At 70.2% G+C, this 57,130-nt stretch carries 50 protein-coding genes (2 of these 50 cut by a window edge); 31 read left to right on the top strand and 19 right to left on the bottom strand.

The annotated features are described in order from the left end of the window. A protein-coding gene (locus H0524_RS01600; RefSeq protein ID WP_180197054.1) for a helical backbone metal receptor crosses the window boundary here: on the bottom strand, positions 1-491 show its 5' portion. Its footprint begins 241 nt before the window's first position; 491 of the gene's 732 nt are visible here — the first part of the coding sequence; the start codon lies at positions 489-491; the stop codon falls past the left edge of the window. Positions 492-538: 47 nt separating this feature from the next. Here H0524_RS01600 and H0524_RS01595 point away from each other — a divergent pair, with 47 nt between their 5' ends. Beyond that, complete coding sequence (locus H0524_RS01595; protein ID WP_180197053.1) at positions 539-1,246, top strand: nitroreductase family protein; 708 nt, start codon at positions 539-541, stop codon at positions 1,244-1,246. A gap of 25 nt (positions 1,247-1,271) precedes the next feature. On the opposite strand, the gene H0524_RS01590 is transcribed toward H0524_RS01595, so the two are convergent. The 5 genes from H0524_RS01590 to H0524_RS24395 form a co-directional block, all read right to left on the bottom strand. Continuing rightward, the gene (locus H0524_RS01590) at positions 1,272-2,591 is read right to left on the bottom strand and encodes an MFS transporter (protein ID WP_180197052.1); all 1,320 of its coding nucleotides are present in this window, start codon (positions 2,589-2,591) and stop codon (positions 1,272-1,274) included. Beyond that, complete coding sequence (locus H0524_RS01585; protein ID WP_180197051.1) at positions 2,588-3,166, bottom strand: helix-turn-helix transcriptional regulator; 579 nt, start codon at positions 3,164-3,166, stop codon at positions 2,588-2,590. The genes H0524_RS01590 and H0524_RS01585 overlap by 4 nt, the downstream gene beginning before the upstream one ends. A 921-nt stretch (positions 3,167-4,087) precedes the next feature. After that, positions 4,088-4,426: an Lsr2 family protein gene (locus H0524_RS01580; protein ID WP_018219950.1), complete on the bottom strand. Its 339-nt coding sequence runs from the start codon at positions 4,424-4,426 to the stop codon at positions 4,088-4,090. A gap of 282 nt (positions 4,427-4,708) precedes the next feature. After that, positions 4,709-6,448 carry a DEAD/DEAH box helicase gene (locus tag H0524_RS01575; RefSeq protein ID WP_180197050.1) on the bottom strand — a complete coding sequence of 580 codons (1,740 nt, stop codon included), beginning with the start codon at positions 6,446-6,448 and terminating at the stop codon, positions 4,709-4,711. A 15-nt stretch (positions 6,449-6,463) separates the two neighbouring features. Next, positions 6,464-6,595, bottom strand: a complete 132-nt coding sequence (locus H0524_RS24395; RefSeq protein WP_255435729.1) for a hypothetical protein — start codon at positions 6,593-6,595, stop codon at positions 6,464-6,466. Positions 6,596-6,740: 145 nt separating this feature from the next. On the opposite strand from H0524_RS24395, the gene H0524_RS01570 reads away from it, so the two are divergent. Both H0524_RS01570 and H0524_RS01565 read left to right on the top strand, forming a co-directional pair. Next, the gene (locus H0524_RS01570) at positions 6,741-7,703 is read left to right on the top strand and encodes a hypothetical protein (RefSeq protein ID WP_180197049.1); all 963 of its coding nucleotides are present in this window, start codon (positions 6,741-6,743) and stop codon (positions 7,701-7,703) included. Positions 7,704-7,707: 4 nt separating this feature from the next. Further along, positions 7,708-9,318, top strand: coding sequence for an asparagine synthetase B (locus tag H0524_RS01565; RefSeq protein ID WP_180197048.1), 1,611 nt, complete (start codon positions 7,708-7,710; stop codon positions 9,316-9,318). Positions 9,319-9,483: 165 nt separating this feature from the next. Here H0524_RS01565 and H0524_RS01560 read toward each other — a convergent pair whose 3' ends face one another. Then, positions 9,484-10,926: an LVIVD repeat-containing protein gene (locus H0524_RS01560; RefSeq protein ID WP_180197047.1), complete on the bottom strand. Its 1,443-nt coding sequence runs from the start codon at positions 10,924-10,926 to the stop codon at positions 9,484-9,486. A 242-nt stretch (positions 10,927-11,168) separates the two neighbouring features. Between H0524_RS01560 and H0524_RS01555 the strand changes: the two genes are divergently transcribed. After that, positions 11,169-11,843, top strand: coding sequence for a DUF305 domain-containing protein (locus tag H0524_RS01555; RefSeq protein WP_180197046.1), 675 nt, complete (start codon positions 11,169-11,171; stop codon positions 11,841-11,843). A gap of 28 nt (positions 11,844-11,871) precedes the next feature. On the opposite strand, the gene H0524_RS01550 is transcribed toward H0524_RS01555, so the two are convergent. Continuing rightward, complete coding sequence (locus H0524_RS01550) at positions 11,872-13,209, bottom strand: serine/threonine-protein kinase (RefSeq protein ID WP_180197129.1); 1,338 nt, start codon at positions 13,207-13,209, stop codon at positions 11,872-11,874. A 216-nt stretch (positions 13,210-13,425) separates the two neighbouring features. Here H0524_RS01550 and egtA point away from each other — a divergent pair, with 216 nt between their 5' ends. From egtA to H0524_RS01525, 5 genes are all read left to right on the top strand, one after another. Next, entirely contained in the window at positions 13,426-14,658 is a 1,233-nt protein-coding gene (gene egtA, locus H0524_RS01545; RefSeq protein WP_180197045.1) for an ergothioneine biosynthesis glutamate--cysteine ligase EgtA, read from the top strand. After that, positions 14,655-15,989, top strand: coding sequence for an ergothioneine biosynthesis protein EgtB (egtB, locus tag H0524_RS01540; RefSeq protein ID WP_180197044.1), 1,335 nt, complete (start codon positions 14,655-14,657; stop codon positions 15,987-15,989). Before egtA ends, egtB begins: the two co-directional genes overlap by 4 nt. Before the next feature lie 10 nt (positions 15,990-15,999). Then, entirely contained in the window at positions 16,000-16,746 is a 747-nt protein-coding gene (gene egtC, locus H0524_RS01535; RefSeq protein ID WP_180197043.1) for an ergothioneine biosynthesis protein EgtC, read from the top strand. Between the two features lie 52 nt (positions 16,747-16,798). Further along, a complete protein-coding gene (gene egtD / locus H0524_RS01530) occupies positions 16,799-17,764 on the top strand; it encodes an L-histidine N(alpha)-methyltransferase (RefSeq protein WP_018725159.1) in 966 nt (321 codons plus the stop codon). A gap of 268 nt (positions 17,765-18,032) precedes the next feature. Further along, positions 18,033-18,617: a TMEM165/GDT1 family protein gene (locus H0524_RS01525; protein WP_180197042.1), complete on the top strand. Its 585-nt coding sequence runs from the start codon at positions 18,033-18,035 to the stop codon at positions 18,615-18,617. Between the two features lie 118 nt (positions 18,618-18,735). Here H0524_RS01525 and nhaA read toward each other — a convergent pair whose 3' ends face one another. Then, positions 18,736-20,046 (bottom strand): Na+/H+ antiporter NhaA, encoded by a 1,311-nt coding sequence (nhaA, locus tag H0524_RS01520; RefSeq protein WP_180197041.1) that lies wholly within the window; start codon positions 20,044-20,046, stop codon positions 18,736-18,738. Between the two features lie 381 nt (positions 20,047-20,427). Here nhaA and H0524_RS01515 point away from each other — a divergent pair, with 381 nt between their 5' ends. The 3 genes from H0524_RS01515 to H0524_RS01505 all read left to right on the top strand — a co-directional run bounded on the left by H0524_RS01515 (position 20,428) and on the right by H0524_RS01505 (position 22,930). Beyond that, positions 20,428-21,648, top strand: a complete 1,221-nt coding sequence (locus H0524_RS01515; protein WP_180197040.1) for a glycosyltransferase family 4 protein — start codon at positions 20,428-20,430, stop codon at positions 21,646-21,648. Positions 21,649-21,764: 116 nt separating this feature from the next. After that, on the top strand, positions 21,765-22,433 hold the full coding sequence (locus H0524_RS01510) for a hypothetical protein (RefSeq protein WP_180197039.1): 669 nt from the start codon (positions 21,765-21,767) through the stop codon (positions 22,431-22,433). 86 nt (positions 22,434-22,519) lie between these two features. After that, entirely contained in the window at positions 22,520-22,930 is a 411-nt protein-coding gene (locus H0524_RS01505; RefSeq protein WP_180197038.1) for a DUF2267 domain-containing protein, read from the top strand. A gap of 32 nt (positions 22,931-22,962) precedes the next feature. Here H0524_RS01505 and H0524_RS01500 read toward each other — a convergent pair whose 3' ends face one another. Continuing rightward, entirely contained in the window at positions 22,963-24,129 is a 1,167-nt protein-coding gene (locus H0524_RS01500) for a CaiB/BaiF CoA-transferase family protein (protein ID WP_180197037.1), read from the bottom strand. Positions 24,130-24,379: 250 nt separating this feature from the next. Here H0524_RS01500 and H0524_RS01495 point away from each other — a divergent pair, with 250 nt between their 5' ends. Together H0524_RS01495 and H0524_RS01490 are read left to right on the top strand one after the other, a co-directional pair. After that, entirely contained in the window at positions 24,380-25,393 is a 1,014-nt protein-coding gene (locus H0524_RS01495) for a TerC/Alx family metal homeostasis membrane protein (protein ID WP_180197036.1), read from the top strand. A 91-nt stretch (positions 25,394-25,484) separates the two neighbouring features. Then, a complete protein-coding gene (locus H0524_RS01490; protein WP_180197035.1) occupies positions 25,485-26,786 on the top strand; it encodes an NAD(P)/FAD-dependent oxidoreductase in 1,302 nt (433 codons plus the stop codon). A gap of 83 nt (positions 26,787-26,869) precedes the next feature. Here H0524_RS01490 and H0524_RS01485 read toward each other — a convergent pair whose 3' ends face one another. Continuing rightward, a complete protein-coding gene (locus H0524_RS01485) occupies positions 26,870-27,847 on the bottom strand; it encodes a DUF2267 domain-containing protein (protein WP_180197034.1) in 978 nt (325 codons plus the stop codon). A 195-nt stretch (positions 27,848-28,042) separates the two neighbouring features. Here H0524_RS01485 and H0524_RS01480 point away from each other — a divergent pair, with 195 nt between their 5' ends. Further along, positions 28,043-28,348 (top strand): hypothetical protein, encoded by a 306-nt coding sequence (locus H0524_RS01480; protein ID WP_180197033.1) that lies wholly within the window; start codon positions 28,043-28,045, stop codon positions 28,346-28,348. A gap of 211 nt (positions 28,349-28,559) precedes the next feature. Further along, positions 28,560-29,045 (top strand): ATPase, encoded by a 486-nt coding sequence (locus H0524_RS01475; RefSeq protein WP_180197032.1) that lies wholly within the window; start codon positions 28,560-28,562, stop codon positions 29,043-29,045. Positions 29,046-29,061: 16 nt separating this feature from the next. Here the strand turns inward: H0524_RS01475 and H0524_RS01470 are convergent, their stop codons facing one another. Together H0524_RS01470 and H0524_RS01465 are read right to left on the bottom strand one after the other, a co-directional pair. Further along, positions 29,062-29,907: a hypothetical protein gene (locus tag H0524_RS01470; RefSeq protein WP_180197031.1), complete on the bottom strand. Its 846-nt coding sequence runs from the start codon at positions 29,905-29,907 to the stop codon at positions 29,062-29,064. Positions 29,908-30,210: 303 nt separating this feature from the next. Further along, the gene (locus tag H0524_RS01465; protein ID WP_018219925.1) at positions 30,211-30,639 is read right to left on the bottom strand and encodes an OsmC family protein; all 429 of its coding nucleotides are present in this window, start codon (positions 30,637-30,639) and stop codon (positions 30,211-30,213) included. A gap of 208 nt (positions 30,640-30,847) precedes the next feature. Here H0524_RS01465 and H0524_RS01460 point away from each other — a divergent pair, with 208 nt between their 5' ends. From H0524_RS01460 to H0524_RS01420, 9 genes are all read left to right on the top strand, one after another. Continuing rightward, a complete protein-coding gene (locus H0524_RS01460) occupies positions 30,848-31,594 on the top strand; it encodes a response regulator transcription factor (protein ID WP_180197030.1) in 747 nt (248 codons plus the stop codon). A 22-nt stretch (positions 31,595-31,616) separates the two neighbouring features. Beyond that, complete coding sequence (locus H0524_RS01455) at positions 31,617-33,050, top strand: HAMP domain-containing sensor histidine kinase (RefSeq protein ID WP_180197029.1); 1,434 nt, start codon at positions 31,617-31,619, stop codon at positions 33,048-33,050. 45 nt (positions 33,051-33,095) lie between these two features. Next, positions 33,096-35,300, top strand: a complete 2,205-nt coding sequence (locus H0524_RS01450) for a glycosyltransferase family 39 protein (RefSeq protein WP_180197028.1) — start codon at positions 33,096-33,098, stop codon at positions 35,298-35,300. Then, positions 35,297-36,529 carry a bifunctional glycosyltransferase family 2/GtrA family protein gene (locus tag H0524_RS01445; protein ID WP_180197027.1) on the top strand — a complete coding sequence of 411 codons (1,233 nt, stop codon included), beginning with the start codon at positions 35,297-35,299 and terminating at the stop codon, positions 36,527-36,529. Before H0524_RS01450 ends, H0524_RS01445 begins: the two co-directional genes overlap by 4 nt. A gap of 162 nt (positions 36,530-36,691) precedes the next feature. Further along, positions 36,692-36,841, top strand: a complete 150-nt coding sequence (locus tag H0524_RS01440; protein ID WP_018725141.1) for a hypothetical protein — start codon at positions 36,692-36,694, stop codon at positions 36,839-36,841. A gap of 5 nt (positions 36,842-36,846) precedes the next feature. Then, the gene (locus H0524_RS01435) at positions 36,847-38,259 is read left to right on the top strand and encodes a class I SAM-dependent methyltransferase (protein WP_180197026.1); all 1,413 of its coding nucleotides are present in this window, start codon (positions 36,847-36,849) and stop codon (positions 38,257-38,259) included. Next, positions 38,252-40,336, top strand: a complete 2,085-nt coding sequence (locus H0524_RS01430) for a sulfatase-like hydrolase/transferase (RefSeq protein ID WP_180197025.1) — start codon at positions 38,252-38,254, stop codon at positions 40,334-40,336. Before H0524_RS01435 ends, H0524_RS01430 begins: the two co-directional genes overlap by 8 nt. 402 nt (positions 40,337-40,738) lie before the next feature. Next, entirely contained in the window at positions 40,739-42,022 is a 1,284-nt protein-coding gene (locus tag H0524_RS01425; protein WP_018725137.1) for a citrate synthase, read from the top strand. 160 nt (positions 42,023-42,182) lie between these two features. Next, positions 42,183-43,049 (top strand): NmrA family NAD(P)-binding protein, encoded by an 867-nt coding sequence (locus tag H0524_RS01420; protein ID WP_180197024.1) that lies wholly within the window; start codon positions 42,183-42,185, stop codon positions 43,047-43,049. Positions 43,050-43,088: 39 nt separating this feature from the next. Here H0524_RS01420 and H0524_RS01415 read toward each other — a convergent pair whose 3' ends face one another. Together H0524_RS01415 and H0524_RS01410 are read right to left on the bottom strand one after the other, a co-directional pair. Next, entirely contained in the window at positions 43,089-43,943 is an 855-nt protein-coding gene (locus H0524_RS01415) for a TrmH family RNA methyltransferase (RefSeq protein ID WP_180197023.1), read from the bottom strand. Between the two features lie 127 nt (positions 43,944-44,070). Next, the gene (locus H0524_RS01410; RefSeq protein ID WP_180197022.1) at positions 44,071-44,601 is read right to left on the bottom strand and encodes a MarR family transcriptional regulator; all 531 of its coding nucleotides are present in this window, start codon (positions 44,599-44,601) and stop codon (positions 44,071-44,073) included. 107 nt (positions 44,602-44,708) lie between these two features. On the opposite strand from H0524_RS01410, the gene H0524_RS01405 reads away from it, so the two are divergent. Further along, a complete protein-coding gene (locus H0524_RS01405; protein WP_180197021.1) occupies positions 44,709-45,026 on the top strand; it encodes a hypothetical protein in 318 nt (105 codons plus the stop codon). A 21-nt stretch (positions 45,027-45,047) separates the two neighbouring features. On the opposite strand, the gene H0524_RS01400 is transcribed toward H0524_RS01405, so the two are convergent. Both H0524_RS01400 and H0524_RS01395 read right to left on the bottom strand, forming a co-directional pair. Beyond that, a complete protein-coding gene (locus H0524_RS01400) occupies positions 45,048-46,526 on the bottom strand; it encodes a glutamate--cysteine ligase (protein WP_180197020.1) in 1,479 nt (492 codons plus the stop codon). A gap of 165 nt (positions 46,527-46,691) precedes the next feature. Next, entirely contained in the window at positions 46,692-47,240 is a 549-nt protein-coding gene (locus H0524_RS01395) for a hypothetical protein (RefSeq protein ID WP_180197019.1), read from the bottom strand. A 137-nt stretch (positions 47,241-47,377) separates the two neighbouring features. Here H0524_RS01395 and H0524_RS01390 point away from each other — a divergent pair, with 137 nt between their 5' ends. The 3 genes from H0524_RS01390 (at position 47,378) to H0524_RS01380 (ending at position 51,085) form a co-directional block, all read left to right on the top strand. Next, positions 47,378-48,502 (top strand): Vms1/Ankzf1 family peptidyl-tRNA hydrolase, encoded by a 1,125-nt coding sequence (locus H0524_RS01390; RefSeq protein ID WP_180197018.1) that lies wholly within the window; start codon positions 47,378-47,380, stop codon positions 48,500-48,502. A gap of 132 nt (positions 48,503-48,634) precedes the next feature. After that, positions 48,635-50,023: a hypothetical protein gene (locus H0524_RS01385; RefSeq protein ID WP_180197128.1), complete on the top strand. Its 1,389-nt coding sequence runs from the start codon at positions 48,635-48,637 to the stop codon at positions 50,021-50,023. 207 nt (positions 50,024-50,230) lie between these two features. Then, complete coding sequence (locus tag H0524_RS01380) at positions 50,231-51,085, top strand: SigB/SigF/SigG family RNA polymerase sigma factor (RefSeq protein WP_026322267.1); 855 nt, start codon at positions 50,231-50,233, stop codon at positions 51,083-51,085. A gap of 41 nt (positions 51,086-51,126) precedes the next feature. On the opposite strand, the gene ctaD is transcribed toward H0524_RS01380, so the two are convergent. Beyond that, positions 51,127-53,124 carry a cytochrome c oxidase subunit I gene (gene ctaD, locus H0524_RS01375; protein WP_180197017.1) on the bottom strand — a complete coding sequence of 666 codons (1,998 nt, stop codon included), beginning with the start codon at positions 53,122-53,124 and terminating at the stop codon, positions 51,127-51,129. Between the two features lie 256 nt (positions 53,125-53,380). Here ctaD and secA2 point away from each other — a divergent pair, with 256 nt between their 5' ends. Together secA2 and H0524_RS01365 are read left to right on the top strand one after the other, a co-directional pair. Next, positions 53,381-55,672: an accessory Sec system translocase SecA2 gene (secA2, locus tag H0524_RS01370; protein WP_180197016.1), complete on the top strand. Its 2,292-nt coding sequence runs from the start codon at positions 53,381-53,383 to the stop codon at positions 55,670-55,672. Between the two features lie 171 nt (positions 55,673-55,843). Then, positions 55,844-56,584, top strand: a complete 741-nt coding sequence (locus tag H0524_RS01365; protein ID WP_018725125.1) for a GAF and ANTAR domain-containing protein — start codon at positions 55,844-55,846, stop codon at positions 56,582-56,584. 61 nt (positions 56,585-56,645) lie between these two features. Here the strand turns inward: H0524_RS01365 and H0524_RS01360 are convergent, their stop codons facing one another. Further along, positions 56,646-57,130, bottom strand: partial view of a DUF3500 domain-containing protein gene (locus H0524_RS01360; protein WP_180197015.1) — the 3' portion only. Its footprint extends 463 nt past the window's final position; 485 of the gene's 948 nt are visible here — the last part of the coding sequence; its start codon lies beyond the right edge, outside the window — the gene reads right to left on this strand; its stop codon occupies positions 56,646-56,648.

Below are 57,130 nucleotides of genomic sequence, written 5' to 3'. Positions count from 1 at the left end.
TCGGCGTACAGATTGGTCAGCCCCAGCCGCCGGAGCACGTCCCCGGCGAACGTGTCCCGGCCCAGCGCCACCCACGGGCGCCGCCAGACCGGCACCACGGCACGGCGCGGCGACCGGTCCGCGGGCAGGTCCGCCCAGCCGCGGCGGGCGGAGACCAACCACCCGGGCTCACCCGGCGCACCCAGCTCGGTGAGGAGCTCGGCCAGCTCGGTGAGCGCCCCATCGACGGTACGAGGGTAGGTGACCCGCACCGGCACCCCCGCCGCCGCCAGGGCGTCCGCGTCCTCGCGCCGGTTCTCCTCGACGTTGAGCAGGACCAGATCCGGCCGGAGCGCGCGGACCCGGTCCAGGTCCGGGTACTTGCTGCCGCCGACCCGGGGCACCTCCAGCCCCACCGGGTGGGTGCACCAGTCGGTGGCGCCGACCAGCACCCCGGGCAGCGTCAACGCCACCGCCTCGGTCAGCGACGGCACCAGTGACACCACCCGCATCCGCTCCGCCTCCTGTCGGCCGTTGCGTCGATCATGCCGGCGCGGGAGTGGCCACCGCCACCCGGGCGGCCGACAATGGCCGGATGTCGCCGAACCGTGCTGAGCAACCCCCCGCCGTCCGACCGCTCTCCGACTACGGCGTGCCGCCTGCGGCGGCGCTGGCCCGAGTACGCGGGTTCGCCGAGGCGATGGTCCGGCGCCGTACCGTGCGGGACTTCAGCGAGAGGCCGGTCCCGGAGGGCGTGCTCGAGCACGCCCTGCGGGCGGCGGCCTCGGCACCGAGTGGCGCGAACCGGCAGCCGTGGCGGTTCGTGGTGGTAACCGAACCGGAGCTCAAGCGGCGGCTGCGCGTCGCCGCGGAGGCCGAGGAGCGGGTGTTCTACGAGCAGCGCGCCCCGCAGGAGTGGCTGTCGGCGCTGGCGCCGCTGGGAACGGACGCGAGCAAGCCGTTCCTGGAGACCGCCCCAGCGGTGATCGTCGTCTTCGAGGTCCACCGCGGCCCACAGAGTCCCCGCCCCTACTACGTCAAGGAGTCGGTGGGGATCGCGGTCGGGCTACTGCTCGCCGCGCTGCACCAGGCTGGCCTCGCCACCCTGACCCACACCCCGAGTCCGATGCGTTTCCTCAACGAGTTGCTGGACCGGCCGGCGGAGGAGCGGGGAAACCTGATTATTCCGGTCGGCTACCCGGCGGCGGGGGCGACCGTGCCGGACATCTCCCGCAAGCCGCTGGACGAGGTGGTCGTCTGGCGCTGATCTGGGGCGCGGTTGTCATCGTTGATCACCGGAGCGGTAGGGGACTGCACCCACGGTGCGCCCCGCGCTCGGCAGGCTGGGCCACGACCGACGTGGGTAGCTCCACTCGCTGACGCAACGGGCTCGCGCCGAGAATCGCCCAACACGACACGTACAGGATCAGCATGGCCCACATCGTGGGACGAAGGCCGATCACGGAAGCAAGGACACCACTCAGCAACGCGCCGAGGGGGATCGTGCCGTAGTTGACGAACATGGCGGTGGACACAACCCGACTGAGCAGGTGCGGCGGGGGGTAGGTCTGGCGGAAGCTCGCCGAGACCACGCTGCAGACCATCACGCCGGTGGCGAGTAGGAGCGACCCGACGACGAACAGCACGAGCGTCCAGTCATTACCAACTGTCGGTATCAGGAGTCCGAACGGTGCAGCGGCGAGGTGGCTGAGCAGGATGCTGCGTGCGGTGCCCAGTCGCCTGCAGAGTGGTCGGGCGATGATGGCGCCGAGGATGCCGCCGAGGGCGCCCGTGCTGACGAGTAGGCCGGTGAGCCCGGGGGTGACCCCCACCTCCCGGACGAGGAAGAGCACGAGTATGGACTGGTAGCCGATCAGGGTGAGGTTGGCTGCGGACCCGAACACGGTGAGGGTGCGTAGGTACGGATCTCGCAGCGTGAAGCGGAGGCCCTCGCGCACCTCGCGTAGCAGCGACGGGCGGGTGGTCAGCCGCGGTTCCGGGGGCTGCCCCGGGGCCCGGATCAGGGCGAGCATGAGGGTGGCCAGCAGGAAGGTGGCGGCGTTGACCAGCAGACCGGTGACCGCGCCGAGCCACTGGGCGAGCAGACCCCCGACGCCGGGACCGGCGACCTGGGCGGCGGATGCGCTGCCCTGAAGCTTGGCATTGCCCTCGACAAGGTGACTCGGTCCGACCAGCTCCGGCAGATAGACCTGGTAGGCGGTCGTGAAGAAGACCGAGGCCACCCCGGCAAGCAGCCCGACCGCCAACAGGTGCGCGACGGTCAACACGTCGAGCACCGCCGCGAGGGGGATGCTGGCGAACGCACCAGCCGACACCACGTTGCAGGCCAGCATGACCGTACGGCGAGGCAGCTGCCCGACCCAGACACCGGCCGGCAGGCCAAGCACCAGCCAGGGCAGCCACACCGAGGCGGTGAGCATAGCGACGGCGAACGCGCTCACCTGCAACTCAACGACGCCGATCAGGGGTAGTGCGACCGTGGTGACGCTACTGCCGAACTTGCTGGCGGTTTCCCCCAGGAACAACAGCCGAAAGTCTCGATCCGCGAGCAGGCCCCAGCGGGCAGGTAGGCGCTCTGGTGTGGACCTCACGGAGTCGCCGGGACGGTGTGGGCGACAGCCAACACCGATTCCCGCTGTTGTCCGTCGTCCGGGACCTCTCGGTTCGCCCAGCGGGTGAGCACCTCGGTCAGCTCGTGTGCTACCTGGCGGGTCTCATCGGCGGTCAGTCGTAGCCACGTCTCGGCGGAGACAGCGCACCCCTCGTGCCAGGCGGCGTCATAGGTACCTCGCTCGGCGAGCCACTGCCGGAAGAACGCCCCCTGACGGTCGAACACCATGGTGCCCACAGCGTGTGCAACCGCTTCGGACAAGGCGTCGGCATCGAAGTCAACCCGGCTCCAGCGCACGTCCGCGGAGACAAGACGCCACCACCGCTCCCGGCGGTTTCTGGCCAACTCCGGTGCTTCCTCGATGAGGTCGGCCGAGGCCAGTACGCGAAGGTGGTGGCTCACGTTACCGACCGCCTGGTTGATCGCCTCGGACAGTGCGCCGACCGTAGCGGGCCCTTCCAGTTTGAGCACGTCGAGCAGGCGCTGTCGTGCCGGATGGGCCAGTGCGCCGAGTGCCTGGATGTTTCGGATGTGTCGCGTCGGTCGAGAGTCCATGCCGGGAGACTAACAAGAATTCTTGTTAAAGGAGTGTTGTGCAATTGCTGTAGTGGAAGCTCGGGCCTGCCGGGGCTGCGTCGATGCGCATGCCAACTGAACGGAGGGGCGCATCCGCCCGGGTTGCTGGTTGGCCTGGCGGGCTCGTCCGCCCGCGCGGATCACCTCAACAACTGGCATTGGCCGATCGCTCGGTATCGACCCTCCCGGGGCGCGACCGGTGGTGCTCCGCCGTGTCGTGTCGCCAGATGCTCCTGATCCGGCCGGCGTGGGAGCTATAGACCGCATCTGATGGCCGGCCGCACGGCCTGCCGCAAACCGCTAAACCCGCATGGCCCAGCAGTGACTCGGCAAAACCGAGGGCGATGCAGAGGGCGACGACGAGGAGGGATGTGGCCGAGATCTGGCGGGGGATCGGTCTGCCCGGGGAGCGATCCGGCAGTCGACATCTATGCTCTCGGGGTTGATTGCTGCTTGTGCAGCATTTGGAGCATATCACCCAGCATCGATAGAGTCGGGCGGGTGGAGTCACTGTCGTTCGTCAACAGGGATCACGCTATCGCCGATGCGGGCAGTCGGCTTGCTGCGCTCATCATGGGGTCCTTAACTGACTGGCCGGCACCGGCTGCAGCCAAGTCCGGCGGTGGACTGGTATGACCCCGAGCCTCGGTCACGGTCGAATGTCGGCGAGCCCGGATCAATTCAGCTACCGGGCGCCCGTCAGTGGTCCGGCGATTCCGGTCCCGCGCGGTCGATTCCGCAACGTGTCGGTGCCTGGTGGAGCGCGCCCGGTCGGGGGACCGCCGGCAGGCATGGTGGTGAGCGCGGGGCGCGGCACTGGCGGCAGGTCGTTGGCCGGCGAAAAGGCGGCGGGGCCGTGCCGGACTCGGCACGGCCCCGCTCGGGCGGGTACCCGGGCGCTCAGCGCTTCTTGTACGCCTCGACGACCTCCACCGGGATGCGACCGCGCTCAGAAATCTTGTAGCCGTTCTGCGCGGCCCATTCCCGGATCGCGCGGTTCTGCTCCCGGTCAATTCCGGTACTGGTGCCCCGTCGCAGCGCCCGCGACGTGTCCACGCCGCCCCGGCCGATCCTGCGGCCGGCGCTCAGATACGGATCCAGCGTCTTCCGGAGGATGCCCGCATTCTCGTCGGACACGTCGATGGTGTACGCCACGCCGTCCAGGCTGAACTCAACGGTCCGATCGGCTTTCCCGCCGTCGAGGTCGTCAGTCAGAACCGTGATTACTTTTCTTGCCATGGCCGATTACTCCCTGTGTGGGGGCGGGGTGTGGGTCAAAGTTTGACCTATCGCCGGGCATTTTCGCAACTAAACGCGTCGACTTCATTTCGGGGGAGGCGAAATCTGGTGCCGAATCGCATGGTGACAACCGAAAACACCTCGGGCGCACCAATGCCGACCACCGTTGGCCGGCTGGTGCGCCCGGAGTTGGTAGCACGCGGTGGCGAGGAGCCGATCGCCGCCACCAAGGGCCGGTAACAGGCCCCGTCAATGCCAGGGCGTTGGCGACCGCGCGCCCGCTCAACGGTGCTGCCGGTGGCGGTCACCCCCGTCGGTGTCCCGGTCGCGGCGAACGGTTGCCCGGCGTCCCTTGATGGTGCTGCCGCGCAGGCCCGAGATCACCTCGTCGGCCAGCCCCGTCGGCACCTCCACCAACGAGAAGCGGTCTGCGATCTCGATCGAGCCGATGTCCCGTCCGTTCATGCCGGTCTCGCCGGTGATCGCACCGACCAGATCCTGTGGTCGGACCCCGGCCCGCCGGCCCAGCCCGACGAAGACCTGGGTGGTGCCGGCGCTCCGGGGCCGTCCTGGCCGACGCTCCCCCCGGCCCTCCTGTCCCGGTCGGCCGGTCCGGGGTGGGCGAACCGCGATCTGCGGGATCTCCTCTTCCTCCTCCGGTGCGCCCGGCAGGGTGGCCTCGTGGGCCAGGCGTACCGCGGCGAGGGCGACCTCCATCAGGTCGAATTCGTCGCTCAGCGACTCGACGATCACCCGGAACGGCTCCAGGTCGTCTTCCAGTAGGCTCTCCCGCAGCGCCGCCTGGGTGAGTTCCAGGCGACGATTGCGCAGGTCCGCCACGGTGGGGATCTTGTCGATGGTGATCCGTTGGCCGGTGACCCGCTCGATGGTCTTGAGCATCCGGTGTGCCCGCGGCTCGGCGAGAGTGATCGCCACCCCCTCCCGGCCGGCTCGCCCCACCCGGCCGATCCGGTGCACGTACGACTCGGGCGCCGACGGGACGTCGTAGTTGACGACGTGGCTGAGCTGTTCGACGTCCAGGCCCCGCGCTGCCACGTCGGTGGCAACCAGCAGGTCGGCGGTGCCGGCGCGCAGTCGGCCCATCACCCGGTCCCGCTGCTCCTGACTCATCCCGCCGTGCAGCGCCTCGGCCCGGTAGCCGCGACCGTTCATCGTCTCGGTGAGCCGGTCAACCTCCTCCCGGCTGCGGCAGAAGACGATCGCCGCGGTGGGGGACTCGACGTCCAGCACCCGGCCCAGCGCGGCGGGTTTGTGCGCCCGGGCCACCAGGTATGCGCTCTGCCGTACCCGGGGTGCCTCACCCGCTACCGGCTTCTCCCGCGCGATGAGGATACGGACCGGGTCGGTCAGATACGCCCGGGCCATGCCGTCGATGCGGGCCGGCATTGTCGCCGAGAACAGCACGGTCTGCCGCTGTTCCGGTGCGTGTTCCAGGATCGCCTCGATGTCCTCGGCGAAGCCCATGTCCAGCATCTCGTCGGCCTCGTCCAGCACGACGGTGCCGACGTCACCCAGGCGGAGGGTGCCACGAGCGATGTGGTCGAGTGCTCGGCCGGGCGTGGCCACCACGATGTCCACGCCGGCGTCCAGAGCCCGCAGTTGCCGACCGATTGGCTGGCCGCCGTAGATCGGCAGCACCCGGGTACCAAGTTCCTTGCCGTACCGATGGAACGCCTCCGAGACCTGCACTGCCAGCTCTCGGGTGGGTACCAGCACCAGCGCCACCGGATCGGCGGTCGACCGGTCGGCGGGCATCCGTTGCAGTAGCGGTAGGGCGAATGCGGCCGTCTTGCCGGTGCCCGTGGCAGCCTGGCCGAGTAGGTCCCGTCCGGCGAGCAGGGGAGGGATCGCCTCCCGCTGGATCGGCGTCGGTTCCTCGTAGCCGAGCGCGGCGAGCGCGGCGAGGAGTTCGTCGCGCAGGCCCAGGTCGACGAAGGCGGTCGCCTCGTCGGCAGTGGACGGTTCGGCAGTTGGATCTGGCCTAACGGGTGCGGAGCTCATGCGTCAAGCCTTTCATCACGACTCGGGGCCCGCTTCGCCGACCGGCACATCATTGCGTCGGCCGATGCTGCGGCGGGTGGCGGCGCGGTTGCGAACCTGGGTGGCGGGGCTGCGGGCCCCGCCGGATACCTGGCTGGCTGTCCGCATGCTGGTGCTTCGATCCTGTCCAAGCTGTTTTAGCTTCTTGACGGGGAAATGGGAGGAATATTCGACCCAGTGTCCGCTAGAGGTGATTAGGTTGTCACGCAGAGTGACGCATCCTGGCGGGTGATGGCGGGAGAGGGGGCCGACGATGCGTGTGCCCAGCCGAAGTCCGGGCCAGCAGCCCGGCCCGTCCATCCCAGCTGCTCCCGCCCGCCGCACGGCGGCAGACGTGTCCCGTCGGCTGCCGGCTGGCGAGCCGGACCTGGACGCGTACCGAGCGGCCGTCGCCGACCTGCTGATCGAGGTGGGTGCGCTCGCTGGGGCCGCCAGCACCGTAGCCCGGCAGGTGCTGATCGACCAGCGGCTGCGCGAGCCGGCCATCGCGGCGGTGCTGGATGCCACTCCATCAGGGCTGGTCGGCGCACGCGAGACGCTGCTGTTGGAGATGGCTCGCTACCAGCCGAGCGAGCGCAGTTCCGCGGCTGACCTTACCGCCCTGGTCCGGATCTACCTGCTCTCGCGCATCGACGTCATGTGGTGGCGCGACGCGCTCACCTACCGCACCGACGAGCAGGTCAACCAGAGCACCGACCTGGTTGACCTGGAGTGGCTGCGCCGCCGGGACCTGCTGCGCTTCCGCTACCAGGAACAGCCGGCCACGATCGTCGAGCGCGGAATGCGGGCACTGCGGCACCGAATCCGCCCCGGCGCCGCTCCACAGACCGCCGGGTTGCTGTTCCGCCGATCCCGCCGGGAGATGGTGGCACTACTCAACGACATCGCCCGCGAGTTCGCCGCCCACGCCCCCGCCGGTACCCCGCCGCTCTGGGTGACCAGCCTGGTACGCAGCGCGGAGCACCAGTACCGGCTGCGCCAGCTCGGGTACGCGGCAGTGCTGCCCAGCGGGCACTGCCTCGGCTGGGCCGCGGATGTGGAGATGAACTGGTTCGACCGCTTCGGAGCCCGGGACGTCCTCGCCGAACTGCTTCTCGCCCGGCAGCGGGTGGGCGAGGTCAACGTGGTTGACGAGGGGCAGGCCTGGCACCTGTGTCTGGCGCCCGGGGCGGGCGGTCGACTGCGTCGGGCATACGAAGCCGAGCTGGGGGTCTGAACGCATGGGTGGGATCGCGGTGAGCCTCGGTCCGGAGGCCGATCCGGCTGTCTTCCGACAGATGCTCGCCACCCTGGCGCCCCGCGGTCAGGTGACCGAGACCCGATCCGAGACAGGCATGCTCACCGGGGTGCGCCGGCTGCCGGTGGTGGACCGGAAGCGGGCGGTGCAACCCTGGGTCTCCGTCGACGAGCGGTGGATACTCTGCTACAACGGCGAGGTCTTCAACCACCATGAGCTGCGCGCGGAGCTGACCGGCCTGGGGTACCGCTTCCGTGGGGTGAGCGACACCGAGGTGGTACTCACGGCGTACCTGCACTGGGGCGAGGCGATGGTCTCCCGGCTGCGCGGTGAGTACGCCTTTGTGATCGTCGAACGGGCCAGCGGACGGGCGTACCTGGTGCGTGATCCGCTCGGGGTCAAGCCGCTGTACTGGACCCAGACCCCGGGCTGTGTGCATGTGGCGAGCGAGGTCAAGGCCCTGGTCGGCTTCGGCGCGCCGGTCATCGAGGTGCCGCCCGGACACCACGGTTGGGTGCAGGCCGACGTCGCAGCCTGTCTGCGTCCGTACGTCAACCTGCTCGCCCTCGGTGCGGGGCTGCCAACCGTGGACGACCCGGACGAGGCCGCCCTGCTCGTCCGGGCCGCCCTCACCGACAGCATCCGGGCCCGGCTGGACACCGACCTCACCGTCGGCGTGGTCCTCTCCGGTGGCCTGGACAGTTCCCTCGCGCTGCTACACGCCCGCGAGCTGCACCCGGACTGCGTGGCGGTCACCGTCGGCGTGCCGGAGAGCCCCGACCTGCGTTACGCGCGGCGGCTGGCGAAGGACCTCGGGGTTCCGCACGAGGTGGTGGAGTTGCAGCCGCGAGACATTCGCCTGGCCCAGATCCGGGAGGCGATCCGGATTTCGGAACTCACCGAGTACGGCGACATCATCAACGCGGTGGTCTCGGTGCCGCTTTTCCGACGGCTGCGCGAGCTGGGCGTCAAGGTGGCGCTCACCGGCGACGGCTCGGACGAGTTGTTCGGCGGCTACCCGATGTACCACCGGGTCGGCCCGCAGGTCGCCCATCGGCTCTTTCTGCACAAGATCAGTAATCTCGGCCGTACGGAGTTGCAACGCGTCGACCGCACCAGCATGGCGTACGGGGTGGAGGCCCGGGTGCCGTTCCTCGACCCGAGCGTGGTCGAGCTCGCGATGCGGCTGCCGATCGGGCTGAAACTGCGCGCGGGGCAGGAGAAGTGGATCGTCCGCCGGGCCTTCGCCGATCTGTTGCCGGACTACATCCGGCGACGACCGAAGAGCCCGATGTCGTACTCCTCCGGTCTGCACGAGCGGGCCCGGCTCTACAAACCGGTCTTCGCCCGGCTGCACCGCTCCTTCCGTTACGACCTGGCCGAGCCGGTGCGCCGGGACTTCGGCCGCGTGCTGACCAGCTGCGGCAACGACCTGGACCGGGCCATCGCCGCCGGGCGGGCCCGCCCGGACTACACGGTGCTGGAGCACGCCCGGGACCTGGTCGGCGCGGCGAAGTGGAACGCACTGCCGGTCGTGCGCCGGCTGGTCGGACCGCGGCGCAGCCCGGGGGACGACGTGCCGTCGCCCGGCTGAGGATGGTCCGGGGGTTGACTCTGACATGGTGTCAGGGCCGGCCGTGGAGGGACCATGTTCGCTATCCCACGCGGGACCGCCGAGCGAGACGTGGGGCCGGCTTCCGGATGGAAGCCGGCCCCACGGTGCGTCCGGTCGGGATCGGGCTGCGCGGTTGCCCGTCGGCTACCAGCCGAAGCGGCCGGTCTGGGTCTGTGCGTTCAGCTCCGGGTAGCGGACGAAGTTGGCCGTCCAGGTGCGCCAGTCGGTCAGCCGCAGAACGTCCAGGCCCTTGGCGATGTCGTTGGAGTAGATGTAGCCGTTGTACCAGTACGCGGACCAGGAGCCGCCGCCGATGAGGATTTCGTCGTCCAGCGGGCCCCGTTCCCAGTAGGCGATCTCGCGGGGGTTGGCCGAGTTGGTGAAGTCCCAGACCGAGATGCCGCCCTGGTACCACGCCTGGACCATGATGTCCCGCCCGAACACCGGGATCAGTGAGCCGTTGTGTGCCACACAGTTCTCGGTGTCGGCGTTTTCCCGCGGGATCTTGAAGTAGCTGCCGAAGACCAGGGTGCGGTCGTCACCGCGACCGACGATGTCGTAGATGGCGTCGGCTCCCCGGTTGGGGCCGATGGTGTCGTTGCAGGTGGGGGCGCCGCCACCGCCCAGCTCGTCGGTGAAGATCACCTTTGTGCCGGCGTTGTTGAAGGTGGCGGAGTGCCAGAAGGCGAAGTTCTCGGTGTCCCGGACCCGGTTGATGACCTGGGGTGCTTCCCGGTCCGAGATGTCCATCAGGATGCCGTCACCCATGCAGGCACCGGCGGCCAGGTTCTTCGACGGGTAGGCAGTGATGTCGTGGCAACCGCTGGTCGCCGACTTCTGCCCCGGCACGCCCTCGTAGCCGCCGTCGGGGAAGAGGTTCGGGGTGGCCACCACCGCCGCGTCGGTGGGCCGGTGTACCGGCACCTTGACGATGGAGATCGAGTCGTGCGGCGGCGGGCAGCCGACGTACGTGTCCGACGGGCCGTACGACGAGACGTAGAGGTACATCGTCGCCTTGTTTCGGCCGGGCACCAGCGTGTGGGTGTGTGAACCGCAGGCGGTCTGCACACTCTTCAGGTAGTGGGGGTTGGCCTTGTCGCTGATGTCGAAGATCTTGATGCCCTCCCACCGGGTCTCGCTCGACGGCACCCTGATGCTGTCGCACGAGTCGTCGCTGCGGGGCGAGTCGGTGGAGAGGAAGAGCAGGTCGCCGTGGACGGAGATGTCATTCTGCGAGCCTGGACAGAGCACGCGGGAGACGACCGTCGGTGCGGCCGGCCGCGAGATGTCGTAGATAACGAAGCCGTTGTAGTTGCCGGCGAAGGCGTACCGGCCCTGGAAGGCGAGGTCGCTGTTCGTCGCGTCGAGCGGTGCTTCCAGTGGCAGGTTGGCGACCTGTTTCAGGTTGGGGCTGCTGCGGATCTCGTCAACCCCGGGGATGTCCGCGGTGGTGACGGCGCTGGACTTGGTGGTGGCCGCGCTGGCGTCCTGGGGCGCTGCGGCGACCACACTCGTCAGGAGAAGGCCGGCCGCGGCCAGGCTCAGTGTGCCGAGCCAGCGGGGCCGCGGCGTGCGGGATCTGCTCATCGGCGGGGCCCTTCGCGAGGTGTGAGGACTGGCCACACCCTACCGCCGCAATGGCGAGTGTCGATAGCTATTACTGTCGATCGGGTTGGACCTGCCCTGGCTCTGGTTGATCTCGGCGGCGGCGAGGCCCTCGGGCCGCCGGTCGCCTGCTTCGTTGGGCGAAATGCGGTGACGTCCGTCACATATACTCTCGGTTGTCGATGGCTACGATCATCGTGACCTTGACCGCCAGGGGGTGTCGAATGACCGTGCGGGGTAGGTGGGTGCTGGCCGCTGTGACGACGGTGGCTCTGGTGCTCGGCGTGGTGGTGTGGCAAGGGGTCGCCCAGGACCGGTCCCGATCCGCGGTGCCGACGGCAACGGGGGTCGGCGACAGCCCCGGTCCGTCGGTCATCGTGCCCGGCCGGCCCGGAGAAGCGGCTCGGATCCGCCCTGCCGACGAGGTGCGGGCGATCGACACCGGAGCACACAACTCGCTGGATACCTGGTACGTCCAGATGATGATTCCGCATCACGAGCAGGCGCTGGAGATGTCGGAATTGGCCCCGGGACGGGCCGCCGATCCACAGGTGGTGGCGTTGGCTGAGCGGATCCGGGCCAGTCAGGCGCCGGAGATCGAGATGTTGCGGGCCTGGCTCGCCGCCCGCAACCTACCGGTGGAGGTTCCCGAGCACGATCACAGCACAATGCGTGGCATGCAGTCGCCGGAGGCGATGCGCCGCCTCGCCGAGTCTCGGGGTGTCGGGTTTGACCGACTCTTTGTGGAGATGATGAGCGATCACCACGCCGGGGCTGTCGAAATGTCCATCGATTTGCTGAAGGTCGGTGCGGAGCCGGTGCTGCTGGAGTTCGCGAACTCGGTCGCCGTCGAGCAGAACGTCGAGATCAGCCGGATGCAGGAGCTGCTCGACAGCTGACCAGCCGACACCGCTCCGGCGCTCCGGGTCACGCTCCTGCCCCGGGGGTGGTGGTCGAGGCCGGTGGCGTCGTCGTGGGGGCGTCGCTCGGATCGGATGGCTCGGAGCTTGGCGATGGCGGCGGCTCGGGCGTTTCGGAGGAGGTCGGCGGCTCGCTCGGGCTCGGCGAGGGGTCCGCCGATGCCGACACCGATGCCGACGCCGATACCGACAGGGTTGGTGCCGGCGGCGGCTTACTGGTGGACCCGTTCGGTTGATAGGGGCGCTGCGGCGCCGAACTGGTCGTCGCGACGGGCGGCGGGGCTGCCCCGTCGTCGCCCGCCGTTGTCGGCGCCGACGACGGCGTTTCGCCCAGCGAGTCCGCGGCACCGCCGAGAGCCACCGCCGTGGCCAGGCCGGCGACCGCCACCACCGCGGTGGCCACCGCCCCAACCAGCGGTCCGCGTCGGCCGGGGTGGTACGTGTCAACGACCGGATTGTCGGTGAGCGTCCTCGGCTCGGCAGTGCGCAGCGTCGCCGGATCCACCCGAGCCGTCGGTGCGGTTGCCGCGGTGGGATCCGACACCGCGGCGCGGGCGGCCGCTGCCATCGCAGTCCCACCGCTGAACCGGCTCTCGGGGTTCTTCGCCAGGGCTCGGCGGACCAGCGCCCGCACCGCCTCCGGAATGTCGTGGGGTAGCTCGGGGGGCTCTTCGTCGAGGTGCGCGACGGCGACCTGCAGCGGGTTCTCACCGGTGAATGGCGGGCTGCCGCTCAGGCAGCAGTAGGCCACTGCCCCGAGCGCGTAGATGTCGGTGGCACCGGAGACCGGTCGTCCGGCGGCCTGCTCCGGTGCCATGTAGAGCGCGGTTCCCGGTACGGCGTTGGTGTTGGTGATGCTCGTCATGCCGGTCGAACGGGCGACCCCGAAGTCGACCAGCACAACGGCGCCGTTCTCCTGTACCACCAGGTTGCTCGGCTTGATATCCCGGTGCACGACGCCACGACGATGCACTGCCTCCAGCGCTGCTGCGGCCTGCTCGACGATTGACATCGTCTCAGCCACGTCGAGCCGACCGGCGGCCTCGATCCGCCGGGACAGGGGTTCGCCGGTGACGAATTCCATGATCAGGTAGTTGGCCTGGTCGCCGTTGGGGAGCTCGTCCGCGCCGCAGTCGAAGACCTGCACCACCCCCGGGTGCCGCAGGGCGGCCATGATCCGCGCCTCAGACCGGAACCGGGTGATGAAATCGGGGTCAGAGACGAGCGTTGGCAGCAGTACCTTCACCGCCACGGGGCGGTCCAGGATCAGATCGACGCCCCGCCAGACGTCCCCCATGCCGCCGGTGGCGATCCGTTCGTCCAGGCGGTATCGACCGCTGAGCACGACACCTGATGTCAACACGCCAACACCGTACCCACCGCGGGCGGGGGCGCTGCGCCGCGGAGCCCCACCCGCCGCGTGGGCGCTGCGGTATTCCACCCGGATCCACCGAGTTCGTCTGCTAGACAGAGGGAGGCCGGCTCGCGGGCATCCACCTTCGTGGTGATCCGCGTTACGGTGGCACGGGTCGGACGTCGGCGCGGCGAAAGGGACCGGACCATGGTGACGTCGCCGGAGGTGGACCATGGCACGGTCCTGACCTCCTCGGCCGCGGCTGCGAGCCACCTGTCGCGGATCTGTTTCAAGACCGGCCCGCCCCGATGGCTCGGCGTCGAGCTGGAATGGACCGTGCACGATGCGGTCGACCCCGCGCGCCCGGTCGGGGCCAACCGCCTACGGGCAGCCCTCGGGCCGCACAGCCCCCGCACCCTGGACACGACGAGCCCCGCCCAGCCGCTGGGGCATGGCGGCTCCGTCACCGTCGAGCCCGGCGGGCAGGTGGAGATCTCCACCGCAACACATACCTCGGTCGTGGCCCTGGTCACCGCCACCGAAGCCGAGATCGCCGAACTCACCGCGTTGCTCGAGCGAGCCGGACTGGTCCTCGGTGCCGGTGGGATCGACGCCCACCGGTCACCCCGCCCCGTGTTCGAGACCCCGCGGTACCGGGCGATGCGCCAGGTCTTCGATCGCCGTGGCCCGGCCGGGCGCAGGATGATGTACAGCACCGCCAGCCTCCAGGTCTGCCTGGATGTCGGCGAGACGGATCAGCTCGCCGACCGCTGGGCCACGGCACACGCGATTGGTCCACCCCTGATCGCCGCCTTCGCCACCGCCGGTCGGCATGCCGGGCGAGCGACCGGCTGGGTCTCGGCCCGGATGGCCGCCTGGCTGGCCATCGACCCGGCGCGGACCCGGGCGGTGTGGACTCCCGAGCAGGGCACCGCGGATCCGATCGCCAGTTGGACGGCGTACGTCCTCGCTGCCCCGCTACTCTGCGTGCGGGATGGACCGGACTGGACGGCTCCGGTCGGCGTCACCTTCGCCGACTGGCTCGCTGGCGCGTTACCTCGGCCCCCCACAGTCGACGATCTCGACTACCACGTGAGCACGCTCTTTCCGCCGGTGCGTCCCCGCGGCTACCTGGAGCTGCGCTACCTCGACGCCCAACCGGAGGACAGTTGGTCCGTGCCGGTGGCGGTGGTCGCCGCGTTGCTCTCCGAACCGGCCGTCACCCGGGCCGCCCGCTCGCTCGTCGGGGCGCAGGCGCAGCGATGGATCGCCGCGGCCCGGTACGGCCTGCACGACGACGCTCTCGCGGCGACGGCCGCCGACCTTCTTGATCTGGCGCTGACCGCGCTGCCCCGGCTGGGGCTGCCGGCCGCCCTGCACGACGACCTTGACCGAGGCGTACGACGGCGGCGGGAGGCCGCGGGAAGGAGGCGGCGGTGACCGAGACAACCGACCGGCCCGACGGGGTACGACTGCGGGAGCACATCGCGACCGAGCTGGCCCGGGCCCGGGCCCGTACCGAGGTGTTGACCGACGCGGTTGACGACGCCGACCTGGTGCGACAACATTCACCGCTGATGTCGCCCCTGGTCTGGGACCTCGCCCACGTCGGCAACCAGGAAGAGCTCTGGCTGGTCCGGGACGTGGGCGGCCGGGAGCCGGTCCGTCAGGACATCGACGAGCTCTATGACGCCTTCAAGCAGCCTCGCCGGGACCGGCCGGCGCTGCCGTTGCTGCCGCCGCCGCAGGCGCGGGCATATGTGTCGACGGTCCGGGACAAGGTCTTCGACCTCCTCGACGGGGTGACCTTCACCGACCGGCGGCTGGTCGCCGACGGCTTTGCCTTCGGCATGATCGTCCAACACGAGCAGCAGCACGACGAGACCATGCTCGCGACGCACCAGCTGCGCTCCGGTCCGGCTGTCTTCGACGCGCCGCCGCCGCCGGAGCCCCGGGCCCGGGTGGGCGGGGAGGTACTGGTTCCGGCCGGTGAGTTCACCATGGGTACCGACACCGACCCCTGGGCGCTGGACAACGAGCGCCCCGCCCACCGGGTGCACCTGCCGGCGTACGTCATCGACGCGGCGCCGGTCACCAACGGTGCGTACGCGGCCTTCATCGCCGAGGGCGGGTACCGCGACCCACGCTGGTGGAGCACCGCGGGGTGGGCGCACCGGCAGGAGGTGGGCCTGACGGCACCGTTGCACTGGCACCCGGACGGCGACGGCTGGGCCTACCGCCGCTTCGGCCGGTGGGCGCCGGTACGCGACGACGAGCCGGTGGTGCACGTCGGCTGGTACGAGGCGCAGGCCTACGCCACCTGGGCGGGAAAGCGGTTGCCGACCGAGGCGGAGTGGGAGAAGGCGGCCCGCTGGGACCCGGCGACCGGTCGGTCCCGCCGCTACCCGTGGGGCGACGGGGACCCGACGACCAGCCACGCCAACCTCGGCCAGCGGCACCTCTGGCCGGCGCCGGTCGGTGCCTACCCGGCGGGTGCGTCGCCGCTCGGTGTCCACCAGCTGATCGGCGACGTGTGGGAGTGGACCTCGACCACCTTCCGCGGCCACCCCGGTTTCACGGCCTTTCCGTACCGGGAGTACTCCGAGGTCTTCTTCGGTGACGACTACCGGGTGTTGCGCGGCGGATCGTTCGGTACCGACCGGGCGGCCTGCCGGGGCACCTTCCGTAACTGGGACTATCCCATTCGGCGGCAGATCTTCAGTGGTTTCCGCTGCGCCCGGGACGCCAGCTCCGAAGAAGCACCCGAGTGAGGGCCCGCTGATGTGCCGTCACCTGGTCTATCTCGGGCCGCCGATCACCCTGCGGGAGCTGCTCTTCGATCCGCCGGCGTCACTGGTCCAGCAGTCCTGGGCACCGAAGGACATGCGCCGTGGCGGGTGTATCAATGCCGACGGCTTCGGCGTCGGTTGGTACTCCGACGACGGCGATCCGGTCCGCTACCGGCGGGCGCAGCCGATCTGGACCGACCCGACGATCGCCCAGCTGGCCGGCGTCACCCGGGCGGGCGCGATCCTCGCGGCGGTCCGGTCCGCGACCGTCGGCATGCCGGTGCTCGAGTCGGCCGCCGCGCCGTTTCTGGAGGGGCGGTGGCTGTTCAGCCACAACGGGGCGGTGCGCGGCTGGCCGGACAGCATGGCCTCGCTCGCTGGTACGTTGCCGGTGCGTGACCTGCTCACCCTCGACGCGCCCACCGATGCAGCGCTGCTCTGGGCGCTGGTCCGGCACCGGCTGCGCGCCGGGGTCGAGCCGGCCCGCGCCGTGGCGGAGACGGTGGTGGCGGTGGCCCAGGCCGCCCCCGAGTCCCGGCTCAACCTGCTGCTGACCGATGGGCACACGGCGGTGGCGAGCGTCGCTGGGCACAGCCTGTCGATCCTTCGGACGCCGGACTCGGTGCTGCTGGCGTCCGAGCCGCACGACGACGACCCCGACTGGCAGGCGGTGCCAGAGGGGCAGCTGGTGGTGGCGACCGCCACCGGGGTGCGGACCAGTGCCCTGCTCGCGGAGTGACCGTCAGTCCGTTGATACCGCCGCCGAAGACGTCAATGAGGAAGGGACAGACATGAGCGCAGAGCCGCTGGAGATCCACCTCGAAGAGCAGGACCTGGGACGCAACCTGCGGCAGGATGTCCGCGCCGGGTTGACCGCCGAGGAGAAGTGGTTGTCCCCGAAGTGGTTCTACGATGCTCGGGGCAGCCAGCTCTTCGAGGAGATCACTCGGCTGGCGGAGTACTACCAGACCGGGGCCGAACGGGCGGTGTTGCTGGAGCGGGCTGCTGAGATCGCGACGGTGAGCGGTGCCAAGACGCTGATCGAGTTGGGCTCCGGTTCCTCGGAGAAGACCCGGTTGTTGCTGGACGCGTTCACCCGCCATGGCGACCTGGGCACCTTTGTGCCGCTGGACGTGTCGGTGAGCGCGCTGCGTGAGTCCACCGCCCGGATCGCCGTGGACTATCCGGGCCTGCGTGTCCGGGGAATCGTTGGCGACTTCACCCGGCATCTTGATCGGCTGCCGGCGGGTGGGCGGCGGCTCGTGGTGTTCCTCGGCGGGACGATCGGCAACCTGCTGCCGGCCGAGCGCGCCGAGTTCCTGGCGGCGATGCGCGCCGCGCTGGAGCCGGGGGACTGGCTGCTGGTCGGCACCGACCTGGTGAAGGATCCGGCCGTCATTGTTCCCGCATACGACGACGCGGCGGGGGTGACCGCCGAGTTCAACCGCAACGTGCTGCGGGTGATCAACCGGGAGCTGGGTGCCGATTTCGACCCAGCGGCCTTCGACCACGTCGCGCTCTGGAATCCGGAGCGGGAGTGGATCGAGATGCGGCTGCGGGCCCGACACCCGATGCGGGTGCAGGTGCTCGACACCGAGGTGACGTTCGCCGCCGGGGAGGAGCTACGGACCGAGGTCTCGGCGAAGTTCCGACCCGAGGGGATCGCGGCGGAGCTGCGCGCGGCAGGCTTCGTCACCAGTGAGTTCTGGACGGATCCGGCCGGCCTGTTCGGCGTCACGCTCGCCCGCGCCGAGTAGGCGGACGCCACCGGCCCCTCCTCGACTCACCGGCCCGGCCCCTCCACGACCAGCCGGCCTGGCCGGTCCGCCGACATCAGCGTCGTCGGTGGTCGGCTAGGGTGGTCGGCGCGAAGGGGAGTAGCCCCCAACGTCGTGGTCGACACACTGGTGTTCCGGCACCCGGCCACACGGCCCCGCTCGGCGGGGCGGGCGAGACCTTCGACCCAGGTTGGTAGCCGGGTCGAGGTCCCTCCGTGCCTCTTTCCGGCCGGATCGGAAGGATGTCATGGCGGGTTTCCTCGTTGCGCTGGGAGTGAGCTTCGGCGTCGTCTTCGTCGCCGAGTTGGGGGACAAGTCCCAGCTGATGGCGCTGACCTTTGCCACCCGGTTTCGACCGTTGCCGGTGTTGGTCGGCATCACCGTGGCCACGGCCGTCGTGCACCTGGCCTCGGTGGCGATTGGCTACGGGCTCGGTGCGGCGCTGCCTACCGGATGGATCGCGCTCCTCGCCGGCGTGGCGTTTCTCGGGTTCGGCGCCTGGACGCTTCGCGGCGACCGCCTCACCGAGCAGGAGCGCCGCAAGGCGAACCGGTCGGGCCGGCCGGCGGTGGTGGTCGGCGTCGCGTTCCTCCTCGCCGAGCTGGGCGACAAGACCATGTTGGCGACCATCACCCTGGCGACCCAGTACGGCTGGTTCGGTACCTGGGTCGGATCCACGCTCGGCATGGTCGCCGCGGACGCCTTGGCGATCATGGTGGGGCGGGTACTCGGCCGCAGGCTACCCGAGCGGACCGTGCGCTTCGGTGCGGCGCTGCTCTTCGCCGGGTGCGGCCTCTGGCTGATCCTGGACGCGGTCGGGCAGCTCGGCTGACCGCCCGGCGGTACGTCGGCCGCGGGCGAAACCGACCGAGTTCGGTTTCGCCCGCGGCCGCGGTGGCAGTTGCGCCGGCGGACGCGGGGTGGCGTCCGTCGGCGACCGGTCGGCCTGGTCAGTCGTTACGGTGCTGGAAGACGTCGGGTACCCCGTCGCGGTTGCTGTCCACCCGCTCCTTCACGGCGATACGCCGATAGGCCTTGTTGCGGCGGGTCAGCACGACGGAGGCGAGCAGCGCCGCGATCAGGGACCCACTGAGTACGGCAGCCTTGACGTTGTCGTCGGCAGCACTGCTGTCGAAGGCGAGTTCACCGATCAGCAGCGACACGGTGAATCCGATGCCGGCCAGTAGGGAGACCCCGAGCAGGTCGGTCCAGGTGATGTCCCGGTCCAGCTCGGCGCGGGTGAACCGGGCGAGCAGGAACGTCGAGCCGAAGATACCGAGTACCTTGCCGAGCACCAGGCCGGCGACGATGCCGACGACGATCGGGTCGGTGATCACGGCGCCGAGGTCGGCACCGCGTAGGGACACTCCGGCGGCGAAGAAGGCGAAGACGGGGACGGCGAAGCCGGCGGAGATCGGCCGCCAGCGGTGCTCGAGGTGCTCGGCGAGCCCGTGCTTGTCCCCCTCCCGGCCGCGCAGGACCGGCACCGTGAAGCCGAGCAGGACGCCGGCCACCGTGGCGTGCACGCCCGACTCGTGCACCAGGGTCCAGGCCACCAGGGCCAGCGGGATCAGCGCCCACCACCAGGTCTTGCGGCGCTGCACGAGCAGGCCGAAGAGGGCGATCGGCAGCAGCGCGAGCAGCAGCGGCATGAGTTTGAAGTCGCCGGTGTAGAAGATGGCGATGACCGTGATCGCGAGCAGGTCGTCCACCACGGCCAGGGTGAGCAGGAAGGCGCGGAGCCCCTGCGGCAGGTGGGATCCGATGACCGCCAGCACGGCGAGCGCGAAGGCGATGTCGGTGGCGGTCGGGATGGCCCAGCCGCGCAGGTTCTCGCCACCGGCGGAGAGGTTGATGCCGACGTAGATCAGGGCCGGAACGATCATGCCGCCGACCGCCGCGACGACCGGCAGGGCGGCGCGTCGTGGGTCGCGCAGGTCCCCGGCGACGAACTCGCGTTTGAGCTCGAGCCCGACCACGAAGAAGAAGATCGCCAGCAGGCCGTCGGCCGCCCAGGTGGCGAGGTTCAGGTTCAGGTGCAGGTCGGACCCGCCCGGCCAGGGCACCCACGCCGCCAGGTTGGCGTAGGAGTCGCCCCAGGGCGAGTTCGCCCAGAGCAGCGCGATCACCGCGCCGAGCAGTAGCAGGCCGCCGCCGAAGGTCTCGGTCCGCAGCACGTCAGCCAGGAAGCGGGCCTCCGGCCAGGAGGTACGCGAGAAGAGGCGGCGGGCGCGGCCCGGGGGCGGGGTGCGGTCGGTCATACGCGCGGTCCATCCAAGCGGTGTCAGAGCAGCAGGAAACGTTCGCCGACCAGGCTTCCCGGCACACCGCTCACCACCTTATCCAGGCGAGTGACGGGACGGCGAGCGGAGACGACGTGACCTTGCCCCCGTCACACCGTTTCGCCCGGGGGCGGCAGGGTGTCGGGCTTATCGATCGAATAGCGAAACTTCGGATATTTGATGTATGAGGCGTTGTAATGGTTTCACGGTATAAGTTGAGCTTAGGAGCTTTTATGAGTTTCTTTGGGGCTTTCGGCTCGGTGCGGCGGCGTACCTGATGGACCGCTGCAGGGCGGACTCGTACATGGACAGCGGCCAGCGGGGCAACACGGCCGCCCTGCTGGCAACGGGGGAGCAACGATGAAGATCGGCATTCTGGCGTATCACTTTCCACCGGAACCGGCTTTCATTCCGGGCAGCCTCGCGGAGGAGCTGGCCCGCCGTGGGCACGAAGTCCGGGTACTGACCGGATTTCCGGACTATCCGGGCGGGCACACCTACCCGGGCTGGCGTCAGCGTTGGCGCCACGAGACCCGCAGCGAGCGGCTGACCGTGCGGCGGGTGCCCCGCTATGTTGGCCGGAACGGCCAGGTGCGCGGCGGCCGGTGGTCCGGCCCCCGCTCCTTTGCGGGCAGCGTGTCGCTGGTCGGCCGGCGGTTTTTCGCCGGTGTCGACGCCCTCTACGTGCACCAGCCGCCGGCCACCGCCTTCGCCGCCGCCCGCCTGCTGCGCGCGCTTCGACGGGTGCCGGCGGTCGTGCACGTTCAGGACGTGTGGGCGGGCCAGGAGCCGGCGGCCGGTGAGCCCGATCGGTGGACCGCTCGGCTCGCCAGGGCGATGGCCGCCACCTACCGGCGCGCCGACCGGGTCGCGGTCGCGGCCCCCTCGCTGCGGGACCTCGTCGTGACCGAGGGGGCCGACCCGGGGCGGGTCGAGGTGGTGCTCAACTGGACCGACGAGCGGATCTTCCAGCCGGCTCCGTCGAGCCCGGCCGCCGGTCAACTGATCCGTCGCGACGACCGCTGCGTGGTCATGCACGCCGGCACCATCGGCGCCCGACAGGGGCTGGAAACGGCGGTACGGGCGGCGGCGGCCCTCGACCAGCGGATGGATCTGGTGCTGGTCGGGTCGGGCGAGCAGGAGCGGCGGGTGCGGGGGCTCGCCGCCGAGCTGGGTGCCGACAACGTGCGGTTCGTCGACCGGCGCTCGCCGTTGGAGATGCCGGAGCTGTACGCCGCTGCCGACTATCAGTTGGTCATGCTTCGGGACCGGCCCGAACTACGCAGCACCCTGCCCGGCAAGTTGCCCACGGCCCTGTCCTGCGGGGCACCGGTGATCGCCTCGGCCGGTGGCGACACCGCCGAGGTGGTGGAGAGCGCCCGGGCCGGACTGTCGTGTCCGCCGGAGGAGTGGGACGCCCTCGCCGACCGGTTCTGGTTGGCCAGCACCATCCCGCCGGCCGCCCGTGCCGAGATGGGGCGGCGGGGTCGGGAGGCGTACCTGCAGCAGATGTCGATGCCCGCCGGAGTGGAACGGATCGAAAGCCTGCTGGACGAGGCCGTCAGCGCACGCCGACAGTGAGGGCGACCCGCGCCACCAGCGGTGCGGCCGGGGGCGTTGGCGAGCCGGGTGGGTGTGTGTGGTGGCGGTGCCGGGCAGCCAGGAGTGGCACCGGTCGGGGCGGGTAGTCGCCGCCCATGCCGACAATCGAGGACAAGAAGCGCCTGGTCCGCCGGCTCGCCGGGGGCGGGCGCGGCTTCGCTGAGCAGTACGGTTTCCGCACCACCAACAACCCGTCGAGCCTGTTTCAGCTGCTCTGCCTCGCCGTGTTGTTGTCCCGCCGCGGCGACGCCCAGCGAGCGATTGCGGCGGCCCGCGCCCTGCAGGTCCATGGCTGGGACAGTGCCGCCCGGCTGGCCCGCTCCACGCCCGCAGAGCGGGTCGGGCTGCTGCGCGACTGCGGTCTCCGCGCGGAAGCCGAGCAGGCCGCCGACACGCTCGGGAAGCTGGCGCAGGCGGTCGTTGACCGGTACCGGGGCGACCTGCGCCGGTTGCGCGTGGTCGCCGCCCGCGATGCCGACCGGGAACGTGACCTGCTCACCGAGCTGCCCGGGGTGGACGACACGGCGGTTGTCCTGTTTCTCCGCGAGGTGCAGGCACTCTGGGCGGAGGTGCCGCCGGTCGCCGATCGGCGGGCGCTGGCCGCGGCCCGCCGGCTGGGCCTCGGGCGTTCCGCCGATGACCTGGCCGGACTGGCGGGTAGCGGCCGGTCCGAGCGGCTGGCCTGGCTGGTGGGCGCGCTCGCCCGGGTTGACCTGGAGCAGCGATACCCGGAGGTGATCGGTCAGGCCATCCCAGCGCGGTGAGTGGGCAGACCCTTCTCCGCCGCCGACAACCGGCGGTTTCCGTACCCCGCGGGTGGGTATCCGGTCGGCCGGACCGAAGGGACAGCATGGAATATCACACCTTTGTTGACCAGGTCGGGCAGCGGACGGGCACCCCTACCGCGCAGGCGGTGGAGCTGACCCGGGCGGTCCTGGAGACACTTGCCGAGCGGCTGACCGGTGGAGAGGTGCTGGACCTGGCCGTACAGCTGCCGGCGCAACTGCAGGTGGTGCTGAAGCCCGGGCCCGAGAACGAGGCAGCGCAGCGGCTCGCGGCGGCGGAGTTTGTCACCCGGGTGGCAGCCCGCGCCCACGTTGACGAAGCGACTGCGCACGGGGCCGTCCGAGCGGTCTTCAGCACGCTGCGGGAGGCGATCAGCGGTGGTGATTTCGACGATGTCGCGGTGCAGCTGCCCCGCGACTACCGGGAACTGGTGGAGCCGGCGCTGGCGCCGGGTTCGGCGCTGCGCCGGCCCTGATCCGCCGTGCTGACTCCCCGCGCCCTCGGTGGCTAGGCGACGGCGCGCGCAGCATGCAGATCGGCGATGCGGTCAGCTCCGAAGCCCGCCTCGGCCAGCAGTTCGTCCGTGTGTTCGCCGGGGTGCGGCGGTGGACGGTGCAGGGCTGTCGGGGTACCGGAGAAGCGTGGTGCGGGCGCCGGTTGCGTCACCCCGTGGTGCTCCACAAAGGTGTCCCGTGCCGCCAGGTGCGGGTGCGCTGGTGCCTCCGCCCAATCCAGAACCGGGGCTACGCAGGCGTCCGAGCCGGCGAACAGTGCCGCCCACTCGTCCCGGGTCCGGGTCCGGAACAACCGTGCCCACGCCTCCCGTAACGCCGGCCAGTTCGCCGGGTCGGTGCGGTCCAGCGCGGTGTCGCCGGGCAGCGGAAAGCCGGTGCGTTGGACCAGTTCGTCGTAGAACCGGGGCTCCAGCGCGCCCACCGCCAGGTGTTTTCCGTCGGCACACTCGTAGCTGTCGTAGAACGGTGCGCCCCCGTCGAGCAGGTTCACCCCGCGCGGGTCCTGCCACCTGCCGAGGCGGCGTAGGGCGTGGATCTGGGTGCTGAGCACCGAGACGCCGTCCACGATGGCGGCGTCCACCACCTGGCCGGTGGCGCCGCCGCGTACGGCGTACAGGGCGCTGATCAGGCCGAGGGCGAGCAGCATCCCACCGCCACCGAAGTCGCCGAGCAGGTTCAGTGGCGGTACCGGACGCTCGCCGGCCCGCCCGATCCCGTGCAGCGCCCCGGTCAGGGCCAGGTAGGTGATGTCGTGCCCGGCTTCCGGGGTGGCGGGACCGTGCTGCCCCCAGCCGGTCATCCGCCCGTACACGAGGTGCGGGTTCACCGCGTGGCAGTCCGCCGGGCCGAGACCAAGTCGCTCGGTCACGCCGGGCCGGAAGCCCTCGATCAGCACATCCGCGCCGGCGGTCAGCGCGAGCGCCACGTCGCGGCCGGAGGCTGATTTCAGGTCCACGCCGATTGATCGCCGTCCCCGGTTCAGCAGGTCGGGGTGCGGGGCGCCGAAGGCGGTCGGGTCCACGTCGGCAGCGCGGTCCACCCGGATCACCTCGGCGCCCAGGTCGGCCAGCATCATTGCGGCGAATGGCCCCGGCCCGATGCCGGCAAGCTCGATTGCCCGCACCCCGGCGAGGGGGCCGGCCGGTACGTTGTCGGTCATCGGGCCACGATAAGCGCCGATGGGTTCGGGTGGTAGGGGGCTGGGTGCGCTGGTTGGAGTTGAGGTGCCGTTGCCGGGGTGCCGCGTGGCAGCCTGGACCCGGACTGCCCTACCCTTGGTCGCGACGAGGGGAGTACTTCCCGCGAGCCATTCCGGTCAGTACGGCGGGCCCCGGAGCCTGCCTCGGATGGTTGCCCACGAAAGTGGGTGAAGGAGACCTCGAGCATGGCATCGTGTTCGAGGAGGCTCCATGACCGATTTGTACCTTTCTGTTGAGCTGCAGTCGGTCGGCACACCGACGCTGTGGGGCGTCACCATCGCCGGTATCGTCCTGCTGCTGGTGCTCGACTTCCTGGTCACCCGGCGGCCGCACGAGGTGTCGCTCCGGGAGGCGCTGGCCTGGTCGGCGTTCTACCTCGCGTTGCCGCTGGCGTTCGGCGCCTGGCTCTGGTCCCGCTACGGCTCGCAGCAGGGCGTCGAGTACCTGACCGGCTACCTGGTGGAGAAGTCCCTCTCGGTAGACAACCTCTTCGTCTTCATGCTGCTGCTGGCCGCGTTCGCGGTGCCCCCGGTGCTCGCCCAGCGGGTCCTGCTGTTCGGGATCACCGGTGCCCTGGTGCTGCGCGCGGTGTTCATCGCACTCGGCGCGGCTGCCCTACAGACGCTCGACTTCGCCTTCCTGCTCTTCGCCCTCATCCTGCTCGCCACCGCGGCGAAGCTGCTGCGCGACGCGATCTCCGGCCAGGAGCAGGAGGTCGACATCAACGGGATGCGCTCGGTACGGCTCCTGCGCAGGTTCATGCCGGTCACCCAGCACTATCAGGGTACGAAGATGGTCGTACGCCTGGCTGGCCGGCGAACCCTCACCCCGCTGGCCCTGGTGGTCGTCGCGGTGCTCGCCACCGATGTGGTCTTCGCCGTCGATTCGGTGCCCGCCGTGTACGGCATCACCGAAGATCCGTACCTGGTCTTCGCCACCAACGCCTTCGCGCTGCTCGGGCTGCGGGCGCTCTACTTCGTCCTGCATGCCGCGCTCAGCCGGCTGGTTCACCTCAACTACGGACTCGCGGTCATCCTCGCGTTCATCGGAGTGAAGCTGGGCCTGCACTGGGCGCACGGGGTCTGGCCGGGGGTGCCGCAGATTCCGACCCTGGCATCACTCGCAGTGATTCTCGTTGTCCTCGTGACGGTCACCCTCACCAGCCTGTACGCGACCCGTACCAGCAGGTCGGGTGCCAGCACCGTGGGCCGGGGCCGCACCTGACCGAGGGCGTTCACCACCGGTGCGCGGCGCTTGCGACGCCGCCGGGCACCCCGGGAGGTTTGTCCAGCCTTGCCCGGGGAACGGCGGTGGAATGACGAAGCCTCGGGTGGTGATCGTAGGGGCCGGTTTCGCCGGATACCATGCGGCAAAGACACTCAGCCGGCTGGCCAGGGACCGGGCCGAGATCGTGCTGCTGAACGCGACCGACTACTTCCTGTACCTGCCGCTGCTACCAGAGGTCGCGGCCGGTGTCGTCGAGCCGTCCCGGATCTCGGTGCCGCTGGCGGGGACTCTCGACGGTGTCCGCCTGGTGGTCGGCGAAGCCGACCACGTTGACCTGCGGAACCGTTGGGTCGGTTTCACCCAGCCGGAGGGGGAGCGGAACCGCCTCGCGTACGACCGGCTGGTGCTGGCCGTCGGTAGCGTCAACAAGCTGCTGCCGATCCCCGGAGTCACCGAGTACGCGCACGGTTTCCGCGGCCTGCCAGAGGCGCTCTACCTACACGACCACGTGGTGCGACAGGTTGAGCTCGCGGAACAGGCCACCGACCCGGCCGAACAACGGGCGCGGGCCACCTTCGTGGTGGTGGGAGCCGGCTACACCGGCACTGAGGTGGCCGCCCACGGGCAGCTGTTCACCGACCGGCTCATCGGGCAACGGTCTCGGCTGAAGTTGCGACCCCGGTGGATGCTGCTCGACGTGGCGCCGCGGGTGCTACCCGAGTTGGACCGGCGGATGTCCGACACCGCCCATCGGGTCCTGGAAGAGCGGGGCGTGGATGTGCGGATGGGAACCTCGGTTGCGGTCGCGACCGCCGACGGGGTCAAGCTCACCGACGGGGAGTTCATCCATACCTGCTCCCTCATCTGGTGTGTCGGGGTTCGTCCCGACCCGTTCGTCGAGCAGCTCGGTCTGCGGACCGAGAAAGGCCGTCTGGTGACCGATGAGTACCTCAACGTGCCGGGCTTTCCGGAGGTGTACGCCTGCGGCGACGCCGCGGCCGTGCCCGACCTGGCCCAGCCCGGGCAGGTCTGCGCGATGACCGCCCAGCATGCCCAGCGGCAGGGCAAGCTGGTCGCCCGCAACATCGCCGCCTCGTACGGGCAGGGCACCCGCAAGCCGTACCAGCACCATGACCTGGGCTGGGTGGTTGACCTGGGGGGTCGGGATGCGGCGGCGAACCCGTTGAAGGTGCCGCTGGCCGGACTGCCCGCCAAGGTGGTGACCCGGGGATACCACCTGCTCAACCTGCCCGGCAATCGTGCCCGGGTGGGCGCCGACTGGCTGCTGGACGCGACCCTGCCCCGTCCGGCGGTCCAGTTGAGCCTGGTGCCGGCCCACTCGGTTCCGTTGGAGAGCAGCTCCCCCGAGGTGCCCGCCCAGATGGGATAGGCAGGGGCAGGGAAGGGGCCCGCCACCACCAGGTGATGCGACCAGGTTTCGGCGGTGGCCCCCTCCCGCCACGGGGCGCCGGGCTAGCCCGCCATCCCCGCCCCCACCTCGTCGATCGCGTCGTCCACGGCGTGGGCCAGGTCAACGTCCGGTCCGGTCACCTCGGGAGCCCTTCGGGGCCGGGAGGTCGCCACCGTCAACACGGCGGTGCTGCGGTCCGGTTGACCGATCGATGGTCCGCGTCCGGTCTGCCGTCGGATCCGGTCGAGTCGGTCCAGCACGCGGCCGAGGTTCTCGGTGGGCAGCTCGACTGTCCGGGACAACCCGTGCTGGTCCCCGGACCAGTACGGGAGACGGGCCAACTCCTCGCGTAGCTGGCCCTCGTCGAGCGGCGGGGTTGCGGCCCTCGCTCCGATCACGCCGCCGCCGGGTTCGGGCGGGGCGAGTAGGTCCCGCAGTTCCTCCGGAACGTGCAGCGACTCGACCAGGTCCGCATCCCGGTCGGCCAGCGCGGTGAGGGTGGCCGCCGCCTGGTACCGGGCCTGCTCCGGGGTACGTCCGCTGAGCCGCCCCACCTCGGCGAGGAAGCCGGGTAGGTCGGGGCGGTCCTCGATACCGTCCACCGGGGTGATGTCGTGTAGCCGGCTCGGTACGGCCGCGAGCAGCCGGCCCCGTTCGGCCGCACCCAGGGTGCGGGCCAGGGTCAGCACTGTAGCCGTCGCACCCACCTTCGCGGCGGGGAAGTCGACGCCGGACCGCCGGCCGACATCGGTCACCAGATCCTGGTAGCTGATCGTGGTGGCACTGGTGGGACCACTGTCCGGGATGGGCCGTGAATTGTCCGGGATGCCGACCGGAGGTGGGGCGGGACCACCGTTGGTGCTGGTCGGTTTGTGGCGTCCCGCCGGCGCGGGTCCGTTGCGCCGCCGTTGGTCAAGGCTGGTCAACTGCTTGGTGGCGCCCAGGCTGGCTCCGGTCCCGCTGGGCCGCCGTCCCTGGCTCCGGGCCTGACGGGCGAGCGCCCGGCGGCGTTGGTTGTCGCCCTCCATCTGCTTGCGCATGTGACAACTCCTCCACTGCGGTTCCTGCTGTCATCGATGTCTTCCCACCGCCGGCAGGCAGGAAACGGGCCCGGGCATGGCCGCGGAGCCGGCGCGGGATCCTCATCCGGCCGGGGTGATGGTTGCTCACCCGGTTGAGCCGGACGATCGCAGTGGACCGGTGGACTTCCGAGGTATGCGGAAGGGAAGGTCGTGATGAAGCGGATCGTCGAGATCATCCCCGCCCGACCCGGCTGGTACGCACGTTGGCGTCTGGCACCCGGTGGCACCCGCTGCTACCCGGTCAGCCTGTGGGTCCTGCTTGAGGAGAGCGACGGCACGGGCCGGGAGGTGATCGGGGTGGATTGCGTCGGGCAGTGGCCTGGTGCGGACGACAACGAGGCCGGCGGGGAGTTTGTCCGCTACCTCTTCCAGACTCCGGATTCGGGCGCGCCGGGGGACGCCGAACCAGCGACGGTGGTGCCGGGGCGGGTTACTGGCCCCGACCTGCGGGCGGTGTAGCGAAGCAGCGGTATCGATGATGGAGAGCGGAGCGGTGCCGCTCCTCCGCCCGTGGCGTCCGGCCAGGCCGATCGGTAGCGGCGACCTGAGGGTCGGAACTCGCCGAGTCGTTCGAATGTTGAATATTTTTCCCAAATGTCCCCGGCGGTGACCCCCGGGCACCGAGGATCGACGGTGGGGATAGACGTACCAGCTGTCTGGGGGCGACAGTATGAGGTTCTCCGTCGTAGACGTCGGTTACGACCAACGGCAGGTCGATTCCTGCCTGGATGAGCTCGGGGTTCGGGTGAGCCGGCTGGCGGCACGCGCAGAGGGCACCGCGCGGGCCGGGCGGGAGTGGGACGAGATTCGCGAGGAGGCGGCGGGTCTCTGTGGGGTGCTCCAGCGGCTCGACCTCGGCGATGTGGCGCGGCGACCCGTTGGGACACCGGACCGGGCAGCGGCTGAGCGGGAGGTGACCGACTTGCTGCTCCGGGCGCGACTGGAGTTCGACTCCGCCCGGGAGGAGGCTCGACGGGTGCGCGAGCAGGCCTATACCGAGGCGGTGCAGGCCCGCCGGGAGCTTGAGGCGGCGTTGCACGCTCGACGGTGCCGGGCGGTCCGGGTTGACGAGATCCTCGGTGGCCCGACGGAGGCGGTGCCGATCGACACCCCAACCGCCGCCTCCGCCGTGGCGCCGAGCCGAGCCGCCCGCTGAGCGGGGCGGGATCCCGTCACACCAGCGCGCGGACGATGGTGGTCGCCCGGGACTCGTGCTGGGCGTACGCGTCGGGGAAGGCCGATACCTGGACAGACTGGGCCGCCCAGGCGACGCTCATCTCCTGCCAGCCGGGGACCTGCAGGAGTGCCTGGTAGAACGCCTCGGCGGCGTAGGTCGGAGTCATCAGCTCGGCGACGCTACCCCAGCCGGTGCTTGCGCGCTGCTGGAACAGGCCGACCGAGTCGTGGTCCCAACCAACCGCCTCGTGCGGGTAGTTCTGTGACTCCGGCACGCCGGCGTTGGCGTAGTTGAGCAGGGTGCTCTCCTGCATCGCGGTGGCGATGGCGACGATCAAACCACGATGCGGGATGTTCATCTCGGTCCCAACATCGACGATTGTCTTCGCGTTCTCCATCTGGGTCTGGGTCAGCCCGGCGACCGGTTGGGGCGGTGCCGGTTCGCTGAAGGTGGGTTCCTGCTCGGTCGCGGCTGGGCTGGCGGTTTCGGCCGGGGTGGCGGTTTCGGTCGGGCTGGGGCTGGTCGAGGGCGGGTCGTCTCGAAGGAGGGAGCGCGTGGCGCGCTCCGCCGCGTCACCCCGTTCTGCTGCCGCCTCGCTGACCGCGGCTTGCTCCGGCTGCTCGGGAGTCTGCCGCGTCCCGACGTAGGCGGCTGCGCCGAGGCAGCAGGTGAGGCCGGCGGCGAGCGCGACCCGGGTCGGGGTTGACGCCAGCAGCGTGCGGAGCCCGCGGCTGGAGGTGCGGACGGGTTGGGTAGTCCGTTCGGCGGATGTTTCATCGGCCGACTGGGTAGCCGAACCGTGCGGGGTTGTCTTCTCGGCGAAGGCGTCGTCGGGGTGCATCCGCCGAGGCTAGAAAGCAGATCGCTCGCTGCCATCGGTCCGATCAGTGGGGTGCGTCACTAATTGCCGCACAGTTCGGATGGGGTGGATGAGGCCCGGGGGAAGCCGTACAAACCTCAGTTATCGCTAATATCAGAAATGGGCGTTTAGGGGGTTGGAAAGGGCCGCAAGTTTCTGATCTTGCAGGGTGAGCGGATCCATGACCAGCCCCTCCTCCGAACAGCTGGCGGCAGCTCCGGCGTTCGGTTACCCAGCGGTCGGTCGGAGTGCTGACCCGATAGTTCCGGTTCGCCGCGGGCCGGCTCAGTGCCGGCCGTTGTCGGTCAGCGCCACCGTCAGGTGATGCCGGCTCGCGTCCTCGGTGGAGAAGGGCCAGAGTCGGTCAGCGTGCTCCACCAGGTCAGCCAGTTGTTGGCGGGTCAGTCCGGCCGACGAGATGGAGGCGTTCACGTCGGCCCGGTACCGGCCGTCGTCGTCGCGGCCGAGCTTCGCCTCGGCCCGCACCTGGACCGTGTGTGCCTCGTCGGTGATCTCACCGGCCGCTTCCACCGCGGCATGGTGCAGGCAGGAGGCGAAGGCCGCAGCGAGTAGCTGCGACGGGCTGAGCCCGGTGCAGTGCGGAGCCAGTGGGGATGCCAGGGCGGTGGAGAGCCCACCATCCTCGGTGCGGACGTGCCCGCCCTCCGCCGTCGCGGTGGCTGTCTCGTTCAACCAGGAGCTGTGCTGGGACATCGTGTTCCTCCCGTCACTCACCCCGGGCTACCCGGCGTTCGGGCCGGCGAAACCGCGTTCCGGGCACGGAAGCGCAGCCCCGGGGAGGGGGGTCGGCTGGGTCCGTCGTTTCGTTTCGGCCCCGGCCGGGAGGGTCCGAGTAGCCTGCACAGCGGGGGCACAGGAAGCGCACAACCGCCCTACAGCGGGAGCATCCAGGATGAGGGCCATGATGACCAACGAGCAGGCGGGACCAGCCCGGGTTGACCTCCGCCGCCCCGACGGCCAGCCCGTGCGGGTCCTGGTCGTTGACGACGAATCCACCCTGTCTGACCTGCTGTCGATGGCGCTGCGTTACGAGGGTTGGCAGGTGCGTACCGCCGGCAACGGGATGGCGGCGCTGAGCACGGCCCGTCAGTTCCAGCCGGACGCCGTGGTGCTCGACGTGATGCTGCCCGACCTGGACGGCTTCGCGGTGCTGCGTCGCCTACGCGAGGTGGCTCCGACCGTGCCGGTGCTCTTCCTGACCGCGCGGGACGCGGTCGAGGACCGGATTGCCGGGTTGACCGTCGGCGGCGATGACTACGTGACCAAGCCGTTCAGTCTGGAGGAGGTGATCGCCCGCCTGCGAGCGCTGCTGCGCCGCTCCGGCTTCGCGATCGCCGCCCGGCAGGAGGCGGTGCTCACCGTCGGCGACCTCTCCCTCGACGAGGACAGCCACGAGGTGAGCCGGGGCGGAAAGTTGATCACATTGACCGCCACCGAGTTCGAGTTGCTGCGTTATCTCATGCGTAACCCGCGCCGGGTGCTCAGCAAGGCGCAGATCCTGGACCGCGTCTGGAACTACGACTTCGGAGGTCAGGCCAACGTGGTCGAGCTGTACATCTCGTACCTGCGCAAGAAGATCGACGTCGGCCGTGCACCGATGATCCACACCCTGCGCGGGGCAGGCTATGTGCTCAAGCCCGCCGACTGAACGGGTGGGTTGGCGGCGGTGGGTGGCCGGTCGGTCGCTGCGGACCCGGCTGGTGGTCATCCTGGTCTGCCTGCTGGCCGCGGTCAGCGTCGGCATCGGTGGGATCACCACCGTCGCGTTACGGGATTTCCTGACCGACCGAATCGACCGGCAACTCCAGGCCGATGCCGGACCACAGGGCTTTCCCCCTCCCGAGCGGCGGCGCGAGTGGCAGGACCTGAAGATCCCGATCGGAATGGGAGTGGGGTCGGTCATCGCGGACCTGCAGGATGGCCGGGTAACCGAGGCCCGCATCCAGACCGAGGACCGGGATGACGGTGGGAAGAGCATCGCGTCCGAGGCGGTGGCGGCGTTGGGCGGCCTGGTGCCGGCCGCCGATCCGCGCACGGTGGATCTGGAGCAGGGGGAGTACCGGGCCATAGCCAAGCAGTGGCCGGACGGCCGGGTGACCGCGTTCGCCCTCCCCCTCGCCGAGGTGCAGGAGACGGTGATGTGGATGGTCGTCGCGCAGGCCGGAATCGCGGGCACCGGGCTGATCGTCGCCGGTACCACCGGCACACTGATGGTCCGGCGCACCCTGCGCCCGCTGCGGCGGGTCGCCGCCACGGCCGCCCAGGTCAGTGAATTGCCGTTGGACCGGGGCGCGGTGACGCTGCCGGTGCGGGTGCCGGGCGCCGACACCGACACCCGTACCGAGGTGGGCCAGGTCGGTGCCGCGCTCAACCGAATGCTCGGACACGTCGCCGCCGCGCTCGCCGCGCGGCAGGCCAGCGAAACACGGGTGCGTCAGTTCGTCGCCGACGCGAGTCACGAACTGCGGACCCCGCTGGCGGCCATCCGGGGGTACGCGGAGGTGGCCCGGCGAGGCCGGGACCAGGTGCCGCCCGACGTGGCGCACGCCCTGCGCCGCGTCGAGTCCGAGAGCACCCGGATGACCGGCCTGGTGGAGGATCTGTTGCTGCTCGCCCGGCTCGACTCGGGTCGCCCGCTCGCGGTCGCGTCGGTGGACCTCTCGGTGCTGGTCGTAGACGCCGTCAGTGACGCGCACGTTGCCGGATCCGAGCACCGCTGGCAGTTGGACCTGCCCGAGCAGCAGATCGCCGTGCCCGGTGACGCGGCCCGGCTGCACCAGGTGGTGGCCAACCTCCTGACGAACGCCCGGGTACACACGCCGCCCGGTACCACTGTCACCACCAGCCTCGCTGCTGAGCCCGACGCGGCGGTGCTCCGGGTCGCCGACGACGGCCCCGGCATACCGGCGGAGCTACAACCAGAGGTCTTCGAGCGCTTCGCGCGCGCGGACAGCTCGCGGTCGCGATCGCAGGGCAGCACCGGGTTGGGGCTCGCCATCGTCGCCGCGGTGGTGGACGCTCACCACGGCACGGTGTCGGTGCGCAGCCGGCCCGGTCGCACCGTGTTCACCGTACGGCTGCCGAATTCCACAGCGGAGGCATAGCGAACCCATGGGGGTCGCGCAGCCCGGCCGGCCAGGCTTCCCGCCATGGACAGATCCGAGACGACCTACGGGTCCCGTGCCGCTCCGTCGGCAGGCTTCGCCCGGCCACCGCTGGCAGAACCGGAGGTGGAGCCGACCTCCACGCCGCGTCGGACGGCCCGCTGGGAGCGCCCGTGCCTCGGCGGGCTACTGCTAGTCACCGCCGGGCTCTACCTGTGGGGGCTCGACGTCTCCGGCTGGGCGAACGCCTACTACGCGGCGGCGGCGCAGGCCGGCGCGCAGAACTGGACCGCCTTCTTCTACGGCTCGTTCGATGCCGCCAACTCCATCACCGTTGACAAGCCGCCCGCCGCGCTGTGGCTGATGACGCTGTCGGTACGACTGTTCGGCCTGAGCAGCTGGGCGGTGCTGCTGCCGCAGGCGCTGTGCGGGGTGGCCGCGGTCGCGGTGCTCCACGCCGCGGTACGGCGTTGGCACGGCCCGGCAGCAGGGCTGATCGCTGGCGCGGTCCTCGCCGTCACACCGGTGGCCACGCTGATGTTCCGGTTCAACAACCCGGACGCGCTGCTGGTGCTGCTGCTGGTAGCCGCCGCCTACGCCACCGTACGGGCGGTCGAGACGGCCGCCACCCGATGGCTCGTACTCGCCGGCGTGCTGGTCGGGTTCGGCTTCCTCACGAAGATGCTGCAGGCGTTTCTGGTGGTACCGGTGCTCGCCGGCGTCTACCTGTTGGCCGCGCCGACCGGGCTCGGCCAGCGGATCCGCCAGACCCTGCTGGCCGGCCTCGCGGTCGTGCTGTCGGCGGGGTGGTGGGTGGCCATCGTCGAGTTGGTCCCTTCCAGCGCTCGCCCGTATGTCGGCGGCTCGCAGACCAACAGTGTCCTCGAGCTGGCCCTTGGCTACAACGGGCTCGGTCGCATCACCGGCCGCGAGGAGGGCAGTGTGGGGCGGCCCGGCGGAGGGGGCTTCGGTGACGGGACCGGCCTGCTGCGCCTGTTCGACGACCAGGTTGGTGGGCAGATCGCCTGGCTGTTGCCCGCCGCGTTGATTCTGCTCGCGGCCGGTCTGCTGGTGGTCGGGCGGGCTCCGCGGACCGACCGGACTCGGGCCGGGCTGCTGCTCTGGGGCGGCTGGTTGCTGGTCACCGGGGCGATCTTCAGCTTCATGTCCGGGATCTTCCACGAGTACTACACCGTGGCCCTGGCACCGGCGGTCGGTGCCCTGGTCGGGATCGGTGTCACGCTCCTGTGGCGGGTGCGATCCGCGCCGCCCGGCGCGGTCTGGCGTCGGCAGCCCCACGCCGCCACCGCCATCCTGGCCGGGACACTGGCCGGCACCGCGGGATGGTCCTGGCTGCTGTTGGCTCGTAGCCCGGACTGGTATCCGTGGTTGCGTACCACGGTTCTGGTGGGTGGCCTCGCGGCAGCGGCGTTGTTGGTGCTCTCTCCGCGGCTGCCCCGATCAGTTGGGGCGGCGGGGCTTGCGCTGGGTGCCGCGGCGGCCCTCGCCGGGCCGGTGGCGTACTCGATACATGCCGCCGCGTCGGCGCACAACGGTGGGGTTCCCACCGCGGGACCGGAGCTGGTTCGCACGGTCGGCGACCGATCCAACGGCGCAGACGATGGCCCCGGAGCTGCCGGCGGCGGGCAGCCTCCCGGTGCCGCGCAGCTGCCGCAGGGGCCGGGTCGGCAACCCGCCATGACACCCGACAACCGCCAGCCGGGTCAGCCCGGTGGGTCTGGTGGACCCGGTGGCTCTGGTGGACCCGGTGGACCCGGTGGACCCGGTGGGCCCGGTGGCCCGAACGGGTCGGGTCAGCCCGGTGGGCCAGATCAGTCCGGCGGGTCACACCAGCTCGGCCAGCCGGGCGGTGGCGGCGGGCTGCTGGGCGCCCGCGTTCCGAGTGCGCAACTGCGCGAGCTCCTTGAACTCGACAGCGACAGCTACACCTGGGTCGCGGCCACGGTGGGTGCGAACAACGCTGCCGGCTACCAGCTGGCCACCGGCGATCCGGTGCTGCCCGTGGGTGGTTTCAACGGCACCGATCCCGCCCCGACCGTCGCCGAATTCCAGCGTTACGTCGCTGCCGGAGAGATCCATTGGTTCATCGGCGGGGGTGGCTTCCGGGGCGCCAACGGCGGTAGCTCCGCCTCCTCCGAGATCGCCGCCTGGGTGGCGGAGACGTTCGAGGCGCGAACCGTGGACGGAATCACCATCTACGACCTGAGCAGCGAGGGAGCGAAAGCATGATCGATACAACCGAAGTCCGGGCTACCGAGTGGATCCAGCCTGTCGCCATGGCGCCCATCCTGGACGTGGTGATTCCCGTCTACAACGAGGAGATCGACCTCGGGCCGTGCGTGCGGCGGCTGCACGCGCACCTACGCGAGAATGTCCCGTATCCGTTCCGGATCACGATCGCGGACAACGCCAGCGTTGATGGCACGCTGGACGTAGCCCGGTCACTCGCCGCCGACCTCGCCGGTGTCGAGGTGCTACATCTGGCTGCCAAAGGGCGAGGACGGGCGCTTCGGGCCGCCTGGTCGGCCTCACCCGCGCCGGTGCTCGTCTACATGGATGTGGACTTGTCTACTGATCTGGCGGCGTTGCTGCCGCTGGTCGCGCCGCTCATTTCCGGCCACTCGGACCTGGCCGTCGGCACCCGGCTCGCCCGTACCTCACGGGTGGTTCGGGGTACGAAACGGGAGGTGATCTCGCGGGGGTACAACCTGTTGCTGCGGGGCACCCTCGCCGTTCGATTCTCCGATGCCCAGTGCGGCTTCAAGGCGATCCGGGCTGACGTGGCGGCCCAGCTGCTGCCGTTGGTCCGCGACACCGGGTGGTTTTTCGACACCGAGTTGCTGGTGCTGGCCCAGCGGGCTGGCCTACGCATCCACGAGGTTCCGGTGGACTGGGTGGATGATCCGGACAGTCGGGTGGATGTGTTGGCGACCGCACTGGCCGACCTGCGTGGCATCGGCCGGCTGGGACGGGCCCTGTTCACCGGCGCGCTGCCGCTGCGGCATCTGCGTGAGCAGTTCGGACGGACCCCACTCGCACCGCCGCCGGCGCGGGTGCCGGTGGGGCTGCCCCGACAGCTGGGCCGGTTCGCCCTGGTTGGGGTGGCCAGCACGGTGGCCTACCTGTTGTTGTACGTCGCCACCCGCGGCGTCCTCGGTGCCCAACCGGCAAACCTGCTGTCGCTGCTGGTCACCGCGGTAGCCAACACCGCGGCGAATCGGCGACTGACCTTCGGGATCACGGGTCGGTGGCGCGCCGGCCGGCACCACCTGCAAGGCCTGGTGGTCTTCGGGCTCGGCCTGGCGCTGACCAGTGGCTCGCTCGCGTTGCTGCACGTCGTGGTGGCGGCTCCGACGCGGACGGTGGAGTTGGCGGTGCTGGTCGTCGCGAACCTGGCCGCCACGGTGTTGCGGTTCGTGTTGCTCCGCTATTCCATGCATCACCGGCGGGGCGGCTGACGGTTGGGCTGATTCGCCACCAAATCAGAATGCTGGCGTGGTTATGACCCGCAATGCCTCCTGCATGCGCGTACTGTGTCCGAATACATCCTCAGCGTATTGGAGCACCTCCCGGTGTGCCCGGTTTGGTGGGCCGAGGGGCGAGATCGGAAGGAGTAGCCAGTGGATCATCTGGCCTACCTGGACGCGGGATCGGGCAGCCTGATCGTGCAGGCGGTGGTTGGCGGGGCGGCGGGTGTCGCGGTGGCCGGCAAGCTCTACTGGCGACGCTTGGTGGACCGGTTCCGCAAGCAGCCCACCGACCGGAACTGACCGGCATGACATCGGCCTATCCCGACCTGCGGGCCGAGCCAGCGTCCTTCCGGGACCCCGCGAATCGGGTCTTCCACCGCGGCGACGACGTGCTGCGTGGGTTGGACGAGCGGGCCGCCACCGACTGGCGGGCCCTCGCCGGCAGCGACTTCTTCGCGGCACTGCTTGCCGAGGGCAAGGTCTGCGACACCGTGGAGACCAGCCCGGCGCCGCCGGGCTGGTCCGCGGTGCTCCGGCACGAACGCATCCCATTCGTCTCCCACCCGTACGAATGGTCCCACGGCATGCTGCGGGACGCCGCCCTGCTACACCTGGACATCCTCCAGGCGGCGCTGCCGGAGGGCTTCACCACCAAGGACGGCTCGGCGTACAACCTGCAGTGGCGCGGCGCGGCGCCGGTCTTCATCGATATCGGCTCGTTCGCCCCCCTCCGGGACGGTGAACCCTGGGCCGGCTACCGCCAGTTCTGCCAGACCCTGCTGTACCCGTTACTCCTCGGTGCCCACCTGGGGCTGGACTTCCAGCCGTTGCTGCGGGCCCAGGTTGACGGCATCGAGGCGGACCAGATTCGTCGTCTGTTCACCGGCCGTCGCCGGTTCCGCCCTGGCGTGCTCACCCACGTCCACCTGCACGACGCAATGCAGCGACGCAACGCCCGATCCAGTACGGCCGAGGTCCGCAACCAGCTGCGCGACGCCGGCTACTCCCGTGACCTCGCCGTCGCCACGGTACGCGGTCTGCACCGACTCGTCCGCCGCCTGGACCGGTCGCCGCCCGCCAGCCACTGGATTGACTACCAGCGCACCTGCGGGTACACCACCGAGGACCGGGTCGCCAAGGAGCGCTTCGTCGCCGCTTCGCTGACTGCCGGGCCCCCGACCCGGCTGGCGCTCGACCTCGGGACCAACGACGGCCGGTACGCCCGCTTGGCCGCGCGTCACGCCGAGTACGTTGTCGCCGTCGAACAGGATCCTGGGGTGGTTGACCGGCTGTACCGGGAGCTGCGGGCCGAGGGGGAGCAGCGGATCCTGCCGTTGGTGATGGATCTGGCCGACCCGTCACCCGGCGGCGGCTGGCGCGGGATCGAGCGGGCCTCCTTCGGTGACCGGGCGCGGGCTGATGTCGTCCTCGCCCTGGCGGTGGTGCACCACCTCGCGGTGGGGCGGAACGTCCCGTTGCCGGAGGTGGTCGCGTGGTTGGCCGGTTTCGGTCGGCCCGGCACCCGGCTGGTGGTGGAGTTCGTGCACCCGGAAGATCCGATGGCCCGTCGGCTGCTGGCCAACAAACCGCAGGACACCTTCCCCCACTACCACCGGGACGAGTTCGAGCGGCTACTCGCTGCCCACGGTCACCTCGAGGAACGCCTTCGTCTGCCCTCGGGTAGTCGGACCCTGTACCGGGTGGTCCTGAGTGGCTGACCCGGACGTCGCGCCCACCCCGGATCAACCCGAGGACGTTGACGGCGCCGCTGATCGACGAGCCGGCGCAGCGGGGGGCCCCGACAGTGCGCCGCGGCGTGGCTGGCGAGCGGAGGGGGTCCGGCTGCTGGAGCTCACCGCCCTGCTCGGGCTCGCGGTTACTCAGCCGTTGTTGGATGTGCTCGGCCAGAGCCCGGACTTCTTCCTCTTCCACCGGGCCAGCCGTGGCGAGATCGTACAACTGGTCGTGCTGGTCGCGATCGTGCCGACCCTCGCGATCGGCGCGCTCGCGGCGACGTCGCGGCTCGCCGGCCGTGCCACTCGGGAGTGGACCCACACGCTGCTCGTGGGTGCACTGCTCACCGCACTGGCCGTGCAGGTTGGACGGCACACGACACCCTTGCGGGGCGTACCGCTGTTGCTGCTGGCGGTTGTCCTCGCGGCGGCGGCGACGGTGGCCTACCGGCGGTGGCGTGCCCCGGCCCGCGTGCTACGGGTCGCGGCGCTCGGGCCAGTGGTCTTCGTCGCGCTGTTCCTGCTCGTGTCGCCCACCTCGGCGGTGGTGTTGCCGCGCTGGGACGGCGGCACCGTCGGGCTGGCCCGCGCTGGTGGCCACCCGCCGGTGGTTCTCCTGGTCCTCGACGAACTGCCCCTGGTCTCCCTGCTCAACCCGGACGGGCAGATCGACGCCGACCGGTTCCCGCACTTCGCCGAACTGGCCGCCGGCTCGACCTGGTACCGGAACGCTACCGGGGTCAGCGGTTGGACGCCGTACGCGTTGCCGGCGATGTTGACCGGCCGCTATCCGGCCACCGGGGTGGCTCCCCACTATTCGCACCACCCGGACAACCTGTTCACGGCCTTCGGTGGCCTTTACGACATCCGCGCTGAGGAGAGTATCGCCCGCCTCTGCCCACCCAGCCGCTGTGAGACGCCGCTGGGTCGGGAGCAGGGCATGGGGGTACTGGCTCGGGAGAGCGCGAAGTTGCTGGCCCGAATATCCGCGCCAACAGAGAGCCGGGTTGACCCGGCGGACTCCTACCGGGAGCAGACCGCCGCTGAGGCCGGCCTCGACGCGGCTGAGCCGATCCCGGAGGATCCGACGTTTCGCTGGGACCGGTTGAGTGACAACCAACCGGCCCGGTTCAGTAGGTTCCTCGCCGGGCTCCGGCCGTCTGACCGGCCCACCCTGCACTTCCTGCACCTGCTGATGCCGCATTCGCCATGGGCGTTTCTGCCCTCGGGGGTGCGCTATGCGGCGCCGGAGGACTTCCCGAACGACGGGGAGGGCTGGGCGGAGTTGGCCCGTCAGCGCCATCTGGCCCAACTCGGCTACACCGACCGGCTGATCGGCGAGACCCTTCGTACGCTGCGCGCCACCGGACTCTACGACGACGCCCTGCTGGTGGTCACCGCCGATCACGGGGTCAGCTTCACCGAGGGGGCACCGGGGCGGGGAATGGGCGCGATCGAGGTCGCCGCCGACGAGGTGGCCTGGGTGCCGCTGTTTGTCAAGTATCCCGGGCAGCGCACCGGCCGGGTCGACGACCGGGACTGGCAGCACGTCGATCTGCTGCCCACCCTCGCCGACGAGGCGGCGATCCGGCTGCCCTGGGCGGTTGACGGGTTGTCGGCGCGGGAAGCGCCCCGGGCGCAGGCAAGTAAGGTCTTCTATGACCGGCCCGCCCAGCCGATCCCGATCGGCGGTGGCGTGCCCACCGTCGTGCCGCCTGCCGCGCCGCACCCGCTGATCGGCAGCACAGCCCCGGATCAGCCGACGGCGGGGGTGGCCCGGGTCGAGAACCTGGCTGCCTTTCGGGAGGTGGATCCGGACCAGGGCCTGCTACCCGCGTTGGTCTGGGGCGACCTGCCCGACGAGGTCCCTGATGGCACTCCGCTGGCGGTGGCCATCAACGACCGGGTCGCCGTCGTGGTTCCGGTGGTTGGCCGGGACGAGGGCGGGCGCCGGTTCGCCGCCCTGATCGATGATGATCAGTTTTTCCGGCCGGGAGCCAATCGGCTTGATCTCTTCCTCGTCGCCCCCGATGGCACGCTGACCCGGCTCGCGCTCTCCTGACGCTGGTCGTTGGCGGGTCGCCGCTCGCCGCTCGCCGCTCGCCGCTTGCTGCTTGCCAGTGGCCGGTGGCCGGTGGCCTCGGCCTCATTCTGCTGGCCGCGGTCGCCAGCGTTCGGGTGGTCCCGCCTACTCCTCCTGGCCTGAACCAGCCTATTTATGGTGTTCTGCGGCGATTTTCGCCGATATTTCTGTCCAGCGGTTTCGTCCTGCCCTGTCCTGCCTTGGCTGACTCCTCGGCCTCGGGCGGTACACCCGGTCGGCGTTTCCTGGGCCGGTCGGCCGGGGAAATGGGTGATGCATCCCTCACCGGCGAACCACCGCGGGCGGTGTCCTGGGAAGCACGAATACGGTAAAGCGAAGGAAATTCAACGAAGAAGATCTGTCGGCGAAGCGAGGACGCACATGACGGAAGTCAAGCTCGATCACCCCGGTGGGCAGCTGTCGATGCCGGTGAACACGGCGATCGAGGGTCCCGCCGGCATCGGGGTCAGCCAGCTGCTCAAGCAGACCGGGATGACGACCTATGATCCTGGCTTCGTGAACACCGCCGCCTGCTCGTCCGAGATCACCTACATCGACGGTGACGCGGGGATCCTCCGCTACCGTGGCTACCCGATCGAGCAGCTGGCGGAGAAGTCCTCCTTCCTGGAGGTCTCATATCTGCTGACCTACGGCGAACTCCCCACCCAGCAGCAGCTGACCGAGTTCACCGAGCGGATTCGGCGGCACTCGTTGCTGCACGAGGAGATGCGTCGGTTCTTCGACGGCTTCCCCCGGGACGCGCACCCGATGGCGGTGCTCTCCTCGGCGGTCAGCGCCATCTCCACCTTCTACCAGGACAGTCTCGACCCGTTCGACGACGAGCATGTGGAGATGTCGACGGTCCGGCTGATGGCGAAGGTGCCGACCATCGCCTCGTACGCCTACAAGAAGTCGATCGGCCAGCCGCTGCTCTACCCGGAGAACTCCCTCGGGTACGTGGAGAACTTCCTCCGGATGACCTTCGGCGTGCCGGCCGAGCCGTACGAGGTTGACCCGGTGATGGCTCGGGTGCTGGACATGCTGTTCATCCTGCACGCCGACCACGAGCAGAACTGCTCCACCTCGACCGTACGGCTGGTGGGTTCCAGCAACGCCAACCTCTTCGCCTCGGTCTCGGCGGGGGTGAACGCCCTTTTCGGTCCGCTGCACGGCGGTGCGAACCAGGCCGTGTTGGAGATGCTGGAGACGATCCGGGCTGACGGTGGCGATGTCCGCTCCTTCGTGCGGCGGGTCAAGGACCGGCAGGCCGGTGCGAAGCTGATGGGCTTCGGACACCGGGTCTACAAGAACTACGACCCTCGGGCCGCCATCGTGAAGAAGGCCGCCCAGGACGTGCTCGGTCGGATGTCCATCTCCGACCCCATGCTGGACCTCGCGATGGAGCTGGAGGAGATCGCGCTCGCCGACGACTTCTTCGTCTCCCGCCGGCTCTACCCGAACGTGGACTTCTACACCGGCCTGATCTACAAGGCCATGGGCTTCCCGACGAAGATGTTCACGGTGCTGTTCGCGCTGGGGCGGCTCCCCGGCTGGATCGCCCAGTGGCGTGAGATGATCAAGGACCCGGAGACGAAGATCGGCCGTCCGCGGCAGGTCTACACCGGTGCCATGCAGCGCGACTATGTCAACCTTGAGCAGCGCTGAGCGGAGCTGACTCGCTAACGCATCCGCCGGCAGTCGTTGACGTTCAATGACTGTCGGCTCTTTGCGGGTGTCGGGTATGCCCGACACCCGCGGGGCGACGGGGCCAACGGAGACGCGCCCGCGCTGGCAAGACCACCCGCCTATATGCGCTAATAGCGGGATGTCTTATATCGTGCATGGCGCCACTGGCGCCCAGGGTTTCCCTGTTCTGTCCGCGCTCCAGGCGGCGGGGCAGCGCGCGGTCGCGGCGGTCCGGGACACCACCACGGTGCCGGACGGATTCGCCTCGACCGCGGTCAACCTGGCGGACGCCGACTCGTTGGCGGCGGCCTACACCGGTGCGGACGGTGTGTTCGTCCACCTTCCGCTGGGGGCACCAACCGATCTGCAAATCTATGCCAAAGCGGTCGCCGCGGCAGTCGCGATGGCCCGACCGCACCGCGTGGTCATCTCCACCAGCGGTCAAGTCGTCGACCAGCCGGGAACGCCGCTGCAAGCCGCGCCGGAGACTCCGGTCGTCCGGCTCATCCGCGACATCGAGGCGAGTGGTATCCCGACAGCGGTCGTCGCTCCCCGCCTCTACCTGGAGAATCTGCTGCTGCCCGTCGTCGTGGGGCCCGTGCGTGAGGAGGGGGTCCTGCGCTACCCGCTTCCGGAGAACTTCGCCGTGTCGTGGAGTTCCCACCTGGACGTCGCGGACGTCGTCACCCGGCTGCTGACCGACGAGACCGTTACCACCGGTACGGTCGCGGTCGGACATCGACCAGGGTTGACGGGGGCGGACCTGGCCGCGGGATTCTCCGCCTATCTGGGGACGGACGTGCGCTACGAGGCCATCACGCCGGCCGCGTTCGGCGATCTCATCACCCCGCTCTTCGGCGCCGGTGCCAGCGCCGGCGTGGTGGGCCTGTACGAGCTGTTGAACGCCCAGGCCGGGAACACCGTCGCCGAGGAGAACAGCGCCCAGCGGCTGCTTGGTCTCGCTCCACGTTCCGTCACCGACTGGCTCACGCAGGTACGCGCCTGAGCCGAGGCGGTTGGTGGCGTACCTTGTCGGCCGCCGCCGCTACGGGCGTGGTTGCGCTACCCCGCCAGCGGCCGACGCCGACCGTTGCCGTGCGGCCTCGTACAACACGACGGTCGCCGCGGCGGCGGCGTTCAGGGAACTGGCGGCGCCGGTGATCGGGATCTGAACCGTACGGTCGCAGGACTGCCGCCACGCCGTGCTGAGTCCGCGCGTCTCGTTCCCCACCGCGATGAGCTTCGGGCCGGTGAGGTCGTGCGCGGCGATCTCCACCTCGCCGTCTTCGTCGGTGCCGACGATCTCGACGGGGATGCGCGCAGCGCGCAGCGAGTCGGCCCAGTCCAGCACCGCACGATGGCTCGGCACGCGCACCACCGGCACGGTGAACAACGACCCGGTACTCGCGCGCACGGACTTGGGGTCGTAGGGGTCGGCCGCATGCCCGGTGATGATCACGCCGGCGGCGCCGAAGGCATCCGCGGACCGAACCAGCGAACCAATGTTGCCGGGAGTGGTCGGACGGTCGAAGACCAGCACCAGCATGTTGGCCGAGTGGGGTATGCGCGGTAGTCGGTCCTCGGGGAGCCCGACCACCGCGAGTAACTCTGGCGGCTCCTCGTCCTTGCCCCCGAGCTCACCCAACAGCTCCGGCGACACCGCGACCGGGCTGGCCCCGCCGGCCCGGTCCAGCAGGTCTCGACTCCATCGGGAGAGGTTCTGCCCGGCGGGATACAGCAGTGCACGGACCTGCCAACCGTGTTCGACGGCGAGGGTGATGGGCCGGACCCCCTGGACCACGAATTCCCCCGCACGCTGGCGTTTGGTGCGATTGGTCAGCAGGGCCTGCCACTGCTGGAAGGTCGCGTTTCGGGTGCTGACCCGGATTGTTCTCGCCATGTGCTCTCAGTGCCTCCTCGCTGCGCCTACCCTCGGCTGGCAGTGCCGGCGGTATGGCGGGGTGCTGCCGACGGTGCAGCGGCCGGTGATCTCTCTGCTGGCCAGGGCCGAAGCGCGATCGGGCCGTTCAGGTGTGGTTGGCGGTCCGCGCCGCGGGGCCGGACGCGTCCGCGGTGATCGAGGCGGTGAACCTGGTCAGGAGCCGGGCCAGCTCGCGTCGGTCCGTGACCGTCCAGCCGGCGAGGAGGCGTTCGTAAAGCGCGTGCCGGGCCTGGTGCGTCTGCTCGAGCGCGGCGGCTCCCTGGTCGGTGATCTCCAGGCAGCTCCGTCGGCCGTCGTGCTGGGATGCGGTCCGACGTAGGTAGCCGTTCTGAACGGTCGCCGCCACCACTCGGCTGGCCCGGGACGGGTCGATGCCGAGTCGTTCGGCCACCACGCCAACCGTGACGCCTTCCTGCGTCTCGTCGGGCCCTTCTGCCACGGCGTCTACCGCGGCGATCTGGTTCAGGTCGATGGGTGGTTCGTCCTTTGTGGCAATCTGGCCCAGTACTCGTTGGGTCTGCCGGCGACGAATCTTGGTCATGGCCCGCTCGATGGCGACCAGCACCGGATCGGGTTCCTCGACCGCCGGCTGGGGGGTCGGTTCGGTCGCTGACACCTCCACACCCTACTACTTCCGCAGGTGCGGGTGACAAGTCTGTGCTTCGCACAGCTAGTTGCTTCTGGCGTCGTTTGCCGGGCGGATCAACGAAGGAAGAAGGACCGATGGAGACCGGAACCCATCCCCAACCCGAACCGAAGCCCGCGAGGAACCGCTGGTGGCTCGGTGCGGTGGCGGGAATCGTCCTCATCAACCTTGTCATCTGGGCCATCGCGGTCCTGGCCCTGGGCGTTGAGCTCCAGGCCACCAGTGGTCCGGGCCGCACCGAGCTGGAGGCGGTCCCACTCGGCGCCATCGTCCTCATGTCCCTGTTCACGTCATTTGGCGGGCTGGGCTCTACCCTGGCGCTGATGCACACCACTGTGGCGGCGTTCCTCATTCCCGTGCTCCGCCGCACCTCTCCGACAGTCGCTGGCCGGTAATCCGAATTCGACCGGGGTGGGTCAGGGAATGGGCCATTCGTGGGCCGGTCGGTTGCTGTGCATCAGGTCCACGTAGTGACGGAGCACCTCGCGCAGCGCCTCGGGCCGGCCCAGGCGATCGGCGGACTCCAGCCGGTTCAGGGTGGCTACCTGCCAGCTCGCCCCGTTGCGGCCGGTGAGACAGCGCTGCTCGATGATGCCGAGCAGCCGATCCCGCTCGGTCGGGTCCATTCCCCAGCGATCCAGTCCGTGGTGGGCCAGCGGCAGTAGTCGGCGGAGCACCAACTCGGTGACGGGTAGGTAGCCGAGGCCCGGCCAGAAGACCTGTGCCTCGATGCCGTGCCGAGCGCCGGTGGTGAAGTTCTCCTCGGCGGCGTTGAATGACATCTGCGACCACAGCGGTCGGTCACTCTCGGCCAGCGCGCGGACGAGGCCGAAGAAGAATGCCCCGTTGGCGACGGTGTCCACCACAGTGGGCCCAGCCGGTAGCACGCGGTTCTCCAGCCGCAGCCGCGGCCGGCCCGCCAGGACGTCATAGCTCGGCCGGTTCCACCGGTAGATGGTGCCGTTGTGCAGGCGTAGCTCGGCCAGCTGCGGCACCGCACCAGCCGCGATTGCGTCAACTGGGTCCTCCGGGTCGCAGACCGGCAGCAGCGCGGGGAAGTAGCGGACGTTCTCGTCGAAGAGGTCGAGGGCGGTGGTGATCCAGCGTTCCCCGAACCACACCCGGGGACGGACGCCCTGGGCCTTGATCTCCTCCGCGCGAGTGTCGGTCGCCTGTTCGAACAGCGGGATCCGCGTCTCCCGCCACAGCTCCCGGCCGAAGAACAGTGGTGCGTTGGCACCCAGCGCCACCTGAACGCCGGCGATCGCCTGCGCCGCGTTCCAGTAGTCGCCGAACTGGGTGGGGCTGACCTGGAGGTGGAACTGGGCGCTGGTGCAGGCCGCCTCTGGAGTGATGGTGTCCGCGGTGGTCGTCAGTCGTTCAGCGCCGTTGATGACGATTCGCAGATCCTCACCACGGGCGGCGAAGATCTGCTCGTTGAGCAGTGCGAAGCGGGGGTTCGCGGAGAGCGCGGCCGAGGTGAGGTGTTCTGGCCGTAGCGTCGGCAGGATGCCGATCATGACGAGACGGGCGCCGGCGGTGCGTGCCCGGGCGTCGGCGGCGTCGAGGCGCTCGCGCAGCGTCTTCTCGAACTCCAGGGCACCGGCGCCGGCGAGCCGCAGGGGAGCTAGGTTGATCTCCAGGTTGAACTGACCCAGCTCAGTCTGAAAGTCCGGGTCGGCCACGGCGGCCAGCACTGCGGCATTGCGCATCGCGGGCTGGGATGTGTCGTCGATCAGATTGAGCTCGATCTCCAGCCCGGTCGCTGGCCGATCCACATCGAACCGGGAGTCTGGTAGCAGCTCGGCGAAGGCATGGAGGCAGCGGCGGAGCTTTTCGCGGTATCGGGCTCGATCCGCACGGTCGAAGGTCCGCACGTCACCGTTCTCGCCCATGGTCACCGCCCTGTCACCGCTGGCCCGTCACCTGACAGTCGCACAGTGTGTCCAACGGCGGTAGACCTGTTTGCTTCTCCCACCCACCGGTGGGCCGCGACAGGCATCCGTCGATCCGGACGGCGCCGCTGCAGCCCCGTGAACAAGGCGGTTACCGGGGCCGGCTCACAGCAGGCTGGCACCGGCGGCCACCGCGGCCAGCATTAGCAGACCCAGGCTGGCCTGGAGTAGGAGCGGCGGCCCGAGATGCGACCAGAGCGTCGCCGTACGCGGGGTGAGCGACTGTCCGGTGGTGAGGTTGACGATCCGCTCGATCTTCGGCGGAAGCTCGGAGTCGCGCTGGCGGCGTAGGGTGAGTTGCACGTGGTCGGCCGGGTGTAGGGCGCTCTGCGGCAGGTGTCCGTGTAGCTCGACCTCGCACAGGCGTCCAGCGGAGTCCCGCAGGCGGACGGGGGTAACCAGGAACTCCGGCCCGTTCCGGAGCTCCTTGAAGGTGCGCCGACCGCGGCCGGAATCGGCCGCCGCGAGCTGCTGGAGCAGGGCCATCAGCATTCTGACCACGCCGGCTGCCATGAGCACCGCCACCAGCACCGGCTGGCCCACCCGTACCTCACGCGGGTAGCCCTCGAGTAACCGGACGATTCGCCCGGTGACGATGCGCGCCGTCGGATGAGTGATCCGTGGGACATGTAGGTCGCTGTCCATCGCCACCACCCAGGGTTGATCTGTTCCCCGATGGTATCGGCCGGTGTGGGTGAATGGGGGGAATGAACGTCGGTCACGTGGCGCGGGTCAGGTGACAAGTCAGCCGGCACGGGTAACCGCAGGGTCGAGCTGGAAAGGGGTCGCGCATGCAGCTGTCCTTCCTACGCCCGCTCTATGATCGACCGGGCCCGTGGTGTTCGGTTTACCTGGATGCCTCCGCCGACACCGAGGACGCCCACGCCGCGCTGGACCTGCGTTGGCGCGCGCTCCGGGACCGACTTCAGGAGCAGGGGGCCGACCCGGCGTCGATCGAGGCGATCGATCGGGTGGTTCGGGGGCATGATCCGATGCCGGGTGACTACGGCATCGCGGTTTTCGCCGGCCGCGGTCGGGTGGCCCTGTCGGAGTACCTGTCCGCCCCGCCGCTGCGAGACATCGCCACGTTCGCGTCGTTGCCGCACGTGATGCCGCTGCTGGCCCAGCGGGGCGAGCAGGTGGCCTGGGTGCGGGTGATCGCCGACCGGACCGGAGCGGATGCGATGGCGGTCAGCGCGGGGGGCGTGCCCCGGCACGCCCAGGTGCAGGGCCGGCAGGACTACCAACTACGTCGCGTGCGGCCGGGCGGTTGGTCCCAGTCCCGCTATCAGCGGGCTGCGGTGGAGGCATGGCATCGCAACGCGGGGGATATCGCCGCCGCCGCCGCGGAGCTGGCGGAGAAGGTGCGCGCCGATGTGGTGGTGGTGTCCGGAGATGTGCGGGCCACCGGTGTGATCGCCGCGCAGTTGCCGGAGCGCTGGCAGGAGGTGCTGGTCCGTACCGATGCCGGCAAGCGGGCCGACGGCGCCGACCACACCCAGTTGGATGACCTGACCGTGCAGACCATCGCCGAGGTGGCCGACCAGCGGGTCAGCACTGCCCTGGACCGGTTCGGCCAGCAGGAGGAGGTCGGTTCCGGCCTGGATGCGGTGGTCTCCGCGCTGCAGCGAGACCAGGTCGAGAACCTGCTTCTCGTGGACGACCCGTCGGCGACGGGAGAGTTGTGGGTGGGGTCGGATCCCACCCAGCTCGCCACCGATCCTGAGCAGCTGTCTGCCATGGCGATCCGGGACCCGGAGCAGGTACGCGTCGATGCGGCCCTGGTGCGGGCGCTGGTGGGGACTGACGCGGAGCTGACCGTTCTCGGCCCCGAGGAGGCGCCGGAGCTGATCGGCGGGGTGGGCGCGGTGCTTCGGTACGTCGATGCGGCCACGCCGGGGCGGGACGGCGCCTGAGGTCCCGCCCCGCACCCACCGGGGTTACCGGGTTAATCCCGATGAGTAAGGGATGCCCAGTTTGAACCCCATCGGGGTGGGAAGCCGGGCTGCGTGGTTAGCGAACGAGGAAGTGCCGGGCCGGCGCACCGGGTGCGCGCGGGGCGCGCCGGCGGGCTGATCGGCGACCGCGTCGTGGCAGCCGGCAGCGCAGCCCGGACCCTGGTCGCGGCCACCGCCCGGGCCCTGTGCGGCACCGACTGCGCCGATCTGGGGCACCCCAGAGGAATTTCTCGTCTCAGCGGGGCACCCGAACCGGTCCGGCGGGCAGCGGCTGCCCGAGCCGCCGGTCGGGTCGCGCTGACCGTGGGTCAGGCCGCCGAGGTGGACGCCGATCAGGTGGCCCGTTGGTTCGCCGACCAGTATCCGCGCCGCCGCTATCCCGGGATGCTGCTCGGCTCCCCGCACGGGGCGGCGGCGCACCTCGCGGTCGCGCTTGGCATCCCGTGGCTACCCACCGGTTTCGAACTCAGTGTGCACTGGCCGCAGGGGGCGGTGGACGGGCCGCAGGCCGCGCTCGATCACGGTGCCGCACTGGCCGCACGGTTGCTGGTGGGCAACCCCGAACTCCACGTCCGGCAGGTGCACTGCCCGGCCAGCCGCGGTGCGCTGGCGGGGGCGACGGTCGCGCTGGCGGCGCGCTGGCGCTGGCTGCCCGCGGCCTACCTCCAGTTGCTGGCCGAGTGCCTGGAGCCCGGAGCACCGGTGCTGCTGCTCTCTGATGCCCGTACCTGGCCGGTGGTTGACTCCGCCCCCGGGCACAGCTTCCAGGTCGGCTCGCCGCGTAGTGGGCTTGATCCGGTGGACTTCCACCCGGACAGTCCCGTGTTGCGTCAGGTGCTCCACGCGGCCGGAAGCGACGGCGCGCGGTGGCGCGCGCTGGCGGGGGCGCCCCGCCCGGCCGAACACGGGGTGGAGCCCGACTTCGAACAGTCCGTTCGGGATTGGGGTTCGGTGCACCGGCATCCGTCGCATCGGGTACTCGTGCCCGAGCCGGCGGTGTTGAGCGCGCTGACCGCGGACCTGTACCGGCACTGGTTGCGCGCGGCGGGAAAGACCGGTAACCGTCTCATCGTCGAGTGCGGCCGGCTGCTCGACCCGTGGCAGGTGGTTCGGGCCGGCATGGTGCCCTACTGGTGCGAGAACGCCACCCGGCGCAGCGTGGAGGGGGTGGAGTGGTGGCTCGCCGGCAGCGAGCCGTTCAGCTCCGTCGACGTGCTGCCGGAGCCGCCGGGGCTACGGTCGCCGGCGGTCGCCGGGTTGCCCCAGTGGTTGGCGGTGGCCGGCTTCGGCCGTCGTCGGCGGGTTCTGGATCGGTCGGCGGCCCGGGGATACCCGGTCACCTCGGTGCCGACGCGTCGGGCCACCGAGGTGCTGCGGGCGCAGTCGTACGACCTGCCCACGCCGTCGGCGATGACCGTTACGGCAGCCCTTGCGGCACTCCGCGACGGCGGCTCCCCGCAGGGCCTGCTCGTCTCCTGACCCGGACGTGCCGAAACATCCTCGCGAACCCTGGGTCCCGTGATTGAGTACCTACGGAGCGGGAACACCGCTGGCTGCGGCGGCCGGATCCTGCCGGCGCCCACTGGCGTCCCAGCCACGAAACCCACTTCCGACCCGGTGCGTGGGGTCACCACGCGCACGACCGGTTTGCCAAATCCGGGCGGGACCTTCCTGAGGGAGGCGCGGATGTTCGGACAGACCACCACAAGTACGCCGTCACCGACCGAGCGAGGCCTGGAGGACCTCGACGCGGCAGCACTGGCGTACGCGGCCCGGATCGAGGGGTTGCCGCCCCAGCGGTGCCAGGAGGCCCGGGACGATCTGGTCCGCTTCGCTCTGCCGTTCGCCGGACGACTGGCCCGCCGGTATCGAGGGCGGGGTGAGCCGTTGGAGGACCTGGAACAGGTCGCGCGGCTCGGGCTGGTGAACGCGGTGGATCGGTACGACCCGGAGCGGGGCTCCTTCACCGCCTATGCGGCGATCACCATCGTCGGTGAGATCAAGCGCCACTTCCGGGACCGTACCTGGGGTGTGCACGTGCCCCGCCGGCTGCGTGACCTCATCCTCGAGGTTGGCCAGGCCACCGCGGCGCTGACCAGTGAGCTGTCCCGGGCGCCCACGGTGGCGGAGTTGGCGGCGCGGTTGGAGACGCCGGAGGAGGAGATTCTCGCGGCGCTGGAGTCGGCTGCCGGCTACAGTCCGGCGTCGCTCAACGCGCCGGTCGGCGGCGAGAGCTCGGCCGAGTTCGGTGACCTGGTGGGTGAGTCCGACAACGCGCTGGAGTCGGTGGATGATCGGGTCACCGTGAGCGGTCTGTTGCATCGGCTGCCCTGGCGGGAGCGGCGGATCCTCGCCATGCGTTTCTACGGCAACCAGACCCAGGCGGAGATCGCCGCCCGCTTCGGCATCTCCCAGATGCACGTGTCCCGGCTGCTGTCCCGGGCGCTGACCTGGCTGCGGCAGGCGATGCTCGCCGACGCGCCACCGCCGTGGCAGAACGGCGTCACCGAGGCGGAGACCGGCCGTCCCAGAGCTCGGTAGGCGCCGACGGCTACGCCGGGCCATCCGCCCGCCGAGCTGGCTCAGTTCTCGGTGCTGTCGCCGGGTCCACGAGGATGGCGCCATCGGTCGTTCGGCTCCCGCGGGGTTTCGAGGTCGGTGGTCTCCTCGGGCTCGTCGGTCTCGTCGAAGCTGGGTCGACGCACGTCCTCCGGCTCCGGCACCTCGACTGGCCGCGCCCCGGACTGTGGCGGGGGGTGGTAGGCCACCGCCTCTCGTGCGCCGACCGCGCCCTCGGTGCTGGGTGGCTCGGGCAGGTGCGGCTCCCAGTGCAGCTCGTCGCGGAGCTTCTGCGGCGGCCGGGTGGTGCGTTGCGGCAGATCACGGCCGAGGTTGGCGACGAGGGGACCGTACTTGGCGTCGAAGGCCGGGCGCTCCGAGCGGATCCGGGGTATCTGGTCGAAGTTGCGCAGCGGCGGCGGACAGGTCGTCGCCCACTCCAGGGAGTTACCGAAGCCCCATGGGTCGTCCACGTTGACCACGGGTCCGTACCGCCAGGACTTCCAGGCGTTCCAGATGAAGAACAGGGTGGATGCGCCGAGTACGAACGCCGACACGGTGGAGATCGTGTTCAGGGTGGTGAACCCATCGCCGGGCAGATAGTCGACGTACCGGCGGGGCATTCCCTCGTTGCCCAGCCAGTGCTGGACCAGGAAGGTGCCGTGGAAGCTGAGGAACATGGTCCAGAAGTGCATCTTGCCGAGTCGTTCGTCGAGGAGCCGGCCGGTCATCTTCGGGAACCAGAAGTAGATTCCGCCGAAGAAGGCGAAGACCACCGTACCGAAGACCACGTAGTGGAAATGCCCCACCACGAAGTAGCTGTCGGTCACGTGGAAGTCCACCGGTGGGCTGGCCAGCAGCACCCCTGTTAGACCGCCGAACAGGAAGGTGACCAGGAAACCGATGGAGAAGAGCATCGGTGTCTCGAAGGTGAGCTGCCCCTTCCACATGGAGCCGATCCAGTTGAAGAACTTCACCCCGGTCGGTACGGCGATCAGGTAGCTCAGGATGCTGAAGAACGGTAGTAGCACCTGACCGGTGCCGAACATGTGGTGTGCCCAGACCGCCATGGACAGCACGGTGATGGCGCCGGTGGCGAACACCAGTCCGGTGTAGCCGAAGACGGGTTTGCGGGCGAACACCGGGATGATCTCGGTGATGATCCCGAAGAAGGGCACCGCGATGATGTAGACCTCGGGGTGGCCAAAGAACCAGAACAGGTGTTGCCAGAGCAGTGGTCCACCCGTGACCGGATCGAAGACGTGTGCCCCCAGCAGCCGGTCGGCGAGCAGGGCGAAGAGCGCGGCGGCCAGCAGGGGGAAGACCAGCAGGATCAGGAGGCTGGTGAAGAGCATGTTCCAGGTGAAGATCGGCATTCGGAACATGGTCATGCCGGGGGCGCGGAGAGTGACGATGGTGGTGATCAGGTTGACCGCGGTGAGGATCGTGCCGACACCGCCGAGGGCGAGTCCGACCAGTACCATGTCGGGACCGATGCCGGGGGAGTGCTCGGCCTGGCTCAGTGGCGTGTAGGCGAACCAGCCGAAGTCGGCGGATCCGCCCGGGGTCAGGAAGCTGCCGAAGAGCAGCAGACCGCCGAAGAGGAAGAGCCAGTAGCCGAAGGCGTTCAGGCGGGGGAACGCGACGTCCGGCGCCCCGACCTGGATCGGGACGATGTAGTTGGCCATCCCCAGCGCCGCCGGGGTGGCGAAGAGCAGCAGCATCGCGAGGCCGTGGGTGGTGAACAACTGGTTGTACTGCTCGGGGGAGAGGAACTGGAGCCCGGGCCGGGCCAGCTCGCTGCGGATCAGCATCGCCTCGATGCCGGCCAGCACGAAGAAGACGAAGGACGTGATCAGGTAGAACAGGCCGATCTGCTTGTGGTCGGTGGTGGACAGCCATCGGGCCAGCGTGCTGCCGGGTAGCGCCGGGCGTCGCGGGCCCGGGTAGCCGCCAAAGCGCGCCGGTGCCAGGATCGCCGGACCCCGGTCCCGTGGTTCCGTGGTGACCCGCTTGGGCATGGACCCTCACCCCGCTACGACAGATGGGACGGGCGCGGCTACCCGCCCCTCTGACCATGAAACCAGGCGAGAGGGATTATTCCGGCTAGAGCGGTATTTTCGGTCCCCGGGGAGCGGTGGTGCTTCTCCCACCCCGGAGCGACTGGTCACCGGTGGCGGTCAGCCGCCGGTGGCGGCCACCGGTGGCGCTCGTGGACGTCGGCGACGGACCGGGTGGGCCGCTCAAGATCGGTCCGGTCGCGTACCGTTGCCGCTCATGGGTGTGTCGCAACGGTTGAAGAGCAGGTTCCGCCGGTTCCTCCAGCGCCCCGGGACAACAGTCGATCTCGCACCGCTGGAGAAGCTCCTGCCCGCCATTGAGACCCGGGTCGAGGAACTACGGGCTCTCGACGATGCCGAGCTGACCGAGGTCGCCGGCCGGGCTGAGGACTACGCGGAGATCTGTGCGGTCGGCCGCGAGGCCGCCCACCGCGGATTGGATCAGCGGCCCTACGATGTGCAGCTGCTCGGCGCGATGGCGTTGCTCTCCGGCAAGGTCGCCGAGATGGCCACCGGTGAGGGTAAGACCCTGACCGCGACGGTCGCCGCGTATGGGCATGTCCGCCTCGGCAACGGTCCGGTGCACGTACTGACCGTCAACGACTATCTGGCCCGCCGGGACGCCCAGTGGATGCAGCCGGTCTATGACCTGCTCGGCCTGACCGTCGGCTGGGTCAACGAGGCGTCCACCCCGGAGCAGCGACGCGCGGCGTATGCCTGCGATGTCACGTACGTGTCGGTCAGCGAGGCGGGCTTCGACTACCTGCGCGACCAACTGGTCACCGACATTGAGGACCGGGTCCAGCCGGCGCTGCGTACCGCGATCGTGGACGAGGCCGACTCGATCCTGATCGACGAGGCCCGGGTACCGATGGTCCTCGCCGGAGCGGTTCCCGGCGAGCAGGATCCGGTGCACACCGCCGCGGCGTTGATGCGTGGGCTGCGCGAGGGTCGGCACTACACGGTGGCCGAGGATGGTCGCAGCGTCGCCTTCACCACCGACGGCCTCAGCGCCGTCGAGGCCAAGCTCGGCATCGACCTGTACGACGAGGAGCAGGTCGCCCAGCTCTCCGCGGTGAATGTGGCGCTGCACGCGCACGCCCTGCTGCACCGCGATGTGGACTACATCGTGCGGGACGGCACGGTCGAGTTGATCGACGAGATGCGCGGACGGGTGGCGCAGCGTCGCCGTTGGCCGGATGGGCTGCAGGCGGCGGTCGAGGCCAAGGAAGGGCTCGACGCCACCGCCGAGGGGGAGGTGCTCGGCACGATCGCCGTGCAGGCGTACATCGGTCTCTACCCGACCGTGTGCGGGATGACGGCGACCGCGGTACTCGTGGGCGAGCAGCTACGCGAGTTCTTTGATCTCGAGGTGGCGGTGGTCCCGCCGAACACGCCGTGTGTCCGCGAGGACGAGCCGGACCGGATCTACGCGACCCAGGCGGAGAAGGAGGAGGCGCTGATCGACGAGATCCGGCGCAACCACGAGCGGGGACGGCCGGTCCTGGTCGGCACCCTCGACGTGAAGGAGTCTGAAAGCCTGGCGGCCGGTCTCGACGCTGCTGACGTCCCCTGCATCGTGCTGAACGCCAAGAACGACGACGAGGAGGCGGCGATCATCGCCGAGGCTGGCGCCCACGGCGCGGTCACGGTCTCGACCCAGATGGCCGGCCGGGGTGTCGACATCCGGCTCGGCGGCAGCGATCAGGCGGACCGGGACCGGGTGGCCGAGCTGGGTGGCCTCTACGTGATCGGCAGCGGCCGGCACGACAGCCGTCGGGTGGACGACCAGCTGCGTGGGCGGGCCGGTCGGCAGGGCGACCCGGGTGGGTCGGTCTTCTTCGTCAGTCTGCAGGACGATCTCGTGGTCCGGCACGCCGGTGACACGGTGCCGCGCTCGCCGCGGATGAACGCCGACGGCCTGGTCACCGATCCGCAGGTGGATTACGCCGTGGAGCACTCGCAGCGGGTCGCGGAAGGGGTCAACCATGAGATCCACCGCAATACCTGGCGCTACAGCGTGGTGGTGGAGCAGCAGCGCAAGGCGTTGGCGGAGCGCCGTGAGCGGCTGCTGACCAGCGATGTCGCCGCACTGATGCTGCTCGACAAGGTCGCGGACCAGGCCGGCGAGATGGACGAGGATCTGCTCGCCCGGGCCGCCCGGTCGATCGCGTTGTTCCATCTGGACCGGCTCTGGGCCGAGCATCTCGCCGAGCTCTCCGAGGTCCGCGAGGGTGTGCACCTGCGGGCACTGGGCCGGTTGGACCCGCTTGACGAGTTCCACCGTGCCGCGGTGCCCTCCTTCAACGAGCTGGTGCCGGAGATCGAGCGGCGCACCATCGAAACCTTCACCGAGACGGAGTTCGACGAGGACTGGGAGCCGGACGAGGCCGAGCTGGTCCGGCCGAGCGCGACGTGGACGTACCTCGTGCACGACAACCCGTTCGGTTCGGAGCTCGACCGGCTGATCGCCTCGGTGGGGCGGCGGCTCAGCTCCGGATCCCGCTGATTCGTCCGGAGTGTTCCGGTATCCTCCGGCTCCGGAGGCTGCCCACTTTAGGTAGTTTCGACCCCTCCTCGTGGGGTAGTAGGCCGGGGCCGCGGAGTCGGGACGGGTACGAAACGTTCGGCGGTCCGATGGTGGGATGGGCAGCGCACGGCGTGATGGAGGTGGGGCCTGGTGGACCTGGAGATGCGGGAGTCGGTCGGGGGGACGCTCGGCGTCCTGGAGACCGCGGGACTGCTCCGGGAACTGACCGCCGGGCTGATCGGCGCGACTGACCTCGACGCCGCGCTGACCGTCCTTGTCCGGATCGCCCGGGACGGCGTCGCGGGGGTCAACTGGTGTGGGTTCACCTCCCTGCACGCGGGGGCACCGGCCGGCGCGGTGGCCTCCGATCACCGGCTCGCCGAGCTCGACGACCTGCGGCACGGCCCAGACTCGCCGGCCATGGCGGCGATCGGGCGACGGGAGCTGGTGGTCGTGGAGCGACTGAGCGTCGAGACGCGGTGGCCGGATTGGACGTGGCGCGCCCGTCGGCTCGGGGTGTCGGCCGTGATCTCCGCGCCGGTCGACATCGACGAACAGGTGATCGGCGCGCTCAACCTCTATGCGGGAGCTGGGGAGGTGCTCACCCCCCGGCATCAGCTGACCGCGATGCTGGTGGCCGACCACGCCGGTCTTCTGCTCGCCGCGGTGCGGGATCGGTCGCGGGCGGTGACCGAGGCCGGTCAGATCGACGTGGCACTGCTCGGCGAGAGCGTTGTCGGGCAGGCGATCGGTGTCGTCATGACCCAGCGGGGGTGCCGGGCGGAGGAGGCCGTGACGGTGCTGCGCAGCGCGGCGTCCTCGCTCGGGATCCCGCTGCGGGAGGTGGCCGAGCGGTTGGTCACCACGGTTTCGCGGCCTCGCGACAACTAGCCCCGCCGGAGGGACGGCCGCGCGGTGGGCGAGGGCTGTTCCGGTAGACCCACCGTGGGTCTCAGTGGGCGACCCGGTGGTGGGCAGCCAGCAGGTCGGCGCCGAAGTCACTGCTCGGCCGGCGAAGCACGGTGTGGGCGTGGTTGCCGTCGTCCGCGGTGTTGTCGTACTCGATCAGCAGGTCGTCGCCCTGCACGCGGTAGTAGTGGCGCTGCCCCGGCCAGCTCGGTCCAGCCCAGGCGAAGTGCATTGGGGACCCGGCGAGCCGACGGGCCTCCCGGTGTGCCAACTCTGGCGGGAGCCGTTCCAGGTAGAGGGCGACGAGTTGGTCCAACAGGGCCCGGCCGGTGGGATTCAGCCGGTCAGCGGAGACGCCGAGGGGAGCCATCGGGATGTCGACGCGCGGTCGGGTCGCGCTGATGATGTCGGTGGGGGCCGCCTCGGCGATGAGCGCCGTCGCCCGTAGTTGCGGGCTGAGGGCATCCAGCAACGCCCGGCCCAGGTCCTCCTCGGGGCCGAGCGGGCGGGTGACCGGCCGGCCGGCCC

Source organism: Salinispora sp. H7-4 (assembly GCF_013416675.1).
GTDB classification, from domain to species: domain Bacteria; phylum Actinomycetota; class Actinomycetes; order Mycobacteriales; family Micromonosporaceae; genus Micromonospora; species Micromonospora vitiensis.
The sequence above is the reverse complement of the archived record's forward strand: the minus strand, read 5'-3'. Positions and strand labels throughout refer to the sequence as shown.

Excerpts from the sequence above, each read along its gene's own strand:
- H0524_RS01555 (WP_180197046.1), top strand. The coding sequence starts at position 11,169 with ATGACCGTGCGGGGTAGGTGGGTGCTGGCCGCTGTGACGACGGTGGCT.
- H0524_RS01490 (WP_180197035.1), top strand. The coding sequence starts at position 25,485 with ATGACGAAGCCTCGGGTGGTGATCGTAGGGGCCGGTTTCGCCGGATAC.
- H0524_RS01565 (WP_180197048.1), top strand. The coding sequence starts at position 7,708 with ATGGGTGGGATCGCGGTGAGCCTCGGTCCGGAGGCCGATCCGGCTGTC.
- H0524_RS01525 (WP_180197042.1), top strand. The coding sequence starts at position 18,033 with ATGGCGGGTTTCCTCGTTGCGCTGGGAGTGAGCTTCGGCGTCGTCTTC.
- H0524_RS01560 (WP_180197047.1), bottom strand. The coding sequence starts at position 10,926 with ATGAGCAGATCCCGCACGCCGCGGCCCCGCTGGCTCGGCACACTGAGC.
- H0524_RS01480 (WP_180197033.1), top strand. The coding sequence starts at position 28,043 with ATGAAGCGGATCGTCGAGATCATCCCCGCCCGACCCGGCTGGTACGCA.
- egtA (WP_180197045.1), top strand. The coding sequence starts at position 13,426 with ATGGTGACGTCGCCGGAGGTGGACCATGGCACGGTCCTGACCTCCTCG.
- egtC (WP_180197043.1), top strand. The coding sequence starts at position 16,000 with ATGTGCCGTCACCTGGTCTATCTCGGGCCGCCGATCACCCTGCGGGAG.
- H0524_RS01425 (WP_018725137.1), top strand. The coding sequence starts at position 40,739 with ATGACGGAAGTCAAGCTCGATCACCCCGGTGGGCAGCTGTCGATGCCG.
- H0524_RS01580 (WP_018219950.1), bottom strand. The coding sequence starts at position 4,426 with ATGGCAAGAAAAGTAATCACGGTTCTGACTGACGACCTCGACGGCGGG.
- H0524_RS01570 (WP_180197049.1), top strand. The coding sequence starts at position 6,741 with ATGCGTGTGCCCAGCCGAAGTCCGGGCCAGCAGCCCGGCCCGTCCATC.
- H0524_RS01390 (WP_180197018.1), top strand. The coding sequence starts at position 47,378 with ATGCAGCTGTCCTTCCTACGCCCGCTCTATGATCGACCGGGCCCGTGG.
- egtD (WP_018725159.1), top strand. The coding sequence starts at position 16,799 with ATGAGCGCAGAGCCGCTGGAGATCCACCTCGAAGAGCAGGACCTGGGA.
- H0524_RS24395 (WP_255435729.1), bottom strand. The coding sequence starts at position 6,595 with ATGCGGACAGCCAGCCAGGTATCCGGCGGGGCCCGCAGCCCCGCCACC.
- H0524_RS01450 (WP_180197028.1), top strand. The coding sequence starts at position 33,096 with ATGGACAGATCCGAGACGACCTACGGGTCCCGTGCCGCTCCGTCGGCA.
- H0524_RS01415 (WP_180197023.1), bottom strand. The coding sequence starts at position 43,943 with ATGGCGAGAACAATCCGGGTCAGCACCCGAAACGCGACCTTCCAGCAG.
- secA2 (WP_180197016.1), top strand. The coding sequence starts at position 53,381 with ATGGGTGTGTCGCAACGGTTGAAGAGCAGGTTCCGCCGGTTCCTCCAG.
- H0524_RS01485 (WP_180197034.1), bottom strand. The coding sequence starts at position 27,847 with ATGCGCAAGCAGATGGAGGGCGACAACCAACGCCGCCGGGCGCTCGCC.
- H0524_RS01445 (WP_180197027.1), top strand. The coding sequence starts at position 35,297 with ATGATCGATACAACCGAAGTCCGGGCTACCGAGTGGATCCAGCCTGTC.
- H0524_RS01405 (WP_180197021.1), top strand. The coding sequence starts at position 44,709 with ATGGAGACCGGAACCCATCCCCAACCCGAACCGAAGCCCGCGAGGAAC.
- H0524_RS01495 (WP_180197036.1), top strand. The coding sequence starts at position 24,380 with ATGACCGATTTGTACCTTTCTGTTGAGCTGCAGTCGGTCGGCACACCG.
- ctaD (WP_180197017.1), bottom strand. The coding sequence starts at position 53,124 with ATGCCCAAGCGGGTCACCACGGAACCACGGGACCGGGGTCCGGCGATC.
- H0524_RS01420 (WP_180197024.1), top strand. The coding sequence starts at position 42,183 with ATGTCTTATATCGTGCATGGCGCCACTGGCGCCCAGGGTTTCCCTGTT.
- nhaA (WP_180197041.1), bottom strand. The coding sequence starts at position 20,046 with ATGACCGACCGCACCCCGCCCCCGGGCCGCGCCCGCCGCCTCTTCTCG.
- H0524_RS01470 (WP_180197031.1), bottom strand. The coding sequence starts at position 29,907 with ATGCACCCCGACGACGCCTTCGCCGAGAAGACAACCCCGCACGGTTCG.
- H0524_RS01400 (WP_180197020.1), bottom strand. The coding sequence starts at position 46,526 with ATGGGCGAGAACGGTGACGTGCGGACCTTCGACCGTGCGGATCGAGCC.
- H0524_RS01435 (WP_180197026.1), top strand. The coding sequence starts at position 36,847 with ATGACATCGGCCTATCCCGACCTGCGGGCCGAGCCAGCGTCCTTCCGG.
- H0524_RS01505 (WP_180197038.1), top strand. The coding sequence starts at position 22,520 with ATGGAATATCACACCTTTGTTGACCAGGTCGGGCAGCGGACGGGCACC.
- H0524_RS01475 (WP_180197032.1), top strand. The coding sequence starts at position 28,560 with ATGAGGTTCTCCGTCGTAGACGTCGGTTACGACCAACGGCAGGTCGAT.
- H0524_RS01515 (WP_180197040.1), top strand. The coding sequence starts at position 20,428 with ATGAAGATCGGCATTCTGGCGTATCACTTTCCACCGGAACCGGCTTTC.
- H0524_RS01465 (WP_018219925.1), bottom strand. The coding sequence starts at position 30,639 with ATGTCCCAGCACAGCTCCTGGTTGAACGAGACAGCCACCGCGACGGCG.
- H0524_RS01585 (WP_180197051.1), bottom strand. The coding sequence starts at position 3,166 with ATGGACTCTCGACCGACGCGACACATCCGAAACATCCAGGCACTCGGC.
- H0524_RS01380 (WP_026322267.1), top strand. The coding sequence starts at position 50,231 with ATGTTCGGACAGACCACCACAAGTACGCCGTCACCGACCGAGCGAGGC.
- H0524_RS01460 (WP_180197030.1), top strand. The coding sequence starts at position 30,848 with ATGATGACCAACGAGCAGGCGGGACCAGCCCGGGTTGACCTCCGCCGC.
- H0524_RS01500 (WP_180197037.1), bottom strand. The coding sequence starts at position 24,129 with ATGACCGACAACGTACCGGCCGGCCCCCTCGCCGGGGTGCGGGCAATC.
- H0524_RS01510 (WP_180197039.1), top strand. The coding sequence starts at position 21,765 with ATGCCGACAATCGAGGACAAGAAGCGCCTGGTCCGCCGGCTCGCCGGG.
- H0524_RS01575 (WP_180197050.1), bottom strand. The coding sequence starts at position 6,448 with ATGAGCTCCGCACCCGTTAGGCCAGATCCAACTGCCGAACCGTCCACT.